Here is a 56,431-nt window from a genome sequence, read left to right on the forward strand (position 1 = left end):
ACTCTCCCTTATCAAATCACCCTAATTGGACCCATAGGTGCTGACGTCAGACAACCGAAGACGTCCTTCCACAACGTTCTGGGGGCCCAATTTAACGACGTCGACCCGGGCTGCTCCTGTGTAGAGCATGAGGTTCATCGCCGTGTTGGCCAGTGTTCCAGCCGGGTGTCGCGCCTCAAACTTGGCAATTTCAGCTTCGCTCCACGTATGGATGTTCTCCTTTTTTTCCGCCAAAGGCTTAGTCTTGTCTGCAGGGTTATCATTTCTCCATTCATAGTCCATTGCGAGTTCAAACAGACACTGCAGCAGCAGACGCAACTGATTGGCAACACTCGGGGTATTGTGAAGGTCATTTAGAATCTTTCGAACGTGCCGTAACTTGATCGTAGCGGCAGACTTCTCACCATATTCGGCAAGAAAGCTCTCGAGCGTGCGCCGATATTTTTTCCGGGTCGAAGCCGCCAGTTTTTCATAAGCAGATGATTGATAATATTTCTCGGACAGCGAATAGAAGCTGTGCTTTAGAACGCGGCGTTCTGATTTCGGCCTCTCGACATCGGAAACAGCGTCCTCATAACGTCGAAGAAAGTCCTTGGACGCATAGTTGGTCCCGAGCTCAACTGAGAGACCTTTTTTCCGATATCTCCAACGACGTTTTCCATGCCGATCGAGATAGGAACTTGTGCCTGGAAACTGCTTTTTTACCTTCCTGCTCATAGGAAAAACTCCTGGTGAGCACTCGGTGCAGATGCAGTCTTTTGGCAGGAAATTTTCCGAGGTGAAAGGTTCACCAACTCGGAAATTTGTTTTGACGCGATATTGCGCAGTTCTTGGCTGGTTCGCCGGTTTAAGTAATTGAATTTGTTGGAACGTGTTTGTCCCTTCGTCTCCGCCATCACCCCCTAATGAATGCCTGATTTGTACACATTGGTACTGGTTAATCACGTGCACTTCGATTGTGTCAAAGAGTTCCGCTGGACAACACGGCCCTTCCCAAGCATGTTTTGACCAAACAGTTCAAAAGGGAAGAATTCACCGTGTTTCACAAAGTTATTGCCGCCACCGCGCTCACCGCGCTGACCACCTCCGCCGCTTTTGCCGCAGGCCATTGTGCCGACGGCAAGACCCTGACCGAGGGCACTCTGACCATCGCCACCGGCAACCCGGCCTACTATCCTTGGATCATGGATGATGCGCCAGAAAGCGGCAAAGGGTTTGAGGCGGCTGTGGCTTATGCCGTGGCTGAAGAAATGGGCTTTGGCGCGGACAAGGTGACCTGGGTGCGCTCTTCCTTTGACCAGGCGATCCAGCCGGGGCCAAAAGACTTTGACTTCAACTTGCAGCAGTTCTCCATCACCGAAGAACGCGAGAAAATGGTCGACTTCTCGTCTGCCTACTACGCCGCACCGATGGCGATCCTGGCCTCTGCGGAGGCCAAAGACACCGCTGCCACAGTGGACGCGCTCAAAGCATTGAAATGGGGCGCGATGGGCGGCACCACCGCCGTGCCTGTGCTGATGGACACCATTGGGCCAGATGACATGCCGCTGCTGTACGGCGACAACGCAGATGTGACTGCTGCGATGCAGGCTGGTCAGATCGACGCCGCGCTGTTTGACCTGCCAACCGCGCTGTACCTGAGCGCCGTTGTCGTCGAAGGCTCCTCCGTGATTGGCCAGTTCCCTGCCGACCGCACCGACAACCCGGACCGCTTTGGTCTGCTGCTGGAAGAAGGCAACGCCTTGAAAGCCTGTGTCGATGAGGCTATCGCAGCCCTGACCGAGAGCGGGAAACTGGCCGCGATTGAAGCAGAATGGCTTCAGGAAACCACCGGTGTGCCGCTGATCAAATAAGCTGATCAAAGACCATGACCAAGACCAACGCGGCGGGCAAAACCCGCCGCCAGATTTACGAAGACCGCCTGCGCCGCCGCTCTATGCTGATCGCGGGCGGCAGCACGTTGGCGGTGTTTTTGGCCGTTGTGATCCTTGTGCCGATGGCACCGGGATGGGACCGGGTCAAGGCCAGCTTTTTCAATTGGGAGGTCTTTGCCAAAACCTTCCCTAAGCTGCTTGAGGCCTTCAAGCTCGACGTGGCGATCTTCTTGTGGAGCGCACCGGCCATTGTCATCCTTGGCCTGTTGGTCGCTTTGGCACGCGACACCCGCAATCCGGCATTGTTTCCATTGCGCATTTTAGGCGCGGCCTACACCGACATCTTCCGCGGCGTGCCTGTAGTGCTAACCGTCTATCTGATCGGCTTTGGCATTCCTGGCCTCGGCCTGCCCCGCCCATGGAATTCGCCCTACATCTGGGGCTCCTTGGCGTTGATCCTGACCTATTCGGCTTATGTGGCGGAAATTTTCCGCTCTGGCATCGAAAGCGTGCACACCAGCCAACGGGCCGCCGCTGCGTCGCTCGGCTTATCGGATGCAGACAGCATGCGGTTTGTGATCCTGCCCCAAGCCATCCGCCGCGTGATCCCAGCGCAGATGAACATGTTCATCGCCCTGCAAAAAGACGTTGCATTGTTGAGCTTCATTGGACCGGTGGAAATCTTCCGCCAGGCCGGTGTTTTCAAATCGCTGCTCGCGAACTTCACCCCTTATGTGGGCGCCGCCGTGATCTTCCTCGCAGTCACAATCCCAGCCACCCGCTATGCCGACTACCTCATGGCCAAGCAAAACCGGGAGCGCAGCTGATGGCGAAGATCACCCTGAAAGCGGTTGAGAAACGCTTTGGCGACAACACCGTGTGCGATGGCATCGACTTGGAAGTAGAGGAAGGCCAGTTGGTCTGTCTGATCGGCGCGTCTGGGGCGGGCAAGTCCACGCTGCTGCGTTGCATCAACCTGTTGGAGACCATTGAGGACGGGGAAATTCTGCTCGATGGCGAGGACATTTCCCTGCCCGGCCTGGATCCTCAACCGGTGCGCCGCCGCATTGGCATGGTGTTTCAGAGCTACAATCTCTTTCCACATATGACCGCGGCGGAAAACGTGATGCTCGCGCCTCGGCGGGTCTACAAAAAATCCCGCGCCGCGCTGCGCCCCGAGGTCACCGAGCTGTTTGAGCGCTTTGGCCTTGCCGACCGCATGGACCATTACCCGGACCAGCTTTCCGGTGGACAACAACAACGGGTCGCCATTGTGCGCGCTTTGGCGATGAAACCGGAAGTGATGTTGTTTGACGAGATCACCTCCGCGCTGGACCCGCAACTGGTCGGAGAAGTGCTCGACGTGCTGCGCCTATTGAAAGAAAGCGGCATGACCATGGTGCTGGCGACCCATGAAATGGGCTTTGCCCGGGAGGCGGCAGATAAAGTCTGTTTCCTGAAGAACGGCAAAGTGGTCGAAGAAGGTGCGCCTAGCGCTCTGTTTGTCACACCAAAGCACCCCGATACCCAGGCATTTCTGGCACGGGCACTGAAGTAGATTAACAAGCTCAGTCAAATTTGAACTATTCCTCGCAGATTGACGCACCTCTGCAGCAACATGCTTTCACCTTTTATTAGACACCGGCGTGCTTGATAGGGCCGATTTAATTTGAGGAGAAAACTAAATTACTATCATTCGGAAAACCCTATGTGCACTGGGCCTATCAGTGGCCGCAACCATTGTTGCTGCAGAGCCGATCACCGTCACATACCCGCAACTTGCGGACAACGACCGTCGCTATGACTATCCATTGGACGTCTTGGAACTCGCCCTGACCAAAGCGGGGCTTGACTACACTTTGGCTCCCAAACCAGAGCCCGCGTCCCACCAACGCATGGCCACTTTGATGAAAGAAAAGGGCGACTGGACCGTGGGCTTCTTTGGGGCCGACCCGTTTTATGAGGACAACCTGCGGCCCATTTACTTCCCCCTTTATCGGGGACTGTTGGGCAACCGCATCGCCATCATCCACAAAGACAACGCAGACCGCTTTGACGAGATCGACACCCACAACGAATTCATGGCTCTTTCTATATGCCAGGGGCTGGGCTGGGGAGACACCAATATTCTCGAAGCCGCTGGCTTCAACATGGTGAAATCAAATTACGAAAACCTCTTCAAAATGACCCATGCCAAACGCTGCGACGCCTACACACGCGCCGTTTTTGAACCGTACGCGGAAGTCGAAGGCCATGCCGCCGAACTGCCGAACCTCATGGTGGACGATTCCATCCTGATCCGCTATCGCCTTGCGTTCCTGATGTACGTTGATCCGTCTCAAGAAGAACTGGCACAAGCCATCGAACGTGGCCTGACCATCGCAATGGAGGATGGCTCTTTTCAAGCTCTGTTTGAGGCAGCGCCAACCATCGCCGAGGCTAAGGCAAAGGTGAACGACAGCGCGCGGACTTGCATCGAAGTTGCCAACCCGTTCATGTCAGACGCGCTTCGGGCCATTCCAGATGAATATTGGAACGGCTTTAACTTTGGCGACTCTGGTGAAGATGCTGCTGGCTGTCATCTGATCAGCTCTTGATCCCAGCCATTTTGCGGACACGACGTGCTGGCCCCCAACGGGGCCGGCACTGATCAAAAATCGACTTAGGTGTTGAACAGGAAGTGCATCACGTCGCCGTCCTGCACCTCATAGCCTTTGCCCTCAGCCCGCATTTTGCCTGCTTCCTTGGCGCCACTTTCACCGTTGCAGGCGATGTAGTCGTCATAGGCAATGGTTTCGGCGCGGATGAAGCCTTTTTCGAAGTCACCGTGGATCACTCCAGCCGCCTGAGGCGCCATGGTGCCCTGACGGATGGTCCAGGCGCGGGCCTCTTTGGGGCCAACCGTGAAGTAGGTTTCCAGATGCAACAGCTCGTATCCCGCACGGATCAGACGGTCCAAACCGGCTTCTTCCAGGCCCATCTCACCGAGGAACATTTCCGCTTCTTCATCTTCCAGCTGGCTGATCTCTTCTTCGATCTGTGCGGAGATGATCACATGGCTGTTGCCCTGTTTTGCGGCCATCTCAGCCACGGCAGCAGAGTGTTCATTGCCGTCTGCAGCCTCGGCCTCGCCCACGTTACAGACATACAAAACCGGCTTGGTGCTCAGAAGCTGCAGCAGTTTCCAGGCCTTGGCATCTTCCTCGTCAACCTCGACCAGACGCGCAGGTTTGCCATCTTCCAGCATCTCTTGTGCCGCTTTCAACAGACGCTCCTGCTGAACAGCCTCTTTGTCACCGCCACGCACCTTGCGCACGATGCCTTGAAGGCGCTTCTCGATGCTTTCCAGATCCGCCAGCATCAGCTCGGTCTCGATGGTCTCCGCATCTGCCACCGGATCAACGCGACCGTCCACATGGGTCACGTCGCCATCTTCAAAACAGCGCAGCACATGGGCAATTGCATCGGTCTCGCGAATGTTGGCTAGGAACTGGTTTCCCAAACCTTCACCTTTGGACGCGCCTTTCACCAGACCGGCGATGTCCACAAAGGTCATGCGGGTCGGGATGATCTGCTTGGATTGCGCAATCGCGGCCAGCTTGTCCAACCGTGCGTCCGGTACGCCCACCTCGCCCACATTCGGCTCAATGGTGCAGAACGGGAAGTTCGCCGCCTGCGCCGCAGCGGTTTTGGTCAGCGCGTTAAAGAGCGTGGATTTGCCAACGTTTGGCAATCCGACGATGCCCATTTTGAAACCCATGTCCGGTCTCCTGTCTCTGGTTTGTCTCGCACTTATGCTGAGTTTGGGCGCGGCGCAAGCCACGTGTTAGGATCGCCCTATTAAACAAGGAGTTTTGGTATGACGTTTATCCCCTATCTCTACTTTGATGGCTCCAGCGAAGCCGCGATGGATTTCTACGCGGAGACCTTTGACGCCGACGAGGTTGTCAAAATGCGTTTCAAAGAGGCGCCACCAGACATCGGCATGGAGCAGAGCGACAAGATTATGTACAGCCATATCAAGAAAGGTGATTGGCTCTTGATGTCCAACGACATGGCCGAAGGCATGCCATATCAACCACAAGCCGGCGTGTCGGTCGCCCATCATGCCAAGTCTGTCGAAGAGGCCAAGGCGTGCTATGACAAACTGTGCGATGGCGGCATGGTGATTATGCCGTTTGAAAAGCAATTCTTCTCTGCTGGGTTTGGCATGTGCAAAGATAAGTTTGGCACCCATTGGATGATTATGGTTGCGGATGAAACGAGCTAAGCAGCACGTGAGGTCAGCAAGGATTGATTTCCCGCAAAGTTTTCGGCACATCTGCTGCTAGAAAACTCTGAGGGATCTTCATGACTCGCATCGACGCCAAATTCGCCGAACTGAATGCTGCTGGAAAAAAAGCCTTCGTATCTTACGTCATGGCTGGAGACCCGGACTATGAAACCTCGCTTGAGATTGTCAAAGGCCTGCCCGCAGCTGGCGTCGACATCATCGAGCTCGGCCTACCTTTCACCGACCCAATGGCTGATGGTCCAACCATTCAACTGGCCGGCCAGCGGGCGCTTGATGGTGGAATGACACTCGAGCGTACTCTGGATCTCGCCACCGAGTTTCGGCGCGTAGATGACACGACCCCAATTGTGTTGATGGGCTATTACAATCCGATCTACTCACGCGGCGTCGACAAGTTTTTGATCGATGCAAAGCTTGCCGGCATTGACGGGTTGATTGTTGTGGACCTGCCACCGGAAGAAGACGACGAACTGTGTATTCCCGCGCAGAAGGCTGGTTTGAACTTCGTCCGCCTTGCCACCCCCACAACGGATGACAAACGCCTGCCAAAAGTGCTGCAGAACACCTCGGGCTTTGTTTACTATGTGTCGATCACCGGGATCACTGGCTCCGCCGAGGCAGAGGCCACCAATGTGGGCCCAGAAGTTGCGCGCATCAAATCCAATACAGACCTGCCTGTGATTGTTGGCTTTGGCATCAACACGCCGGAAAAAGCTGAAAACATCGCCTCCGTGGCGGATGGTGCCGTTGTCGGCTCCGCCATCGTCAGCCAAATCGCGGAGGGTCAATCCGTCGACGACGTTCTGGCCTTTGTGAAATCTCTGGCAGATGGTGCTCACCGCGCCTGATCCCAACAAGCATTTGGCGCGGAACACCGCGCCATGTTATCCTTTGCGCGCTCAAGTCGGCAGGCAGTGAGCATAATCGGTGTGTGCCCTATCCCTTCTGACAAGGAGCGCACATCATGGCCACCGACCAATCCCCCTCTACAGCCCCTCGCAAACGTCGTGGACGCAAGTCCCCGCCGGTCAGCCGGGCCTCCGCGGATGCCTTTGCGCTTGAGCATGTAATAGGGCCACGTGCCCAGTTTGGCTTTCTCGACAGCGACCGTATGACCACGCTCAAAACACGCGTGTTGGACCTGCTGGCGGACTACGGCGTGATGATTGTGCATCCCGAAGCCAAGGCGGCGCTTCTGAAAGCTGGCGCAATCGAAGGCGCGGAGGCCGGCCGTTTGAAGATGCCCCGCGCGATGGTGCAAGAGGCTTTGGAGGCCACCCCCAAAAGCTGTCGGCTTGCGGGGCGGGATCGCAAATTTGACATGCAGGTGCCGCGGCTGGACGGCGGGTTTATCCTGCGCACGGGCACCGGCGGGCATGGTTATGTAGATCCCCGCGATGCCAGCTACCGCAACATGGACCTGACAGCGGCGCGCGAAATTGCTGCCGTGGCCAACACGCTGGATCAAGTGGGCTTCATCGCGCATCCTTTTGTGCACGGCGTGCCGGAGGTGACCGCCGACATCCACAGCTTTGCGGCTATTTCCGCCAACACGCAAAAACATGTTTGGATGCAGCCGTACCAAAAGGAAAACATCGACTACCTGCTCAAGATTGCTGCCATCTCGGCGGGGAGCGAGGATGCGTTGCGCGCCAACCCGTCGACCAGCACCATCACCTGCTCTTTCTCACCGCTGGAGTTCAAATACATGGACACCGAGGTGATCATTGCCTGTGGTAAATACGGCGTGCCGGTGCATGCCTGTTCCTTGCCCAGCGCGGGTGGCACCGCGCCCCTGTCGCCCGCTGCACTTGCGGTGATGGCGGTCGCCGAGGTGGTGGGCATGGTGACCATGTCGCATGTGCTGTCCCCCGGCCTGCCCGTGATCGCCACGCCCTTGATGTTTGCACTCGACATGCGCACCGGAAGCGCGCTGCAATCTTCCGTGGAGGCCATGCAAGCGGCTTCTCTGTCGATCCAGCTCGTGAAACACGGCTTTGGCCTTATGGCCCACACCTATGGCTCCGGCTCGGACACGCCGGATTCGGATCATCAATCGATGGCGGAACGCGCGCTGCTGATGCAAACCGTGTCCCTTTCTGGCGCCGACATTCTCGGCGGGATCGGCCAGTTGGAATGCGCCACCGTGTATTGCCCGGTCCAGGCGGTCTTGGACAATGAGTTAGGCGGCATGGCGCGGCGGTTTCTGCGGGTGCCGGAGATAGATGACGCGGCCTTGAACTTTGACGAGATGCTTAAAGTACCCGTGGGCGGTCATTTCCTGGACAGCGACCACACGGTGGCGGGCTGTCGCGATCAGCACACGCCCGAGATTTTCCAACGCATTGGTCGCGACGATTATGAGGCCAGCGGCCGGCGCACCGCCTTTGGCGTCGCGCAGGACCACGCATTAAGGGCCATTGCTGAGGCGCCGGAGCAGGGCTTTTTGTCTGACATCCAAAATGCCGAGATCGCGGCCCTGGCGGCAGCGGCAGACAAACACATCGTTGAGGTCTACTCCGGTAAGGTGGAAACCATCTGACCCCAGGCCATTGTATGCCGCAGACTAATCCGGCCAGCGCCCCTCGGTCTCCAGCGCGGAAGCCATGGCTTGCACGAGACTGTCACGACTGATGGGTTTGGGCACATGACCGCTCATGCCTTCGGACAAGTAACCGGCCACTTGATGCACCATGGCGTTGGCACTGACGGCCAGAATCGGCGTTGGCTCCTGCATGTTGCGGCTTTCGATTTCGCGAATGCGCCGCGTGGCCTCCAACCCGTCCATGACCGGCATATTGATGTCCATCAGCACCATATCGTAGCGGGTCTTTTCCAACGCTTGCACCGCCTTTTCGCCGTTGTCGACAATGTCCAGTGCGAGCCCCACTTTCTTCAACATATGTTTGAGCACAATCTGATTGGTGCGGTTGTCTTCTGCTGCCAACACCCGCAGGCCAGATAGGCTGCGCCCAGCATCTGCGGCCGAACGCGCTCCCGTATGAGCAGGCCTGTCGTCAGACACTTCGACCATCACCTTGGCATGAAACTCCGCCCCTTCTCCAGGACTGGAGCGCAGCGAAATCTCGCCCCCCATCAACTCACAGATATGCCGCGAAATTGCCAATCCCAGCCCACTGCCACCATGCATACGGATCACGCTGGCATTCGCCTGGCTGAAACGCTCAAAAAGCCGCAGTTGCTGTGCCTTAGGAATGCCCAGCCCGGAGTCTTTGACTTTAATGCTCAGAACGGCCTTGCCCGATCGATGCGGCAGCAATTCCACAAGCAATTCGACAGAGCCGGTTTCAGTGAACTTGATCGCATTGGAAAGAAGATTGCCAACCACCTGCTGCAAACGCACCGGGTCTGTCTTCACCGAGCAGCGCGCCGCCTGAGACATCACGGTCTTAAAAGCGAGCCCCTTTTCCTGTGCCCGAAACTGATAATGGTGGCGCATAGCATCCACGAGATCGGTGAGCCGGTAGGGAATGATCTCGAACTCCAGCTTCCCCGCCTCGATCTTGGAGATGTCGAGCACATCATTGATGATCGCCAGCAACAGCCGGCCACTGTCCCCCAGAATGGTCACCAATTTGGTCTGTTCCTCGCTCAACCCACTGTCATCCAGCGCCTGGGCCATGCCGAGAATCCCATTGAGCGGCGTTCGAATTTCGTGGCTCATCGAGGCCAAAAACACCGATTTGGCCTCATTGGCCGACTCCGCCGCCACCCGTGCCTCGTCCAGCTCCCGCGTACGGTCCTGCACCGCCTGCTCCATGGTGCCCAGCAACTTCTGCAACCGCTGATTGGCCTCATAAAGCTCCCGGCTTTTGCCTTCCAGAAGCGTTTCCGCCTCCTCCCGTGCGACGCGTTCGCGCATGTATCGTCGCCGGGACACCGCATCCTTTGAGGGCGCTATGGCCTCGCGTAAATACATTAGGCCGCTTTCTGCATCACAAACTCAGCGCAGAATTTTTCGCCCTCCTTGCGCTCTGCCATTTCGATGGACGCGTCATGTTTGAAATGCTGCAAACACGCCTCAACCAGCCCGTGACAGAAGTGATGCAGGGGACGCTCGCTGGAATAAACCATTTTAAAGCGCCCATCCGCCAGCCTCTCGGTGGCAAAGGTCGGCAGTTCCACTTCGGGATAGAGCTTGCGCACTTCAACATGCACTTCGTTCTCGATCGACTCCAACATGTCAAAGCCGTCTGTCTTATTCTCAAAAAATTCTGGATAGCCCTCCACAAACCGGCCAAACATCCAATGGCCAAACTGCTTGTGCAAGGCTTCCACTGGCGCGCCGAGCTCTGCGCCAACAGCGTCCACAATCTGCAAAAGCTCGCGACAAGGATAATTGCCAACCGCGCTGAACGCGCCGTCGTTCTCCAACTCCACCTTGTCCAGGATATCATCCACCGCCTCTTCGCCCATCACAGACTCGGCCATTCGGATCAATTCGACAAAAACAATGCCTTTCATGCGGTCCTCCGCGTCACTCGTACAATTACAACAAGAAATTATGAGAGCAAAGAGTAAACATCTTGTTAACCGACTAGGGGGATTGCGCAAACCACTCCGCATTGGTAAAGAAGATTTACCAAAAAGCGACCTGAGAGTGAGTTTATGCCTGTCATCACCTGCATCGAGGACCTCAAGCGCCTCTACCAACGCCGCGCGCCCCGGATGTTTTACGACTATGCCGAGACCGGCAGCTGGACAGAAAAGACCTTTGTGGAGAACACATCGGACTTTGCCGACATCTATCTGCGTCAGCGGGTCGCCGTCGACATGTCTGGCCGCTCTACCGCCAGCCAGATGATCGGGCAGGATGTCGCGATGCCGGTGGCGCTTGCGCCGGTGGGCCTTACCGGCATGCAATGTGCTGATGGTGAGATCAAAGCCGCCCGCGCTGCCGAGAAATTTGGCGTGCCTTTCACCCTGTCCACCATGTCGATCAACTCGATTGAGGATGTGGCCGAGGCCACCACCAAGCCGTTTTGGTTTCAGCTCTACACCATGACCGACGAAGACTTCGTCGACCGCCTGATCCAGCGCGCCAAAGACGCCAACTGTTCCGCGCTTGTCATCACGCTGGATCTGCAAATCCTGGGCCAGCGTCACAAAGACCTGAAAAACGGCCTGTCTGCTCCACCCAAACTGACCCCCTCCACCATTGCCAACCTGATGACCAAATGGCGTTGGGGCATTGAGATGCTGGGCGCGAAGCGGCGCAACTTTGGCAACATCGTGGGCCATGTCGAAGGCATCACCGACACCGCCGATCTGGGCGCGTGGACGGCACAGAGCTTTGACCTCACCCTCGACTGGGACAAGGTGGCCAAGATCAAAGAAAAATGGGGCGGCAAGGTCATCCTGAAAGGCATTCTGGATGCCGATGACGCCAAAATGGCGCTTAAAGTTGGAGCCGACGCCATCATCGTCTCCAACCACGGCGGTCGCCAGCTGGACGGCGCGCTCAGCGCCATTCGCGCCCTGCCTTCGATCATGGAAGCCGTTGGCGATGAGGTCGAGGTGCATCTGGACAGCGGCATCCGCTCCGGCCAGGCCGTGCTCAAAGCGCTGGCTCTGGGCGCCAAGGGCACCTACATCGGGCGCGCCTTTATCTACGGCCTGGGGGCGATGGGCGAAGCGGGCGTGACCAAAGCGCTGGAGGTGATCCACAAGGAGTTGGATGTGTCCATGGCGCTTTGTGGCCGCCGCACCATTGAAGAACTGGACCGCGACATCCTGCTGGTGCCGGAAAACTTCGAAGGCCGCTGGCAGGGCTAAGCAATTGCTTTGACAAGCTCTTGTCCGGCGCGCCATAAACGCTTCGGGCAAGAGGTATCGCGCGTATGTTGGTCTTTTTCAAACCAAATCTGGCATTTCTGTCGGTGCCAAAAACCGGCTCGACAGCCTATGCGCTGGCGCTGCGCAAACGGGCGGACATTGCTTTCACCAAAGGCGTGAAACACATGACCGTTGGCAAATACCACGCCAAGTTTGCGCCCTTTCTGAAAGACACCTACGGGCTCACTCCGGAGCGTTTTGCGGTAATCCGCGATCCAATTGACCATGCCCGGAGTTGGTACAAATACCGCAGCCCGCAACGCATGGACCCGAAAGCCTCAACGTGCCACGGCGGTGTCAGCTTTGACGAGTATGTGCTGGACGCCATCAGCCCACGCCCATCCAAAGCCGCCGGCATCGGGTCGCAGGCGTCCTTCCTGTCCTTGGAAGTGGGCGACGTGCCGGTGGACCATCTCTTTGCCTATGAGCGCCAAGACCTGCTTCAGGACTTCATCGAGGCACGCTTTGGACATCGGGTCGAGCCCCAGCCAAAGAATGTTTCCCCAAAGGTGGAGGCGGTTTTATCCCCTGACGTGGAGGCTGCATTTCGCGCCGCGCGGCCAGCGGATTTTGCGCTCTATGACCGGGTTGTGGCCGCTGGGGGCGTTTTGCGGGAATTTCACAGCTCCTAGTGCGCGAATCCCCTTTGCATTCTGACAAATCCGCGCTATAGGCGCGTCTTCACGTGGGGATACAGCCTTGGAGGATCCCTGCCTATGTATATGGAGAATTCAAAATGGCTGGTCAAATTCCTGATCTTATCGCCGAAGCACGCACGGGGACAGGCAAGGGCGCCGCTCGTCAAGCACGTCGTGACGGCTTCGTTCCTGGTGTTGTATACGGTGGCGAAGCAGATCCACTGGCAATCCAGATCCCTTTCAACGTTCTGTTCAAGAAACTGAAAGACGGTCGCTTCCTGTCCACACTGTTCAACCTGAAAGTGGAAGGTCAAGAAGACGTACGCGTGATCTGCCGCGGCGTTCAGCGTGACACCGTAAAAGACCTGCCAACCCACATCGACCTGCTGCGTCTGCGTCGCACCTCCAAAATCAACCTGTTCATCCACGTTGATTTTGAAAACGAAGAAGCGGCACCAGGCATCAAGAAGGGCGGCGTTCTGACCGTTGTCCGTCCAGAAGTTGAGCTGAACGTAACCGCAGGCGACATCCCTGAGCGTCTGGTTGTAGATCTGACCGGCAAGGACATCGGCGACACCATCACCATCAGCCAGATCGACCTGCCTGAAGGTGCAAAGCCAACCATCGACCGTGACTTCGTGATCGCGAACCTGTCCGCACCATCCGGCCTGCGCTCCGCTGGTGACGACGAAGACGGCGAAGCTGAAGGCGAAGAAGCCGCAGCCGAAGAATAATCACGTCACCGCATCTGCGGAATGTGAGAACGCGGTGCCTCCGGGCGCCGCGTTTTTTTTGTGCGCACAGGACTGGACACAATTGAAATCAAGTGCCTTTCAACTTCGCGCGACATACCCCAGGGAAATACACAACCCAGAAGGTACTCATTCACAGGTTGTTAGGGGTTGGCGCGCAATCGTGCCCTCAAGCCGATCGGGGCGCATTTGCCCGGTCGCGCAAACACTAATTTCAACAACTGGGGTGCCTAGATGAAACACGCTTTGATGGGATGTATTTTGGCGGCAAGCGCAAGCATGGCGCAGGCCACTGAACAGCTCAATATTTTCACATGGGACGGCTACGTCACCGAAGCCGAAATTACGGCGGTGAACGCGCTGCTGAAGGAGCAAGGCTACGACGTAGAGGTCAACCTGCTGGAGACCGTGGCCGAAGGCCCCCAGCAGATGTTTGACATGCTGCGCTCCGGCGATGTGGATGTGTCTTTCCTGACGCTGAACTACATCCACATGGAAGGCAGCCCCTCTGCCAACATGTTGCAGCCAATCAATGTGACCTCTCCCCGTCTGGAAAACTACCAGCACTTGTCCAAGGCGCTGACCGACATTCCGATGGGCATGAAAGGCGATCAGCACCTCTATATTCCATGGGGCGGCGGTGCCTATGGCATCTGGGCCAATCTCGACACGGTGCAGGACATGCCGACCTCTGTGAACGCCATGCTGGAACCGGAGTGGAAAGGCCGCCTGTCACTGACCGATGGTCAGGTGCATCCAAACGTGTCTCTGGCGTTGCTGGCGCTTGGTCGCTCCGCCTTTGAAGTGAACGATGTGTCCGGCGACCGTGCCGCCTTGGGCGCCCTCGCCGCCCCGGACAGCGAGCTGCAACAGACCGTGAATGCGCTCTACGGCCAGGTGGGCCACTTCTGGAGCGCCTCCCCACCTTTCACCGGCGAATACGATCTGGTGGCCTCTTATGGCGTAGGTGCCTCCGCAGCCATCGCAGCGGGCGGCAACTGGGGTCTGGTGCCATTTGAAGAGGGCAACACCGTTTGGCTCGATACCATCAACTTTGCCAAACATCTGGAAGGCGACAAGCTGGAAGCGGCGGAGATTTTTGCCAACTACTTTATCGGCAAAGAGGTTCAGACCCGCGTGGTGGAAAGCCTCGGTATGGTCGCCTCCTCCGGTTTGGTGGACACAAACCCTCTGATCGAGGCCAACCCGGACTTCTTTGAGGAGAGCATGTTCTGGCCGCCCTACACTCGCGCAGCAGGCAACGCGATTGAGCTTATGTCCAAGCGCGCCATGGGCATGAGCGCAACCAACTAAGGTACGCCTGCTTCATGTGCTCTGTCGCTTGTGAGCGGAGCGCAACAATTAGGAAACGCGGCACTGTCCGGTGCCGCGTTTTGCCTCGGCCAAGGCGTTACTTAGGCACTCAAAGTCATAGAAATTGAATAAAGCGCGTACCCAGCTGCGGCCGCCCAGAACACCAGGAAACTGATCGGCATAACCTTCGTCCAACCACGAGCGAATCCGTCCAATGTGGGTTCTACTCCGTCACCACGCACCGCTGAGAAGTAACTCTTATACACCTCATCCCCGTGGCTCTCATGCAAAAGGTAATCTCTCTTCAGTGCGCGGATTCCGCGCGACAACTGCGAAGATAACGATTTCATAACAAGTGTCAGGAACATCGCCAGCAATGAAACCCCCACCAAAAAGACCTTGAGATCCAACCGCTCGGGAAACGCAGCAGCTGTCAAAATTTGAGCATAGCCAACCACCAAGAACGCCTGAGCAATCAGGAATGATTGAATGCGCCCATTTAGCAGTTGATCTGCGGCATCATGATAGGCCCAAGCCTTCTGAAGTTCATTTGAATTCACGTTAACCTCCCCAACAAAAACAAGCCCAAAGTTGACGCAACCATCAAATTTAGTCAACTTTAGAGGGAAGTCGGTTAAACTTTGCGGCCACGCACCTCAGGCAAGGAGATATTCGCCACTTGCTCGGCAATGGGTGGAGAGGACAACGGATGGTGATCTTCCGAGAAGTCCTCGGGATCGCGCATCTCTTGCCACTTGCCGCCGACAAAAACCTCAAGGCCAGAGAACTTGGCTTTGTAGCCCATCTTCTGGCTGCCCGGCACCCAATAGCCCAGATAGACATAAGGCAACCCCGCCTCGCGGGCGATTTCGATATGATCCAGGATCAGGAACGTGCCCAAAGAGGTGCGGCTCATCTCCGGATCATAGAACGAATACACCATGCTCACGCCGTCTTCGAGCACGTCGGTCAAACACACGCCTGTCAGCTGGCCGCTGTCCTGATCGGAATACTCCACCACGCGGCTGCGGATCGGGGTTTCCTCAATCATTGCGGCAAACTCGAACACATCCATATCCGCCATACCGCCGTCTGCGTGACGGCTGTCCAGATAGCGGCGGAACAGGTCAAACTGTTCTTCAGTGGCCCATGGCGAAGTCGCCCGGCGCTGTAGATGTGCGTTGCGGCGTGCAGCCCGCCGTTGGCTTTTAGTGGCGGTGAACTTGGAGACATCAATCCGCGCGGACATACAGGCGTTGCAGTCGGTGCAAGACGGCCTATACAGCACGTTTTGCGAGCGGCGGAAGCCTTGCTGCGACAGCGCGTCATTCAAGGCCGTCGCGTTGTCCCCTTGCAGCGCCGTGAACAGCTTGCGCTCCATCCGTCCGTCCAGATAGGGGCACGGCTGTGGGGCGGTCACATAAAACTGCGGGACTATCGGAAGACTATGACGCATGGCACTCCAACACCTGAGATCGCCTCGACGTTATCAACAGGTTATTAACCCGCCAAGCCCCCCGAATGGGGTAATCGGCGGGTTTCTGGAGCCATGGTTAAAATTTGACAGGCATTAACCGTTGATTTCGGTTAATTTCGTGACCCTTTGGTAAGATCTCAGGAACAGGCGACAATCAGCTTCTGCATAAAGCCCTGCCCAGCCTCAAACTGCGCCACGGACAGGAACTCATCCGGCTGATGCGCCTGGGCAATGTCACCCGGGCCGCAGATCACGGTCGAGTAGCCTGCATCCTGGAAATGCCCGCCCTCAGTGCCATAGCTGACCACACGGGGCGCATTGTCCCCGGTCAACTGCCGTACCAAGGCCTCCGCCTCGCCCGCCTCTTCCGGCATCAGGCCCGGCACATAGAACTTCTCCTGCAGCGCAATATGGCTCTCCGGCACAACCGCCTGCATCTCCGCCTCAACCTCAGCCACCTTGGCTTTGAAACGGGCAATCCAGTCGTCGCGGTTCTCATCCGGCACAATGCGGAAGTCGAGACCAAAGCGGCAATCGAGCGCCGTGATATTGTGGGCGGTGCCGCCCTCAATCACGCCGACATGCACCGTGGTCCAAGGCGGCTCAAACGTCGCCGCCACCGGCCCTGCCTCTTTGGCGCGGTTCTCAGCGTTCATCTCGTTGGCCCATTCGATCAGCTTGGCACCATACATGATCGCATTCACACCGGTGTGCATCAGCGAGCTGTGCACCTCAAAGCCGCGCACATGCACGTTGAAGCCCTGACCGCCCTTGTGGCCGGTCACTGCGCCCATCATCGACGGTTCGCCCACAATGGTGGCCGAGCCCTTGGGGAAATACTTGTTGATGCTCTCAATCAGCGGCGCTGCGCCGGTGCAGCCAATTTCCTCGTCATAAGACAAAGCCAATTGCAGCGGACGTTTGAGGTCACTGTAGTGCCCCTCAACAATGGCCCAGACCGCCAACGCATCAAAGCCCTTCATGTCACAGGTGCCACGCCCAAACAGCTTGCCGTCTTTTTCAACCACCTCAAACGGATCGGTTGACCACGGCTGGCCTTCAACAGGCACCACATCCGTATGGCCGGAGAGCACAATCGCGCCCTCAACGTCAGGTCCAACATGCGCAAACAACCCCGCCTTCGCCGGATCGGTCTCATGTGGGTGCTGATGCGCGACAATGCCGTGGCTCGCCAGATACTCCTGCACCCATTCGATCAGCGGCAGATTGGTGTCGTTCGACACAGTCGGAAACGACACCAGCTTGTCCAAAATGGCCCGCGGGCTCAGACGCTCCGCCATCGGCTTAGTACCCGCTGTCGGTGATCAGAACCTTGTGGCCTGGCGCCACTTCTTTGTACTCCGACGGCGCGGCCTCATAACCCACAGGGTGGATCGGCGACGGGATCGGCTTGAAGTTCAGGTCTTTCTCAGACTTGCGCTGACGTGGATCGGCAATCGGAACCGCCTTCATGAGCGCCTGCGTATAGGGGTGCTGCGGGTTCTCAAACACTGCGCGACGGGGGCCAATCTCTACAATCCGGCCCAGATACATCACGCCCACATGGTGGCTCACACGTTCCACCACGGCCATGTCGTGGCTGATGAACACATAAGAAATGCCCATCTCGGCCTGCAGCTCCATCATCAGGTTCAGAACCTGCGCTTGTACCGAAACGTCCAACGCAGACACGGCCTCGTCCGCGACGATCAGTTTCGGGTTCAAAGCCAACGCACGGGCGATCGCGATCCGCTGACGCTGACCACCGGACATCTCGTGTGGATAGCGGCGCATGAAGCTGCGCGGCAGTTCCACCCGGTCAAACAACATCTCCACGCGTTTTTGCAGCTCAGCCCCGGAGTGCGTGCCGTAGTTGCGCATCGGCTCAGAGACTTGATCCTGCAACATCATCTGCGGGTTCAGCGAGGCAAACGGGTCCTGGAAGATCATCTGCATCTGCTGGCGCGCCGCGTGCATTTGCTTGTGGTCCAAGCCAATCACATCCTGACCATCAAAGGTCACATGCCCACTGGTTGGTTCCACCAACCGCAAAAGCGAGCGACCGGCAGTCGACTTACCACAGCCGGATTCACCCACCAGCGACAGGGTCTGGCCCTTGTTCACAGTGAAGGACACATCTTCTACCGCGTGCACGTTGGCCACGGTGCGGCGCATCAGGCCGCCTTTCACCGGGAAACGGGTCACGAGGTTCTTCACCTCCAGGATCACCTCATCGGTGCCCGGGATCGGATCGGTGTTGTGGGTGGTGTCGCCAAACAGCTTCATTGGAGACGGCACATCGGTGCCACGCATCTCGCCCAGCTTTGGCACGGCCGCCAGCAATGCCTTGGTATAGTCGTGGGTCGGGTTCTCGAAGATCTCTTCGACGGTGCCCTCTTCCACCTTATTGCCGCGGAACATCACCACCACGCGGTCGGCCATCTGCGCCACAACCGCCATGTCGTGGGTGATGAACATCACCGCAGTGCCGGTTTCACGTTTCAGACGATCCATCAGCGCAAGAATTTCTGCCTGAATGGTCACATCAAGTGCGGTGGTCGGCTCGTCCGCGATCAGCAAGCGCGGCTCACAGGCCATCGCCATCGCGATCACAACTCGCTGGCGCATCCCGCCGGACAGTTCGTGTGGATACTGCTTTAGACGGCGCTCCGGCTCAGGGATACGTACCTGACGCAGCAACTCCAGTGCGCGCGCTTCAGCGTCCGCTTTTGACAGTTTTTTGTGCAAACGCAGACCTTCAGTCAACTGACGCCCCACGGTGAACACCGGGTTCAGTGCGGTCATCGGCTCCTGGAAGATCATGCCGATCTCGTTGCCGCGAATCGTCCGCATCAGGTCCTGATCCGCCTTGGACAGGTCCACATCATCCGCGTCTTTGCGATCAAACAGCAGTTTGCCACCGGCAATATCACCGCCACCAAACTCCACCAGACGCATAAGAGACAGCGAAGACACCGATTTACCGGAGCCGGATTCTCCAACGATACAAACGGTTTCGCCAGGGTTCACCTTGAAGGAAACATCCTCCACGCCCACCACGGGCCCGTCCTTGGTCTGGAACTCGACTCGCAGATTCTCGATCGACGCAATGGCGTTGTCCAACATGAAGGTGACTCCCCTTAACTTTTGTTTTTGTTGTCCCTCGCGGCGAAGCTATCGCCCATAAATGCAATGGTCAAACCAAGACAGCCCAGATTCAGGCCCTGAATGAACATTTATTCAATTTGGCCCCTTGCATTTTTACCCTCACTGGTCTGTGATGCCTGCAGTCTGAGGGGAGTACGACTTTTTCACTTTGTGAAACCGCAAATGAGCTCATTTGCGCCCTCTCTAGACAAGCAAAAACCGGGTGGAGACAATTCACCTAAAAGCACGCGACCTGCGTGCACCAACATGGAGTGAGACATGAAAGCAAAGACTTTGATGCTTGGCGCCGCAGCAGCATTTGTGATGGCCCCAGCAGCCATGGCAGAGCGCGGTTCGGACGGCCACGTGAACATTATATATTGGCAGGCGCCATCCATCCTGAACCCGTACCTGTCTTCCGGTACCAAGGACGTTGAATCCGCCTCCCTCACCCTGGAGCCGCTGGCACGTTACGACGAAACCGGCAAAATGGTTCCTTACCTGGCAGCAGAGATCCCAACCGTGGCAAACGGCGGCGTATCTGAGGACCTGACCACCATCACCTGGACCATCGCTGACGGCATGGTTTGGTCCGATGGCACCGCAGTGACCTCCGCTGACGTTGTATTCACCGGTGAATACTGCATGCACCCAGAAGGCGGCTGCGCACAGGCAGCATTCTTTGACGGCGTGGAAAACATTGAAGCACTGGACGAAAAAACCGTCAAAGTGACCTTCAACCAGCCAAAGCCAAATCCTTATGGCCCATTCGTTGGCGGTCAGTCGCCAATCATCCAGAAAGCTCAGTTCGAGAACTGCACCGGTGCCAAAGCGCCTGAGTGTACTGCTGAGAACTTTGGCCCAATCGGCACCGGCCCGTTCGTTGTGACTGACTTCAAAACCAACGACGTGATCCAGTACGAAGCCAACCCGAACTACCGTGATCCAGCGAAACCAGCCTTCGCAACCGTAACCTTCAAAGGTGGCGGAGACGCAACCGGTGCAGGCCGTGCGGTACTGGAAACCGGCGAGTTTGACTACGCTTGGAACCTGCAGCTGGCACCCGACGTCATCGCGAAGATGGAAGAAGGCGGCAAAGGTAAAGCGATCGCAGGCTTCGGCCCGCTGGTTGAGCGCCTGGAAATGAACATGACCAACCCGTCCGCCGATCTGCCGGAAGGCGAGCGTGCGACTGTTGCTCACCCACACCCATTCCTGTCCGACATGAACGTGCGTAAGGCACTGTCCATGGCGATCGACCGCGAACTGCTGGTTGAAATCGGTTACGGTAAAGCAGGTAAAGTAACCTGTGACCTGGTGCCTGTGCCTGCGAACTACGCAGCTGGCAACGACTACTGTGCCACTCAGGACATCGCCGGCGCGAACGCGCTGCTGGACGAAGCTGGCTGGGTGAAAGGTGCCGACGGCATCCGCGCCAAAGACGGCGTAAAACTGTCCATCCTGTACCAGACCTCCACAAACGCCGTACGTCAGGACTTCCAGGCTCTGATCAAACAGTGGTGGAGCGAGATCGGTGTTGAAACCGAACTGCGCAACCTGTCCGCATCCGTATTCTTCGGTGGTGACCCAGGCTCCCCTGACACCTTCCAGAAGTTCTACGCAGACGTAGAAATGTATGCGAACACCTTCAACGGCACCGACCCTCAGCAGTACCTCGCAGCGTACCGTTGTGGCGGCGAGCCAAAGCCATCTTCCCAGTGGCAGGGTGAGAACATCAACCGCTTCTGTGATCCGGCATACGACGCTCTGATCGACGAACTGGCACGCACCGGTGACATCGAGAAGCGTGGCGAAATTGCCAAGAAGATGAACAACATGCTGACCAAAGACAGCTACACCATCGTGCCTCTCGTGCACCGTGGCCGCGTCTCGGCACACTCCAACACTCTGGGCGGCGTTGTCCTGAACGTTTGGGACTCCGAGCTGTGGAATGTTGCAGACTGGCATCGTGTGAAGTAATTCACCGACGCGGGGCGAGCTTCAAAGCTCGCCCCAACTCTATTAAGCCCCGCCCAGTCAGGTCGCTGCGCGGGGCTAAACAACAAAAACGACGCACAAAGGCGCTTCCATGCTGACCTTCACCATACGCCGTCTGATCCTCGCGATCCCGACGTTGCTCTTTATCTCACTTGTCATCTTCCTCCTGCTCGAGCTCGCGCCGGGCGACCCGATGGCACAAGTTCCCTTGACCGTTCCGCCAGAGGTCAAAGAAAAAATGCGCTTGGCCCTTGGCCTTGGCGAACCTGGCTACATCAGATTCTACAAATGGCTGGTCCAGTTCTTCTGGGTGGAACCCCAGGTGCTGTTTGACCACATGTTTGGCACCACCTTCTCCGAAGGTAAGCTGCGCATCATCAGCTGGCAGCACCGCGGTCCAGTGATGGACGTGGTTGTAGAGCGCCTGCCGCAGACCCTGTGGGTTGTGGGCATGTCCTACATCGTTGGCATCCTGATCGCCCTGCCTATCGGCATCTATTCTGCTTACAAGCAGTATTCGATCTTCGATCAGGCCGGTACCTTCATCACCATGATCGGCTACTCCATTCCGCCGTTCTTCACCGGCCCGCTGGTGATTGTGATCTTCTCGGTGAACCTCGGCTGGTTCCCCTTCATCTACGACACCACCCATGAGGTCGTGGATTGGGACAGCTTTGTGTATCAGCTGCGTCAGATGATCATGCCAGTGATGGTGCTTGCCCTGCAAACCACCGCCCAGATCAGCCGCTACATGCGCGCTTCCATGCTGGACAACCTCAACCAGGACTACGTGCGCACCGCGCGTGCCAAAGGCCTGAGCGAACGTGTGGTTGTGATGGTACACGTCCTGCGTAACTCGATGATCCCGGTTGTGACCGTGATTGCGCTGGGTCTGCCAGCCATCTTCGGCGGCGCGATCATCACCGAGCAGGTGTTCTCCGTGAACGGCATCGGCGCACAGCTGATCGGGGCCATTCAGGCCAACGACCTGCCCACCGTGCAGACGCTGACCTTTATGTTCGCCTTCCTGATCGTCTTCTTCAACCTGATCGCAGACGTGCTCTACGGCATTCTTGATCCGAGGATCCGCTATGACTGATACCACCAACACCGAGCCATCCACCCCACCACGCAGCCAGTGGTACGATGTGTGGCACCAGTTCAAAGCGCACAAAGGCGCTTTGCTCGGTGGCATCGTCTTCCTGGTCATTGTCTTCGGGGTCTTCATCGGTCCGCTGCTGTGGCCCTATGACGCCACCTACATCGACATCCGCTCGCGCAACCAAGGGCCTAGCCTGGCGCACCCATTTGGCACCGACCAACTGGGCCGTGACTTGCTGGCGCGAATGATGGCCGGGGGCCAGACCTCCATCGCCGTGGGCCTGACCGCCATGTTGCTGGCATTGGGGCTGGGCAGCTTTGTCGGCATCATCGCCGGGTTCTTCAAGAAACTCGACGGCCCGCTGATGCGCCTGACCGACCTGTTCCTGGCGCTTCCGATCCTGCCTCTGCTGCTGGTGATGATGATGCTCTTCCGCGAACCGCTGTCTGCGGCCGTGGGTCCAGAGCGTGGCATCTTTATCCTGATCGTGATCGCCATCGGCATCACCTCCTGGATGCCCACCGCGCGGATCGTGCGCGGCGATGTGCTGGCGCTGAAAGAGCGTGAATTTGTGCTGGCGGCCCGGTCTATCGGGACCTCCAACAAGAACATGATTACACGTCATATCCTGCCCAACGTGCTGTCGCCCATCATGGTGTCGGCAACCCTGGGCATCGCCAACGCGATCATCACGGAATCGGCGCTGTCCTTCCTGGGTCTTGGCTTCCCGCCAGACTTCCCAACCTGGGGCCGCCTGCTGAACGACGCGGTACAGTACCTGCAGGACTACCCGGAACGCGTGTTCTGGCCCGGTCTGGCAATCTCGCTGACCGTACTGTCGGTGAACTACCTCGGCGACGGTCTGCGTGACGCGCTCGACCCACGCATCCGCGGACGGTAAGGCACCCCACAAAAACACAAAGGCCCGCCCCTCCGGCGGGCCTTTTTAGTTCTGGAACTGCAACCCTAAGATAATCTCGGGACTGCTGGCCTCCTCAAAGACCTGACCATCCCAGCCCCCGCTCAGGTGCCGAACGCCCAGCCCAACCTGCTGCGCCAACGCCTCCAGCTGATCTTTCGCGCTAAACCGTAAACAACTCTCCGAGCACAGCTCCGTGCCCTCGGGAGCAAACCGGTACGTCTCCACAAACCGCACCAGCTCGTCCCGCACCGATGTCACCTCATGGGTAACCTGCACCGAGCGCCCCTCTGCCAAGGCCACCGGCGGCCCCGCGTTCTGCGGGCACCACCGCTCCCAAGCCTTCACAGCCGGATTGCGGCTCTCGGCAAAAAACACCCCGTCCGGCGCCAGCCGCGCCACAACCTCCGCATAGAGGCGCGATATGTCCTGATCACTCAATAGACACTGAAACGCGTGCCCGGTCATAAAGATGAAATCAAACGGCCGCGACTTGGGCACGACACAGCACCGCCCAACGTACCATTCGATCAGGTCCGCACCGGGTTTCTCGCGCGCAAATGCCACCATCCCGGGGGCCGGATCAACGCCACAGACATCATGGCCTCGGGCGGCTAACTCAAGCGCAAATCGTCCGGTGCCACAGCCAATGTCCAAAACCCGCTGCGGCATATTGGGCAACTGCGACAGGTAATAGTCGATGTCCTCGCGCCCTGCATTGAGCGCGTCATAGACCGAAATCAACGCCGGATCTGAATACAAACTGTTCTCTGCCATCATTACCCTCACACATACTGCCTGAGCTTAAGCCTGCCCTAAGGTCAACTTCCAGTCACGCATTCCTGACCAGCTTTCTGAAATACACGCCCGATTTTCGGCTGCAGCGCTGTTAGTCGCTGCTAGGGTGCCCTCATGATGTTTGATTTGCCCAACCACGACGCACTCTACAAAGCCCTGCTCGCGCGCGACCCTGCCTATGACGGACGCGCTTATGTCTGCGTGTCCTCCACTGGTGTCTTCTGCCGCCTGACCTGCCCTGCCCGTAAACCCAAATCAGAAAACTGCACTTTCTTTGCCTCCATCGGTGAATGCATCGAAGCCGGCTACCGCGCCTGCAAACGCTGCCATCCCTTGGCCCCTGCCGCCGAAGCGGACCCCGCAATCGCCGCGCTCCTGGCCGCGCTGGACGAGCGCCCCGACATCCGCTGGTCGGAACGCCACATAGCCCAAATGGGCTTTGACCTTTCCACCGTGCGCCGGTCGTTCAAACGTCAGTTTGGCATGACATTCCTCGAAATGGCCCGCCAACGCCGCCTGCGAGAGGGCTTCGAAGTCCTCAGTCAGGGCGACAAGGTCATCGACGCGCAGCACAGCGCCAGCTTTGACAGCCCCTCCGCCTTCCGCGCCGCCTTTGCCCGCCCTCTCGGCAGTGCCCCGGCTGATCTACGCAAAGGCGGCTTTCTGCGCGCGGATTGGATCACTTCGCCCTTGGGTGACATGATCGCCGTCTCCAGCGCCTCGCATCTGCATTTGCTGGAGTTTGTCGAACACAAGGCTCTACCTCGCGAGTTGTCTCGCTTACGTGAGTTTGCCAAAGGCGATTTGGGTCTCGGTCGTTATAGCCCCACCGATCAGGTCGAAGCAGAACTGACCGCTTTCTATTCAGGCCAAAACCCAAGCTTTGAAACGCCGCTGGCCTTCCACGGCTCGGCCTTCACCAAAGACGTCTGGCACGCGCTCTGCGACATCCCTGCCGGGGAAACCCGCACCTACTCTGAACTTGCCAGAACCATTGGCCGCCCCTCGGCCATCCGTGCCGTGGCCCGCGCGAACGGCGCCAACCAGATTGCCCTGCTGGTGCCCTGTCACCGTGTGCTTGGCGCAGACGGTGCGCTCACCGGCTATGGCGGCGGTTTATGGCGCAAACAGAAACTCATCGAAATCGAACGCCAATACCAAAAAGGACACGCCCATGACCCAAGCTGATCGCGCCCGCACCTTTGCCGCGCTGCACCACCCCGGATCGCCCCTTGTGCTGTACAACTGCTGGGACGCTGGCAGCGGCGCAGCCATCGCCAAAGGTGGCGCCCCCGCGCTGGCGACCGGCAGCTGGTCCGTAGCCGCCGCCCAAGGCTATGCGGATGGTGAAGCCCTGCCGCTGGACACCCTCCTGCAGATCGCCACACGCATCACCGCAACCTGCGACGTGCCGGTTTCACTCGACTTTGAAGGCGGCTACGCCGTTGATACCGATGCGCTGCGCAAAAACATCGCGGGTGTGTTGGCGGCAGGCGTGATTGGCATCAACTTTGAGGACCGCGTGGTGCAAGGTGAAGGCCTGCACGACATCAACACACAAACCGCGCGCATCGCCGCCATTCGCGCTGAAGCCGACGCCCACGATGTGCCGCTCTACATCAACGCCCGCACCGATCTGTTTTTGCAGTCCAAACCAGAGGATCACGGCCAACATGTCGAGGCTGCCATCACCCGTGGCAAAGCCTATGCCGAGGCTGGTGCCAGTGGCTTCTTCATTCCCGGCCTTTCTGACCCAGAAATGATCCGCACAATCTGCGCGGCGGTCTCTCTCCCGGTAAACGCCATGTGCCTGGATGTCACCGCCGACGTGGCGCCACTGGCGGCAACGGGTGTTTCCCGCATCAGCTTTGGCCCTGCCCCCTACCGGGCCGCCATGAAAGCCCTGACGGAACAAGCAGAGCGCCTGTACCAGTAAGCAGAAAACCCCGCCAATCCTGGCGGGGTTTCCAAAGTCTCATACGAAAGATCGTGCGATCTTACTCGTCGCCGGTCTTCAGCGCTGCGCCAAGGATATCGCCGAGGGACGCACCGGAGTCGGAAGAACCGTACTGCTCCACGGCTTCTTTCTCTTCTGCGATCTCGCGTGCCTTGATCGACAGACCCAGACGACGGGTCTTGCTGTCGATGTTGGTGACGCGCACGTCGATCTTGTCGCCGGTGGAGAAACGCTCTGGGCGCTGCTCTGCACGGTCGCGGGACAGGTCGGAGCGGCGGATGAAGGACTTCATGCCTTCGTATTCCACTTCGATGCCACCGTCTTCGATCGCGGTCACTTCTACGGTCACGATGGAGCCGCGCTTCACGCCGCCCACTGCGTCCGCGAACTTGTCGCCGCCGAGTGCTTTGATGGACAGGGAGATACGCTCTTTTTCAACGTCCACTTCGGAGACAACGGCCGAAACCATGTCGCCTTTGCGGTAGTTCTGGATCGCATCTTCGCCACGCTCGTCCCAGGACAGGTCGGAGAGGTGAACCATGCCGTCGATCTCGCCTGGCAGGCCGATGAACAGACCGAATTCGGTGATGTTCTTGACTTCGCCTTCGACCTCGGTGCCCTCTGGGTGCGTTTCCGCGAAAACTTCCCATGGGTTGCGCATGGTCTGCTTAAGACCAAGGGAAACACGACGCTTGGAGCCGTCGATTTCCAGCACCATGACGTCCACTTCCTGAGAGGTGGAAACGATCTTGCCTGGGTGTACGTTTTTCTTGGTCCAGGACATCTCGGAGACGTGAACCAAACCTTCAACACCTGGCTCCAACTCAACAAAGGCACCGTAATCGGTGATGTTGGTCACGCGGCCTTTGTGTACGGAGGACAGTGGGTACTTCGCAGCAACCAGATCCCATGGATCTTCCTGCAGCTGCTTCATACCCAGGCTGATGCGGTGGGTTTCTTTGTTGATCTTGATCACCTGAACCTTAACGGTCTCACCGATGGTCAGGATCTCAGATGGGTGGTTCACACGGCGCCATGCCATGTCGGTGACGTGCAGCAGGCCGTCAACACCGCCGAGGTCAACAAACGCACCGTATTCGGTGATGTTCTTGACCACACCGTCGACTGCCTGACCTTCGGACAGGTTGCCGATGACTTCTGCGCGCTGCTCGGCGCGGGACTCTTCGAGGATCGCACGACGGGAGACAACGATGTTGCCACGACGACGGTCCATCTTCAGAATCTGGAACGGCTGCTTCAGACCCATCAGTGGGCCTGCGTCACGCACTGGGCGTACGTCAACCTGGGAACCTGGCAGGAAGGCCACGGCGCCGCCGAGATCAACGGTGAAGCCACCTTTAACGCGGCCGAAGATCGCGCCTTCAACGCGCGCATCGTCTGCGTATGCTTTTTCGAGGCGATCCCACGCTTCTTCGCGGCGCGCCATCTCACGGGAGATAACAGCTTCGCCACGGGCGTTTTCAGCCGCGCGCAGGTAGACTTCCACTTCGTCGCCAACGGCGATTTCAGGAGCTTCACCTGGGTTTGCGAATTCTTTGAGCTCAACGCGGCCTTCCATTTTGTAGCCTACGTCGATGATGGCTTGGCCTGCTTCAATAGCGATGACTTTGCCTTTGACAACCGAACCCTCGTTCGGTGTGTCCATTTCGAAGCTTTCATTAAGGAGGGCTTCGAATTCCTCCATGGTTGCGTTAGCCATGCGGCGTCATTTCCTTTATCAAACGTTTTTTCTGGCCGTGCGGTTGTCTCCGCCGGTCTTGGTTAGCGCCTGCCATTCTGGCAGATCGATTTGGTCTTTGACGCGCCAAACAACTGGAAAAACACACAAAAAACAAAGAGGGCCGGCGATTCCGACCCTGCTCGTCCCGTTGTTTTATGGCATTTGCGCCTTATAGACAGGGGCGATATAGCCCTAAACCCCTAGTTCGGCAAGCCGATTCCCTGCAACAAACCATCCCGGCGCAACGTCGCTGCCTCAACTGCATCCAACCGCTCAAGTGCTGCCTTGGGATCCTTCGCCCCCCCTGCCTTACGCCATATCCCGCGCGCGGAGGCCGGGCTCCAAGGCAAGGCAGCCGTATGCAGCCACTGGCGCAACTCAGGCGGCAATGCATCATAAGCCTGCATGACATTGCCTTGCCTGCGTCGCCCTCGCAGATTGGTTTTGATATTCCGTCCCATGGGTACGTTCATATCCGACAGATTCATTTAGTTATGTTATTACATAACTATCACAGCGGATTTCAACCCCAACGAAGACACAAAAGGCGCCCCATTCCAGAGCGCCTTCCAATACTGATCTCGTCCAGAGGTCCTTAGCTGATCTCTTTCACCAGAGTCTCACGCGACTTGCGCACCTTCGCCATGGGCAGCAACCAGTCCGCGCTTTCCTGACGATAGCCCAGCGGCAACAAGGTCACGGATTTCAGCCCCAACTCTTTCAGCCCCATGATCTCATCCACGGCGTCTGGATCAAACCCTTCCATCGGGCAGGTGTCCACGCCCAGTTCCGCCGCTGCCAGCATAGCAAAGCCCAGCGCGATATAGGCCTGACGCGCCGCGTGGTCGTGGTTCACGGTCTCATCGCGCGGCAGGTACACGTTTTTGAGGTTCTCGAAATACTGCGTCAGCATCTCGTTTGCGCCGCGCAGCTCTTCCATATGCGCGCGCACTGCATCAATGCGCTCCGCCGAGTAGTTGTCCCAAGCCGCAAACACCAGCAGGTGGCTGCCTTCGGTGATCTGGCTCTGATCCCAACCCACCTTGCGGATTTTTTCACGCATCTCGTCGTTGGTGATGACAAACACCTCAAACGGCTGCGTGCCGCTAGATGTCGGCGCCATACGGATCGCTTCCAGGATCGCCTCCACCTTCTCTTCCGGAACCACTTTCGCAGGGTCCATCTTCTTGGTGGCATAGCGCCAGGTCATCAGGTCTTTCAGACTTGTCATTCTCACATGATCCTTCTTGCGGGCCGATGAACATCACCGGAACCGAGGGTGGTATACTTTCGATACCCGCGATATAAGTGGCACTGGAAATCGCCACAAGAAGGCACATTTCTGAGACCCGGTTACACGAAAGGAACCGCCATGTGCTTTGTTGAAAAGGATGGTCAATGCCCCGAATGCTCCCGCATCAATGAGGTCTTAGGACGCGTCGGTGATCGCTGGTCGGTGCTGATCGTTATTTCTCTGGCACAATACAAAGTGCTGCGCTTCAACGAGTTGAAGCGCCATCTGGGCATCTCCCAGCGCATGTTGTCCTTGAAACTGCGCGAACTGGAACGAGACGGGCTGGTCAACCGCACCTACCACCCGACGATCCCGCCAAAGGTAGAATACGCCCTTACAGACTTGGGGTATTCCTTTTACGAACCCGTGAAAGCGCTCGGAACTTGGGCACTGGACAACCTGCCCAACATCGACGAAGCCCGCGCAGAGTTTGACCTGCAGGCGGACGAAAAGAAGTCCGCCTGAGGCATCAACGTCACGCGAGGAAGAACAGCGCCAGAAAAAGCCCGGCAATCCCAAGTCCTTCGACCCACCCAAAACTGTCGTCATCACCTTCTGGCTCTTCGGGATCCTCAGAGCTGTCCTCAGATGCTTCCTCCGGCGTCTGGTCCACCATCGGCAAGTCGAGCGGCAACAGCACCTCATCAATCACATGAGCCACGCCGTTACTTGCGGCAATATCCGTGCCGATGATCTCGGCATTCTCCGCATCCGGATCGGCATCCACCAACATGGTCCCATCCACTCCAAGCCCTTCGCCAAGCAGTGTGTCGATGCTCTCAGAGCCCAGAACAGCGCCGCTGTCCTGTTCCCCCGGACTGATGTGATAGGTTAGGACATCACTGACAAACGACAGCGGGTCTTCTGGGCGCAACACACCTGCCGCATCAACAATTGCCTGAAACGCGCCCTCCTCATCATCACCCTCATAGCCAAGGCTCTGCGCGAGCGAGATAAAGGCCGCATCATTGGGCGCAAACACCGTCAGCTCAGCCTCAGGATCATCCGCCGCGTCGTCTAGCCCCGTCGCCTGTAGCGCCGCCAGAAGCATGTCAAAATCAGTATTGTCATCATCGAAACTGCCTCCGCTTTCTTTGAGTACGTCCAATAGGGTGCCCGGATCACTCTCCGCCGGTGTGTCCAGCGGCAGCAGCACCTGGTCGATCACCTGAATGGTTCCCGTGCCCGCATCCACATCGGGGCTGACAATGTCTGCGTTCTGAAAATTCGGATCGCCATCAACCACGGTATTGCCCGTCACCTCAACCGAGGCGTCTGTTAGCAACGTATCCACCGGCCCGTCTGCGTTTAGGCCCGCCGCGTCACTTTCGGCGCCACTGACATGATAGAGCAGAATGTCGGTCAACAGCGGGATCGGATCACCATCCGGCGCCAACCCCGACAGGGCCCCAGCAATCGCGCCAAACACTGCGTCGGGATCATCTGTGTCGCCGGTGAACCCCAAAGTGACCGCCAGATCGGCAAAAGCTGCGTCTGTTGGGGCAAACAAGGTGAAGTCACTGAGCCCACCCACGGTGGCCGAGAGGCCCGCCGCATCCAAAGCCCGAGCCAAAATCTCAAAATCCGCCACAGCGGACAGGGTACCACCGGCAATTGGCAGACTGCTGTCCACCGCCGGAAACAACGCTTGTAAAGACATGAACTATCCTCCCAGTATTTCAGCCGCTTACGCAGGCTTGGGAGAATTTGGTTCAAATTGTCGGGATCACCTCACAGAAAGGTGATGACTCACTCCGCCGGACGCAGCTTGTCAATCGCCGCCACGGCCGCCGCGATGGCTTCCTCAATCGCCAGATCGGAGGTGTCGATCAACACCGCGTCCTCTGCCGGCTTCAATGGCGCCTCCGCCCGTTCCATATCCCGCGCATCGCGCTCTTTTACATCCGCCAGCACGGTTTCACGATCTATCTCGGTGCCTTTGCCAACAAGCTCCAGATACCGACGCTCGGCCCGCACCTCGGCACTGGCGGTGACAAACAGCTTGGCTTCAGCATTGGGACAAATCACGGTGCCAATGTCACGTCCGTCCAGCACAGCCCCACCGGCGCGCCGCGCAAAAGCGCGTTGGAAATCCACCAGCGCAGCCCGTACTTCGCCAATCACGGCCACTTTGCTGGCCGCCTGCGCAACCTCTGGCGTACGCAGGTTGTCCGCGTTCAGATCTTCGGCGGTCAGGGCCTTGGCTGCCTCAATAGGGTCCGTCCCATCCAGCGTCCGTGCGCCAACCGCGCGATACAGCAACCCCGTGTCCAGATGGGCAAAGCCGTAATGCGCTGCCACAGCTTTAGAAATTGTGCCCTTGCCGGCCGCCGCTGGTCCGTCAATCGCTATGGTAAACCGCATGTCTTGCCCTGCCTTTTCTCAAATCCCAGCCGCTCTACCGAGCCAAGCATGGCAACGCAAGGCACAGCCACATTCCTTGGCCGGTTTACGCCCAACGGCGGCGCATCTGCATCACCGCGCCTGCCATGAGCCCGACAAAGGCCACTGTGGCCGCGGCCGACTTGCAGCGCGTCCAAAAGCTGGCAAAGGCCACAAGGTTGTCTTCCACCGCATCCGGACCAATGTGCAGCATGGTGGCCACCATGTAGTTTTCCAGATAATCCGCTGACACCATAATCAGCGCCACAAAGGAAAACACCATACTCCAGGGCCGCTGGAACAGGCTCTGAAACCCAACAATCAACATAATCCCCAGCAGCGCCGGATACACCAGATCAAGCCGTTGCTGCACGGTGATGTAAAAGTCCCGCCCTTCCGCTGTCAGCGCCGATAAGAACCCGCGCGCCTCCTGCGGCGTGTAGCCAAAGGGCCGCATGTCAAAGGGCGCCAAGCCTCCGGCGGCAGCACTGATCGTCGGCATGGTCCAGAACACCATCACCAGATAAATGGCGGTGGCGGCGGTAAAACTGATCCAGAAAACCCGTTGAATATAGCTCATGCAAAAGGCCCACAAATGACGTAAGCCCCGATCATGACCGAGGCTTCGCCAAAATCAACAAAAACGTGCGCCAAAGGCCGCGACTGGCCGCTTAAGTCCGGGTGATCTTCGCGCCCAAGCCGTGCATCAGTGGCTCAAAAATCGGGAACGACGTGGCAATTGGGCCGCCATCGTCCACGCTCACAGGCTGCTGCGTGGCCATGCCCATCACCATAAAACTCATGGCTATGCGGTGATCCAGGAAGCTCTCGCAGATCGCACCACCAGGCACATTGCCATGGCCGAGACCTTTTACGATCCACCAATCGTCACCCTCATCAACCTCAACCCCATTGGCGCGCAGACCTTTGGCCATGGCGTCGATCCGGTCGCTTTCTTTCACCCGCAGTTCTTTTACGCCGCGCATCACGGTGTCACCTTCTGCAAAGGCCGCCACAACCGACAGCACAGGGTATTCATCAATCATGCTGGCTGCACCCGCCGGATCGATCTCTGCGCCCTTGAGGTTGGGCGAGAACCGTGCCCGCAGATCCGCCACGGGCTCCCCGCCCTCTTCACGTTCATTCTCAAACGTCAGGTCTGCGTTCATTGCCTGAAGCGCATAAAACAGACCTGCGCGGGTTGGGTTCAGCCCGATATTTGGCACCAACACGTCAGAACCCGGCGTGATGATCGCCGCACATACCGGGAAAGCTGCCGAGCTTGGATCGCGCGGCACCACAATCGTCTGCGGCTTCAGCTCCGGCTGACCCGTCAGGGTGATCACACGGCCTTCATCGGTCTCTGCCACCGAAATCTCTGCACCAAAGCCCGCCAGCATACGCTCGGTGTGATCCCGCGTGGCTTCTTTCTCGATCACCACGGTCTGCCCCGGCGCGTTCAAACCCGCCAACAGCACGGCAGATTTCACCTGCGCCGATGGCATCGGCACTTCGTAGCGCACCGGCACCGGGTCTTTTGCGCCGACAATGGTCATCGGCAACCGCCCACCGGACCGCCCCACAGAGGTCGCGCCAAACAGTGCAATCGGATCGGTGACTCGTGCCATCGGACGGCCATTCAGGCTGGCGTCACCGGTGAAGGTCACGGTGATGTCACTGGTCGCCATCGCGCCCATGATCAGCCGCACACCGGTGCCAGAGTTGCCGCAGTCAATCACTGTGTCCGGCTCCGCAAAGCCACCGACGCCAACACCATGCACCGACCAATTGCCTTCGCCGTGGTTGATCACCTCTGCGCCAAAGGCTGCCATCGCCTTGCCGGTGTCCAGCACATCTTCACCTTCAAGCAAACCGGAGATTTTGGTCTCCCCCACGGCCATCGCGCCAAAGATCAGGCTGCGGTGGCTGATAGATTTGTCACCAGGCACATGCGCCTCGCCCTTCAGCGGGCCGCAGGGGGAAGAGGTCATCGGGATCGGGGTGCCGTGGCCGAACATAGAGCAGTATCCTTCTTGCGTTCAGCCCTGCTGTTAGCGCAACAAATGGCCCGCGTCCATGCCGACCTGCGGCGACAAATTACCCGGTTGCAAAATTTACCCCCGCGTTGCCCGTACCACGCAGCCACACCTCAGGATTGTCCTGGGCAATTTGCCGAAACACCTCTTCGCCCAGCGCATTGCGCAACCGAAAACACACTGCCTTCTCGCTCAGCTTCTCCTGCCGCGTCATGTAGAAATCCGAGCCAAACAGCACCCGGCTGCGCAACCGGTCGCCCGCCTCGGTCTCATCCAGCAAAAACAGCCGCAAAAACGGGATGTAGTCGTCAAAGTGAAACAGCGTGTAGCTGATGTCGGTCCACAGCTGCGGCCAGTCTCCCGAACCGATCATGTCGCGGATTTGCACCTGCCAGTTCTCATCACCCCGCGGCGCTTCTCCGTTGGCATAGGCGTGCCAGTCCTTCTGCCCGCCAAAATGCGCCAGACAAATCCGCATGTCGGGAAACGCCCGCATCACCGGCCGGTAGGCCTTTGGTTCCGTGAACCGATCCGCAGTGTAATCGAACACCTCACGTCCCTGCACACCGCCCCGCGAGCAGTGGGTCATGACCGGCATTTTCCGCGCATTAATCTCTGGATACACCGTCTCCATCAGCACCGGATGGTCTGGCGCAAACCCCATGCGCGGATAGATTTTCAGCCCTTGAAACTGCAACTCCTTGATCGCCCGCAGCCCCTCTTGCGCACTGCCTTCGCTCAGCGGGTTGACCGTGGCGAACGGTATGACCGAGCCTTTGGGTTCCGCCGCCTGTGCCATCTCATGCAGCTTGTCATGCTGCGTGCGCAGGTCTTCTTCGACCGGACCGTAGCCAATCCCCGTCATGTCCATCGGCAACACCACATAGCGCGTGTTGCTCGGGTAGTGCTTCTTGACGTTGTTGAGAACAGTAGCTTGCTCATCGTGCTGGGCCTCCTGTTGAAACCGGTAAAGGCGATCAAGCTTTTCAGCGATGTCCTCTTGCCCCAGCAGCCGCACTACCCAAGCAATGCCTTTGATCAGGATCGGCACCCGCTGAAACAGGCGGGTCCATTTGTAGGGAAAGTCGCGGGGCACATGCGCTTGCGTAAACGTGTGCACATGACAATTGGTGATTTGGATGGGTTCCATGGGAAAATGACCTTGCTTTGAAAACAAGATCAGCCTGCGGCAATCTCCCCATAAAAATCAAGGTCAGCAAATGACCCGTTTTGACGCGGGTCATCCCAAAGGCGCTCTACCCGTTACGTCTTCCGAAACGTCAGATAATGCGGCGTGCGCCCTTCGCGGAAGGCCTTCTGCTCATAGCGTGTGGAAATCCAATCGCCCCACGGCTCACGCCAATCCTCCGGCTTCTCCGCCAGCCACTCAAACCCATGGCGCGGCACTTGCTCCAGCGTCTGGCGCACATAATCCTCGATGTCCGTCGCCACGCGGAAAATCGCCCCCGGCTTCAGCTTGCGCGACAGCGGCTCCAGATGTTCCGGCGTCACAAACCGACGACGGTGGTGGCGTTTCTTTGGCCAGGGATCTGGATAGAGCAAAAACGCCCGGCTCAGGCTTTGATCGGGCAGCACGTCAAACATGTCGCGCGCGTCACCGGGATGCACTTTGATGTTCTCCGCCCCAGCCTCACGGATTTTGCCCAGCAGCATGGCAACCCCGTTGATATAGGGCTCACAGCCAATGATGCCCACATCCGGGTTTTGCACCGCCTGATGCACCATGTGCTCGCCGCCGCCAAAGCCGACTTCGAGCCAGACATCTTTGCCGCCAAACAGCGCTTCCAGGTCAAGGTTCTCGCGCTCCGGGTTCTCTTCCCAGCTCACTTTGCCCGGCGACAGTGCCGCCAGATCTTCGTCCAGATAGACCTCCTGGCTGGCGCGCAGGCCCTTGCCTTTGAAACGGCCATAGAAGTTGCGCCACGGCGCACCGCTTGCGTGTCTGCCAGAATCTTTGCCGGGGTGTTTGTCGTCGGACATGCCAAAATACCTTATGCTGCGGGCCTGCCTTTGCCCAAACCCGCAGCAAAGGTCAAGTTCAGCCAAAAATCTTGCGCAGAATGAACATGCCCGGAATGGTCACAATATACATCGTGATCCCATAGACCGCTGCCGGCACAGCATATTCCGGAATCCCTCCGGTTTGCACAATAATGCCCGCCACCGCAATGCCGAGTGTCGCATTCTGCACCCCCATCTCCACAGAGATACACAGCCCGTCCGGCCCCGAGAGCCCCAGCACACGCGCCACCACAACCCCGGCAATCAGCAACACCACATTCAGCGCCATCAGCACCGGCCCCAATCCGCCAATGTTCTCCATGAACATCGTCCAATTGGTCGCCAGCGCCGCCGCGACAATCACCACAAACAGCACCAGCGCCAAGGTCGACACCCGGCCTTCATTGTTGTCCGCAAACGTCGGCGCCACAAACCGAAGCAACACGCCAATCGCCACCGGCACGGCGGTGATCACAAACATGCTGATGCCAATTGCGGTCACATTGATCACCGGCGCATCGCCGCCCAGAAACGTGGTCGCCGCCCAGCCGGTCAGCGCGGGCACGGTCAGCACGGACAACAGGCTCACCACCGCTGTCAATGTTATCGACAAGGCCACCGTGCCCCCTGCCAATTTGGTCAGAATGTTGGACGTCACGCCCCCGGGGCAAAATGACAGCAGCATCACGCCAAAGGCCATCGCTGGCGGCAAGCTTGTGAAGGACACCAACAAAAACGCCACCGCCGGCACCGCGACCACTTGCATCGCCACGCCCACGATCACCGCGCGCGGCATGGTCAGCACCCTGCCAAAATCGGCGAAGGTCAGCCCAAACCCCAGTGAAAACATAATAATCGCCAACGACAGCGGCAAAGCCACATCGATCAACATCGCGCATTCCTCCCAATTCCCGGACTGACCGTGGCACAGGAGCGCCATGAAGCCAAAGACTTCCGTTGGGGCAGCTCTTACATGACATGCACTAGGCACAAAAAAAGCCCGCCGACCAATGCGACGGGCTTTCCAAATCTTGTGCTATAGCGCAGCTCAGATGGCTTTTTTCAGATCCTCAACCAGATCCGTGCGCTCCCAGCTGAAGCCACCGTCCTCGGTTGGCGTCCGGCCAAAGTGGCCGTAGGCCGCAGTGCGCTGATAGATCGGCTTGTTGAGCTGAAGCTTCTCGCGAATACCCCGCGGCGTCAGGCTCATCACACTGCGCACAGCTTTCTCGATGTCCGCAGGTGCCACTTCGCCGGTGCCATGCGTATCCGCATAAACCGACAGCGGCTCAGACACGCCAATCGCGTAAGACAGCTGAATGGTGCAGCGCTCCGCCATGCCAGCGGCCACAACGTTTTTCGCCAGGTAACGTGCTGCATAAGCTGCAGAACGGTCGACCTTGGTTGGGTCTTTGCCAGAGAAGGCACCGCCGCCATGTGGGGCTGCGCCGCCATAGGTGTCCACGATGATCTTACGACCGGTCAGACCCGCATCGCCATCCGGGCCGCCAATCACAAACTTGCCGGTTGGGTTCACGTGCCATGCGGTGGCATCGGTGATCCAGCCCTCTGGCAGGGTCTCGCGAATGTAGGGCTCCACCACGGCGCGCACGTCGGCGCTGGTCATGGCCTCGTCCAGGTGCTGTGTCGACAACACGATGGAGCTCACGCCCACCGGCTTGCCGCCTTCATAGACCACAGACAGCTGCGACTTCGCATCCGGGCCAAGCGTCGGCTCCTGACCGGATTTGCGCACCTCGGCCAGACGTCGCAGAATGGCGTGGCTGTACTGGATTGGCGCTGGCATCAACGCCTCGGTTTCAGTGGTGGCATAGCCAAACATGATGCCCTGATCACCCGCGCCTTCATCTTTGTCGGCTGCCGCATCTACGCCCTGTGCAATATGCGCGGACTGCTCATGGAGCAGGTTGGTGATCTCCACGGTCTCGTGGTGGAACTTGTCCTGCTCATAGCCGATGTCTTTGATACAGGCGCGCGCGATCTCGTCGATGCGGTCCATGTAATCATGCAGCTTGTCCTGATCTGACAGACCAACCTCGCCGCCAATCACCACCCGGTTCGTCGTGGCAAACGTTTCCGCCGCCACACGTGCCTCTGGTTCCTCTGCCAAAAAGGCATCCAAAACGGCGTCCGAGATGCGGTCACAGACCTTATCTGGGTGGCCTTCCGAAACACTTTCGGAAGTAAACGTGTAGTTCTGTCGTGTCATGAAGTGCTCCATTAAAAGTCGATCGCCACGTCAGGAAGCCGTTGTGGCGATAATTTCCAGTCTGCCTTACGCCTCCGTCACCGAAGGGTCAATGCGTTTCGCGCCGACGCAGTAAAAGCGCCGTTAATAGCAGCAGCACAACCACAATGGTGAGCGGTAGATCACCGGTTTTGGCATAGAGTGTCTTGGCCCGCGCTTCTGGCAGCACCGCATCCAGATAGCCTTCGGTATTCAGCGCCAAGGCATCCAGCACCCTGCCCCGCGCATCAATCACCGCGCTCACCCCAGTGTTGGCCGAGCGCAGCACCGGCAACCCGCTCTCAATCGCGCGCATCCGCGCTTGATCCAGATGCTGATAGGGTCCGGAGAAATTGCCAAACCAGGCGTCATTTGTCAGATGCAGGATGAAACTGGGGCGCTCTGGTGCAGCCCGCACATCTTGTGGGAACACGGCCTCGTAGCAGATCAACACCAAGGCTTTGCCCAGCGCCCCCAGATCCAACACAACTGCGCCTGCGCCGGGGGAAAACCCGTCGCCATTGCGGCTGGCCAACCCTTGAATGCCAATCTTGCTTAGAAGATCGCCAAGCGGGATGTATTCCCCAAAGGGCACCAGATGATGCTTGTCATAGGTCTGCGTGACGCGGCCGTCTTTATCCATCAACACCGCCGCGTTAAAAATGCGGAGCCCTTCCGCGCGATTGATACCAAGCACCACCGGCACATCGCCTGCAGCACCGGAAATGATGTTCAGAGTATTGGCCGCATTATGCAGCCACACCGGCACAGCGGTTTCAGGCCAGACAATCAGATCAGGGCGGTCATCTCCAGCGCGGGTGAACTGTACCAACCGCTCAAAGAACAGCCCAGCATATTGCGGGTCCCACTTCTGATGCTGCGGCGCATTGGGCTGGATCAGGCGCACAACCGGGCGATCCGCCTGCGCCTGCGGATCGGCCCCACTCAGAGGCATCGCTAACACCACGAAGCCCAGCACCGCAGCACTGATTTTAAAACCAATACGGCCGCCAAACACTAAGGCCTGTGCCAAAAGCCAGGCCGTAATGAACAAAACCAAATTCAACCCATGAGGCCCAACCACAGCCGCGCTTTGCGCCACCAGCTTGTTGACCAGCACATAAGATGGCATGGCCCAGGGAAACCCAGTGAACACATAGGCCCGCACCAGCTCCGCCAAGGTCAGCGTCAGGATCACGGCCCAGCCGGTTGTGCTGAGTCGTTTTGCGCCCCAAAACGCCAACGCCCAGAACAGCGCCAAGCCCATGGACAGAAACAGGATCGCAAAGGGCGCCATCCAGCCGTGTACCAGTGGGTCCACAAGAAACGGCTCCACAATCCAGCTCAGGGACAGCGCAAAATAGCCGGTGCCAAAGCCCAGCCCAAACACCGCGTCCGAAAAGCCGCTGGCCGTGAGCCGCAACATTGCAAAGGCCGCAGCAAAGCCAAAGAGCGAGAGAAACCAGAGATCAAACGGCGGATGGCCCAGCGCGGCGATTAAGCCGACCGCGCCGCCTGTGCAAAACGTCTTCCAGGGAATGGCCCGCAACCGGCGGCGCAAAGCGCCGTCAGCCATCCTGCACCACCACAGTGGGACTTGGCAGAAACACCCGCAGGCGCTTGATCCGGCGGGGATCGGCGTCCACCACCTCAAACTCGACGCCATCCGGGCTTTCGACCACCTCACCACGCGCCGGCACATGCCCCGCGAGCATAAAGACCAGACCGCCCAGCGTATCGATCTCTTCCGGGTCCACCTCTTCGTGGTGGCTCAAAGAGCGGCCCACTGCGGCTTCAAACTCATCCAGCGGGGTTTTGGCCAGCGCCAGATAACAGCCCGGCTTCTCCTCGACAAAGAGATCAGCCTCTTCCACGTCGTGTTCGTCTTCGATTTCCCCGATGACCTGTTCAATCAGGTCTTCGATGGTCACCAAGCCATCCACGCCGCCATATTCATCAATCACCAAAGCCATATGCCGCCGCTCGGCCTGCATCTTGGTCAGCAAAACGCCAATCGACATGCTGGGCGGCACAAACAACAGCGGCCGCAGCACGCGGGTGATGTCAAAATCCTTGGCATTGTCACCATTAAACCCATGGCGCAGCGCAAAGTCCTTCAGGTGCACAAAGCCCACCGGCGTGTCCAAAGTGTTCTCATACACCGGCAAGCGGGTTAGGCCGCTGTCACGAAACAGCTGCACCAGCTCCGTCTTTGTGATGGTGGTGGGCACCGATTGAATATCGGCCTTGGGCACCGCCACATCCTCAACCCGCATCCGGCGCAGGTTCATCATGCCATGCGCCTGCGGCACCGGGGTGGTTGCGGCCACCGGGCGCTCTGCCACAGTTTCCGGGGTGTCACTCATACCAAACAGGCGGCTCATCCAGCCCTTCGGTTTACTTATCTGGCCTTCCGGCTGCGCGCTTGGCGCTGCGTTAGAAGACCCGTCTGCACTGTCGCCCATTGGCCCTTTCCAAGGTTTCTTGCGGTATCTTGACCGCTATTTGATCTCATATGGGTCTGCCAGACCCATTTTGCCAAGTATGGTGGTCTCTAAACCTTCCATCAAAGTGGCATCTTTGTCACGCACATGATCGTATCCCAGCAAATGCAAAGTGCCATGCACCATCAAATGGGTGACGTGCTCGGACATTGGTTTGCTCGCCGCTTCGGCCTCCCGCGCGCAGGTGTCATAAGAAATTGCGATGTCGCCAAGCTCTTCCGGCATCCCCGGAAAACTCTGCTCCGGCAGCGCGGGCACGTCCCCATCGACTTCAACGCCGCGCTCCTCGCTCGGCCAACTCAACACGTTGGTGGCTTTGTCCTTGTCGCGAAAATCCGCATTCAGCTCGGCAATACGCGTGTCATCACAGGCCAGCACAGCAATTTCGAAGGTCTCGCAAGCCATGCCAAGATGGGCCAACACCGCCTGCGCTGCGGTTTCGGCCAGTTCCTCAAACGCCACCGCGCTCCAGCGGTCGTCTTCAATAATGGTATCGGTCAGCATTGTCCCTGCGCTGCGGGGGGGGGGGGGGGGGGGCCCCCCCCCCCCCCGGGGGTGGGGGGGGGGGGGGGGGGGGGGGTTTTTTTTGGGGCGGCGCCCCCCCCCCCCCCCCCCCCGGCGCGCGGGGGGGTTGGGGCCTGTCCCCAAACCCCCCCCGCGCCCCCGGGGGCTTCTTAAATATTGTTCGCGGCCCCCTTTGCCCCGGCGCGGGGGGGGGGCTGCCGGCCCCCACACCCCCGTGGATATTTGTGGTAAGAAGAAGCTTCAGGATTTTGTATCCCGACCCTTCAACGCCCGCGCGGCATCGGCATCATAGGCTTTGATGATCGCCGCCACCAGCGGGTGACGCACCACATCGTCCGCTGTGAAGTAATTGAAGCTGATGTTGGGAATGTTGCTCAACAGCCGTTCCGCATCTTTCAAACCCGAGGGCACGCCGCGCGGCAGGTCGATCTGGCTGCGGTCGCCGGTGATCACCATACGCGAGCCTTCACCTAAGCGGGTCAGGAACATCTTCATCTGCATGGTGGTGGCGTTCTGCGCCTCATCCAGCACCACAAAGGCATTGGACAACGTACGCCCGCGCATAAAGGCCAGCGGCGCAATCTCGATCTTTTTCTCTTCGATCAGCTTGCCCAGCTGCTTGGCAGGCAGAAAATCGTTCAGCGCATCATAAAGCGGCTGCATGTACGGATCGACCTTGTCTTTCATGTCGCCCGGCAGATAGCCCAGCTTCTCACCCGCCTCTACGGCTGGCCGCGACAAGATGATCCGATCCACTTGGCCAGAGATGAACATCGAAACGCCCACCGCCACAGCCAGATAAGTCTTACCAGTGCCCGCAGGGCCAATGCCAAAGGCCAGCTCATTGTCAAACAGCGACAGCACGTAAGCCTTCTGGGCATCGGTGCGCGGCTCGACCAGCTTTTTGCGGGTCTTGATCTCAACCGTGCCGCCTTTGAACATCTCCATCTGATCGCCGTCCCGCACGCCGGTGTCCTCCTCAGAGCCCCCCATGCGAATCTCACGATCAATGTCGCCCCCCTCCACCGACTTGCCACTTTCCAGCCGCGTGTAGAGCGCAGTCAGCACGTCGGCCGCCTCGGTCTGGGCCGCCTCTTCGCCGTGAATGTCGAGCAGGTTTCCCCGTCGCAGGATCTGCACCCCCAGTTTCTGCTCTATATCCGCGAGGTTGCGATCATATTCGCCGCAAAGCTCAATCAGCAGTCGGTTGTCCGGAAATTCCACCGAGGTCTTTTTCGGCGCATCGGATGAAGGCGGTGGGGTCATGGTGCCAGTGGGCAATCACATCTCCTGTGAAGAAGGTTATAGCACCCATGGTGCCAAGTTGCGCCGGGAGTCGCAAGCGTGAGGGCGTGAATTTTCCGTGACGGGCACACGGCAAAACCCTCGATGCAAAGAAAAAGGTCGCCGAAAACCTCTGGCGACCTTCCCAAAATTCTCAGGCGATGTGGATCAGATCCAGTCGCCGATGCCCGCACCCTGTTTGAACGGGCCGGTGGCCACGCCGGGAGGGGCTGCACCGGAGCACACTGGCTTGCCGTAGGGATCCAAACGCTGGGACAGGTAACCCTCGACGCCGTCGTCGATGATCCAGTGGTCACAGCCGTTTGGATCGACCCAGACACCGGCAATCAAGTTGCTGAGGTGGCCATCATCGGTGAAGTTGTCCACGGTCTTGTCGACTTTGTTGTCGATGCAGGCAGACAGGCTGACTGCGGCACCGAGAAGCAGAACGCTTTTGGTCAGTTTCATATCGCCTCTCCCTTAGCGCAGACAGATGATTTCAACACGGCGGTTCTCCGCCATGCCAGCCGCGGTGCGGTTGGTCGCACGGGGCATACGCTCGCCATAGCCGCGCACATCCGCCACACGGGCGCCGGTGCTGCGCGCCACTTTGGCCACCGCATTGGCGCGGTTGTAGCTCAGGCGCATGTTGTAGTCGTCGCTTGCGCGGCTGTCAGTGTGACCGGCAATGATGAAGGCTGACGCAGTGGAGCTGTTAAAGAACTCCGCAAGACGCTGACGGTTGGCCGAGTTGATCGCGTATTTGTCGGTGGCAAAGAACTGATCGGAGTTCATCACACCACAGACATTGCCGCGACGGCATACTGGAATACCCTGACGGTTTACGTGCGGCGTCATATAGCCTTCGACACCGTCGTCCATCACCCAGTGCTCACAGCCATCCGGATCGACCCAGACAGTTGGAACATACGGTTGGCCCAGAACAGTGCGTTGGTTTTGGGCCGCAGCAGGCTGAGCAATTGCCAGAAGTGCAACACAGGCAGCCGCCGCACCTCCAAGCGCCGCCCGCGCCATTTTTTTGGTTTTGATAGCCACAGCGAGTACCTCTCCTATCCCCCGAAAGCCATTTTCTTGAAACAGTGTTCTAAATCAAAGCTTTCTATATCCCCTCAAGATGCACCGAGTTGCCTCTCATGTGAAGAAGAAATCCTTAATTCGCGTGGGGCGAGACCTAAAATATGTCCAAAATGTGTCACGCGCGCCCTACTCCAAGCAGAACGCGCGCATCAATATTCTCAAATTAACCAAGATTGTTTCCGACGTTGGGTCAATCTCAGATCAGAACGCCACCCAGGGAGTTGGCGGAGCTCTCCACGATTCTCACCCGCTTGATGTCGCCAATTTGCCCCGCCGGATCAGCCACATAGACCGCGTGCAGGTAATCAGACTTGCCCACCATCTGCCCGTCCAAACGTCCGGGCTTCTCATACAGCACATTGACTTCCTTGCCGACCATGCTGTCCTGAATTTCTCTCTGCTGCTGCCCCAACAGGGCTTGCAAACGCTGCAACCGGTCGTCCGCCTCCGCCGCATCCACCAATGGCCGCTCCGCTGCCGGTGTGCCCGGGCGGGTGGAATATTTGAAGCTATAGGCCTGTCCGTATGTGACCTCGCGGATCAGGTCCATCGTGTCTTGAAAATCCTCTTCGGTCTCTTCTGGGAAGCCCACAATGAAGTCACCGGACAACATCAAATCCGGCCGCGCCGCGCGAATGCGCTCGATCAGCTTGATGTAGCTGTCACGCGTGTGGCTGCGGTTCATGCGCTTGAGGATTTTGTTGGAACCAGACTGCACCGGCAGATGCAGATAGGGCATCAGCTTGGAACAGGTGCCATGTGCCTCGATCAGGTCGTCCATCATGTCATTGGGGTGGCTGGTTGTGAAACGGATACGCTCCAGCCCGTCGATTTTGTCGAGTTCCCAGATCAAACCCGCCAGGGTCATGTCGCCGCCGCCATGCGCGCCATGATACGCATTCACGTTCTGGCCCAGCAGAGTGATTTCACGCACGCCGCGTTCCACCAAATCCCGCGCTTCTGTCAGCACGCGATCCACCGGACGCGACACCTCTGCTCCGCGCGTATACGGCACCACGCAGAAGGCACAGAACTTATCGCAGCCTTCCTGCACGGTCAAAAACGCTGCCGGTGGGCGCTTTGCCTTGGAACGCCCCTTGAGCTTCTCAAACTTGTCTTCTTCCGGGAAATCCGTGTCCAGCGCCTTCACGCCTTCCTGCGTTTTGGCCTCCATCTCCGGCAAGCGGTGATAGGCCTGCGGCCCCACCACCAGATCGACCATCGGCTGACGCCGCATGATCTCTTCGCCCTCAGCCTGCGCCACGCACCCGGCCACGCCAATCTTCAGGTCCGGCTTGTCCGCCTTCAACCCCTTGAACCGCCCCAACTCGGAATAGACCTTCTCAGCGGCCTTCTCGCGAATGTGGCAGGTGTTGAGCAGGATCATATCCGCATCATCCGGCGAGTTTGTGGTCTCGTAGCCTGCTCCACCCATGGCCTCTGCCATGCGTTCACTGTCATAGACATTCATCTGGCACCCGTAGGTCTTGATGAAGAGCTTCTTTTTCTCAGCGGTGGTGTTCTCGGCCATGGGATGTATCCTGTAGCGGTTTCAAGGCGCCTCCCTACAGAAATCCGGGGGCGCTTGCAATGCGATCACTTTTAGCGGATTTTGAGCGCAACAAGGACAAAAATACAAACATGAGGCGCGCATGACATATGACTCGGTGGAGCAGTTTCTGCGCGATGGCACGGCAGAACTGGTCAAAGGCCCGGTTGCCCTGATCTTTGTCGAAGACAACATCGAGATCGAAAGCACGCTCTACCATCACCTCGACCTTGGCTTCAAAAAGGTCATTGTGTTTATGCCCGCCGCTTTCCCGCTGTCGGACGAATTGGCAGAGCTGTGTCCGCGCATCACCATGGATGCGCCGCGCGGCCAACCGATGATCGACGCGGTCAACAAAATCATCGAAGCCGCGCCAACCCTTTGGCTCTATTATTGTTTCAACGCCGAATACCTGTTCTTCCCGTTTTGTGAGACCCGTGGCATCGGCGAGATGCTGGCCTTTCACACCGAAGAACAGCGCGACGCGATGCTCACCTATGTGATCGACCTCTATGCGCCAGACCTGAGCGTCACGCCCAATGCCGTGTCGCTGGAAAACGCGCAACTCGACCGCTCCGGCTACTATGCTTTGGCGCGGCGAGACGCCGACAACCACGACCACCCCAAGGAGCGCCAGCTGGACTTTTTTGGGGGCTTACGCTGGCGGTTTGAGGAGCACATCCCGGCCAACAAACGTAAGATCGACCGGATCTCGATTTTCCGCGCCAAACCGGGCCTTCAATTGCGCGATGATTTCACCTTCACGGACGAAGAATACAACACCTTCGCCTGCCCGTGGCACAACAACCTAACCGCAGCTGTTTGTTCCTTCCGCACCGCCAAAGCACTCAAGGCCAACCCCGGCTCAACTTTCGACATTCACCAGTTCGCCTGGCACAACTCGGTACGGTTTGACTGGCACTCGCGCCAGCTTCTGGATCTCGGCCTGATGGAACCCGGCCAGTGGTTCTAAGCAAACCGACCAGACGCCTCGCAGCGCTTCTGGCGGTCGCAACCGCTCTCACCGCCTGCGCCAAAGTCCCGTTTGACGCCCCGCGCACGCCGTCTTATGCGCTCCCAGCCGACGCCTCGTCCGACGCGGTCAGCCGCGCAGTCTCCGCCCAAACCGGCGCGCAATCCGCCTATTTCGAACTCGCCAACGGCACCGACGCTCTTGGCGCCCGCCTGCGCATGATCGAAAGTGCGCAGCACAGCATCGACATCGCCACTTTCCTGATCAAACCGGACACCGCCAGCGGCATCCTAACCCACCGGCTGTTTGACGCCGCCAACCGCGGCGTGCGCGTGCGGCTTCTGGTGGATGACGTCTTCACCACAGCCGATGACACCGACCTCGCTGTCCTCGACACCCATCCCAACATTGAAATCCGCATTTTTAACCCCAGCTCGCGCAACGCGCCAAAGGCGATGGGGTTTCTCTGGGATTTCAAACGCGTCAACCGGCGCATGCACATCAAGACCTTTGTGGTCGACAACGACATGGCGATCATTGGCGGCCGCAACTTTGCGGATGAGTACTATGAACTCAAACCCACCGAAGTCTTTGCCGACTACGACCTTGCGGTCTTTGGCCCCGAGGCGGCCGAGATCAACCCGATTTTTGACACCTACTGGAACGACACCTACGCCATCCCAGTTGCCAATCTGCGCGCCAAATCCGCGCCAAAACCGCCCCAAATTGCGCTCTCCGACTGGGCCTATGATCCCGACAGCCCCGAAGTCGCCGCCTACACCAAAGCGATCAATGCGCGCTATTTGCAAGACATTGCCAACCGCAAGGTGGCTCCATACCGAGGCACCTCGCGTATCATTGCCGACACCCCGCAAAAACTGCGCAATCCTGATGGCAAAGGCCCGCACATCTTGGGCGAAGCCTTTTTTGCCGCCATTGGTGAGGCCAAATCCCACGTCACCCTAATTAGCCCGTATTTTGTGCCCGAAGACTACGGCGCGCGCTTCTACGCCAATCTGGCCCGATCTGGCGTCAAGCTGCGGATCGTGACCAACTCGCTGGCCTCCACCAACCACGCCTATGTTCACGGCGGCTACGCCCGTCACCGCGCCGATCTTTTAGCCGCAGGTGTGGAGCTTTACGAGCTGCGCCATGACGCCATCGAAGCGCTCAACCTAGCCGACATAGAAAACCCGCCACACATCACGCTGCACACCAAACTCGCGGTGATCGACGACACCTCCGTGCTGGTCGGCTCCCTCAATCTCGACCCGCGTTCAATCAAAACGAACGCGGAAATCGGCCTCTTGGTGGAAAGCCCGGCTTATGCCCGCAGCATCCTGACCAACCTCGACAAAAACCTCGCGGACTTCGCCTACAAGTTCACTGTCGAGGACGCCGGTTTGCAGTGGACACACCAGCCCAAATCAGTCGCCCCCACCGTGGTCACCAAAGACCCGGACGCAGGTCTCTGGCGGCGCTTCATGTCGGTGTTACCCCAGTGGTTTGGTCTCGAAGGCCTAACTTAGAGCGTTTCGATAAATGATTAAGACAGCAGCATCGCAAATGTCCTGAGAGCGCGAAGCGCGGCAAGGTATTTGCGGTCCCACTTTTCTCGAAACGCTGCGCGTCAGCACTTTACCAACACGGCCCCTGTGCGCCCGCCGGCCTCCACCATCTCATGGGCCGCCGCAGCCTCTTCCAGAGCAAACACATTGGGCGCATCCAGCTTCAAAGCCCCATCCGCAAAAGCCCCATGCAACCGCGCAATCGCCGCCATACGCTCCTTCAACGGTAGAATGTAGATCAACGAGATATCCAGCTTTAAGGCCTTAAACAGCATCGGCCCAAACGGCATTTCCGGTGCCATGTCCTTGGCAGAGCCATAGGCCGCAATGGTGCCCAGCGGTTTCATCACCTCGGTCAGCAACGGCAAGTTTGGCCCCAGCTCGACCTCAACGGCGCGATCCACACCGTCACACACGTCCAATATGTCCGCCACCAATGTCGGGCTGGCATAATCAAACACATGTGTCGCGCCCGCTGCTTTCACGCGTGCCACATCCCGCGCCCCGCAGGTCGCAATCACAGTCGCCCCGCCCCAAGCCGCCAGTTGCACCGCCAAAAACCCAACCGAGCCGCCACCACCGGACACCAGCACCGTTTGACCCGCCACATCGCCGCCGCCAAACACCGTTTGCGCCGCTGTCAGCCCCGGAATGCCCATCACCGCGCCATCCTCGAGCGTTACACCAACCTGCAAGGCCACCGCCTGCTCCGCTGGCACGGCGATATACTCCGCGCAGGTGCCAAACGGCCGCTGCCATTGCCCATTCCAGAGCCAAACACGCTCGCCGACACGCGCAGCATCCACACCGTCGCCCACCGCCTCAATCACGCCAGCCCCATCGCTGTGCGGCACAATCACCTCAAACGATGGCTTGGTCACGCCTGGCCGAGATCCACTGCGCGCCTTGCAATCTGACGGATTCACGCCGGAATAGGCCACGCGCACCAACACCTCGACCGCCCCCGCTTTCGGCGTTGCCAATTCCTCAACCTTCAACACATCCCGCGCGGGTCCAAAGCCCCGCCACGTCACTGCTTTCATGACACATCCTCCCTGCTTGGCGCCCATGCTGTCACAGGCCCAAATCAAGGACAATTGCTCTCAGAAAGTTTGACCCAGCGTCGCGCTCAGGTCCGGCGCAGGCGGATCACCACGTCGATCTTGGAAATCTCCGCACCCTCAGGCGCACCAGGCAGCCGGGCAATCTCCAGCTCTTCGGCTGGCGCATCTGTCAGCACCCGATCGTCTTCCCAGAAGAAATGCGGATGGTCGCCGGTGTTGGTGTCAAAATAGCTTTTCGCACCATCCACCGTGATTTCCTGCATCAGCCCCGCGTCACAAAACGCCCGCAGCGTGTTGTAGACCGTGGCCAAAGACACGCTGTCACCATGCTCGCGCACGGAGGCAAACAGGCTTTCCGCCGTTACATGCCGGTCGTTTCCGTCGCCTACCAGCAAAGCGGCCAGCGCCACACGTTGTCGTGTTGGGCGCAGTCCAGCCGATGCGAGCCATTGGGTGCCGTTGCGAAGTGCCTCAGTGGTCATCTGTCTATTCCTGTGCGTCAGTTGCATATTTAGCGCAAAACCGCGCCGGAGTTCAAATGAAAATGAGTCGCAAACAATTCTCTACCCCGTCGCCCATCTGCTGACACTTGCCTTGCAGGGACGGGCTGGCAGGTGATAAAGCAGGCAAAACCAACCCCAGAATGACAAGGGACCACCCAGAATGGCCGACTATCCCACGAGCTTTGACAAAGACGACCTGCTGAAATGCGCCCGTGGCGAATTGTTTGGTCCCGGCAACGCGCAACTGCCCGCCCCGCCCATGCTGATGATGGACCGCATCACCGACATCTCCGCCGACCGCGGTGAGTTTGGCAAAGGCCACGTGGTTGCTGAGTTCGATATCACCCCGGACCTGTGGTTCTTTGAATGCCACTTCCCCGGCAACCCAATCATGCCAGGCTGCTTGGGTCTCGACGGCCTGTGGCAGCTGACCGGCTTCAACCTCGGCTGGCGCGGCATGCCCGGCAAAGGCATGGCGATGGGCGTGGGCGAAGTGAAGCTCAAAGGCATGGTCAAACCGGACCGCAAGATGCTCACCTACCACGTAGACTTCACCCGCATCATCGACCGCAAGCTGAAGCTGGGCGTGGCCAACGGCAAAGTCTTTGCTGACGGCGAAGAGATCTATGAGGTGAAAGACATGAAAGTTGGTCTGGCAGCAGAATAAGACCACATCAACAGTCTGAATAAAAAGAAAGAGGCCCCCGGGCCTCTTTCTTTGTTGCTGCGCCGGCGCACACTGGACTCCCGCAAAACACGTTTTGGTGACGTCGCGCCCCAACACTTGATCCACATTCCGCTACACCCGTAGTCTCGCCGCACAAAACCGCGAACAGACAAGGGACAGCCCATGACACATCTCACAGGTCAATGCCTCTGCGGCGAAATCTCATTTGAAGCGGACGGCGACGTGCCAGTCATGGCCAACTGCCACTGCACCGCTTGCCGCCATTCCACCGGCAGCGCTTATGCCACGCTGATGTTCATGAAACAGGACGACATCAAAATCACCGGCACGCCCAAAACCTTCTCTCACGGCTCAGATGCGGGCACCACGATGACCAAGCACTTCTGCAGCACCTGCGGCACACCCTTGTTCACGCAAAACTCCGCCCGCGAAGGCATGCTGGGCATCCGCGCTGGCAACATCAACGAACACACTGAATTTGCCCCAAAGGCCAATGTCTACGTATCCAGCAAACTTGGAGCGACCATCTTAGAGGACAACATTCCGGCGTTTGACAAAATGCCAGGGTAATCGCTTCCCCTTTTGGCTTCAATTTTCGCTTTTGCAGCAGGCCGTTTGCGCAACATGAGAATGGCTGTCCGTCCCCGGACAGGCCGCTGCCCTACTCGGACGCTTTGGATGCGTTTTGCTGTTCCATGGCCTCTTTGCGTATCTTGTTGTCCTTGTCGTAGTGCCATTTGATGGCAAAATACGCGCCTATTCCCAAGACGATGATTTTAAAAGGAAAGAAGACGAGAGGGAAAAAATCAGACCAATGGGTCATCACACCTATCCGCGCTGTTAGATGAGTCTATCAGTGTTCACTTCATCTCATCCTAAAAGTGTCTAACACCCGCCAAATTGCCGCAGCTAAAACACTTCTTGCAGTACCTCTCCCAAGACGTTCCAATCTCTTCAGTATTCGCAAACGCATACAAGTCCCCCCCGGCCACCTCTCAATTCCAAGCCACCTTGCGCCGCCCCCCCTTCATCCCCTACATAGTGCTCAACAAACTATGGGAGAGCGCACATGCGTCGCGTCGTCGTTACCGGACTGGGTATCGTATCCTCGATTGGCAACAATGCCGAAGAAGTCACCGCCTCGCTAAAAGCGGGCAAATCCGGCATTTCCGCCAGCGCTGAAATGGCGGAGCACGGCTTCCGCAGTCAAATCGCCGGCCACATCGACATCGACATCAAAGAGTTGGTCGACAAACGCACCCTGCGCTTCATGGGCCCCGGCGCGGCCTACGCCCACATCGCCATGCAGCAGGCCATCGCCGACGCGGGTCTGTCTGAGGATCAGGTTGTCAACGAGCGCACCGGCCTTGTCGCTGGCTCCGGCGGCCCGTCCACCTCTGCCATGCTGACCGCGCACCAGACGGTTGCCAAAACCGGCGCGACCAAGCGCATTGGGCCGTTTGCGGTGCCAAAATGCATGAGCTCGACCATCTCCGCCAACTTGGCCACCGCCTTTAAGATCAAAGGCATCAACTATTCGATCACCTCCGCCTGCTCCACCTCCCTGCACTGCATCGGCAACGCCGCAGAGCAGATCATGATGGGCAAGCAGGACGTGATGTTTGCCGGTGGCGGCGAAGAACTCGACTGGACGCTTTCTTGCCTGTTTGACGCCATGGGCGCGATGAGCAGCAAATACAACGACACCCCGGAAAAAGCCTCTCGCGCCTTTGACGCGGACCGCGACGGCTTCGTCATCTCCGGCGGCGGTGGCATTGTGGTTCTGGAAGACCTCGAGCACGCGCTGGCCCGTGGTGCCAAAATCTACGCCGAGGTCACCGGCTTTGCCGCAACATCTGACGGTCACGACATGGTCGCCCCATCCGGTGAAGGCGGCGAACGCGCCATGCGTTTGGCCACTGCCACGCTGCCAGAAGACCGCAAAGTCAGCTACATCAACGCCCACGGCACTTCCACGCCGGTTGGCGATGTTGGCGAAGTTGAGGCCGTGCGCCGCGTCTTTGGCGAAGGCACCACACCACCGATCTCTTCCACCAAATCCATGACCGGCCACGCTCAGGGCGCGGCGGGCGCATTGGAAGCGATCTTCTGCCTGCTGATGCTGGATGGCGATTTCATCACACCCTCGATCAACGTGGACAACATGGACCCGGCGATCAACCCGGGCGAAGTCGCGACCGATCTGGTGGAAAACGCCGGTCTGGACACAGTGATGACCAACAGCTTTGGCTTTGGTGGCACCAACGGTTCGATGCTGCTGTCCAAATACCGCGGCTAAGCACAGTCCCTTTAAGCAAGCTTTCAGAGATGCCCCCTCGCGGGGCATTTCGCATTTCTGGGGTCAGGCTTGCGCCGCGTTGAGCTCCGCGCCAATGGCTTCCAAAATCTCTGCCGCGCCGCCAGACCGCACCCGCGCCACGCCGGTGCCCGCCCATTGCGCGCCAAAGCCCGTCTCCCCTGCCGCCTTCGCCGCCGCATTCAGTGCCTTGCCCGCATCATAGGTCACTGGGTAGTCCGGCACTTTGGCGTGCAAGCCCTGCCCCAGCTTCACAAAATCATTCCGCAAACAGCGGGCCGCACGCCCGGAAATAGATGTGGTCAGTACCGGCGGCCCCTGCTCCGGGTCCCGCAACGCCGCGCGATACGCCGCATCCGCCGCCGACTCCGCGCAATCCAGAAACGCCGTGCCCAGCTGCGCCGCCGCAGCCCCCCGCGCCAAGGCCCGCGCCACATCCGCGCCATCCATCAAACCGCCTGCGGCAATCACCGGCAGCTCACAGGCCGCCACCAGCCGCTCCACCAAGGCCAACGTCGGCAGCGCTTCAACCTCGACATCAGGATCAAAGGTCCCCCGATGGCCGCCCGCCTCAATGCCCTGCGCCACAATCGCATCCACACCAGCCAGCTCACAGCCCTGTGCCTCATCCACATTGGTCGCACTGGCAAACACCAGATTGCCCGCGGCCTGCAATTCCGCAATCCACGCCTTGTCCGGCAGGCCAAAGTGCAGGCTCACCACCCCCGGCGCCTCCTCGATCAACATGTCACACATCGTCCGATCCACCACAAAGCTGGTGTAAATCTCGTGCAACGCCTCAGGCGGCTTCGCCCCAAACCGCGCAAACGTCGGCGTCAGGGCGGCCAGCCAGTCGGCCTCCACATCCGCATCCCGCAGCGCAGGCGCGTGGCAAAACACATTGGCATTAAACGGTCGATCGGTCAGCCCCCGCGTTGCGCGCACCATTTCCCGCGCACCGTCCACGCCCGCCGCGCCAAGGCCCAGCGCCCCCAAACCACCGGCATTGCTCACTGCCGCTGCCATCTGAGGCGTCGACACCCCTGCCATTGGTGCCTGCAACAGCGGCCAACTGAGTCGCAAAACTGCACTTAAATTCATAAAAAACGGCCTCCCACCGCGCAGGCTAGCGCAGCTTCGACAAAAGAAAAGTGCCGAAAACTACGCACAGGACACATTTTTCATCCATGGATCAACGGCTGCCGCGCCAAATACGCAAATTAAATCAAGAGCTAAGGGTCTGTCTCACTGCCGACGCTCAAAAAGTAGGCGCATACCGCCCAAAATTACCGCTTGGAAACACTGCACAATCCCCCCTATGAACCGCCCAATCACTCCCCCGACTCTCTGTGGACTTCGCACTATGCACTTCGTCGCTCTCTTGATCGCCGGTCTAGGCGTGCTGCTTCTGCTCTATCTCTCCAGCGTCTCTACCGCGGCGAAGCCACGCCTGAACCGCGCGGAGCCGCTGCTTGTTGTTGTGAGCTTGGTGGCGATCTTTTGGGCGTTACAAACCACTGTGACAGACAGTGCGCAGACGGACTTGCAGAGCCCATCAAAATCGATGTTGCACGATCTCTATTTTGAGAAACACTGCGCAAACCATCTGGGCGGCGCGGTGTCCTACACAAATGGCTTTGCCTACTGTCACCGCGACGATCTGATCGTGGACACCTTTGTCAAATCCCAATAGCCGATGCCACCGATACCCCGCCAATCTAGCGGGCTGTATAGCTCAAACAGCCTTGTCCAAAACCACCGCGTTTTGACAGACAAGCGCCCCGCTCACGCAGACAAATCCAACGTCCGACAAGCGCACAAAAGCCAAAACACGCCGGCAACGGCATGAATTCCCAGCAGATGCACGCCCCCAATTATAATATTTTTCTTCACATATCAGACTCTTAACTTACACCCCCTGGAGATACTCACGCAAAACTTGTATAGCCATTTAAAAAACATTTTTGATAATCAACACGCTTGTGCAATACGAAGTTACCCTACGACACTTACGTTTTTGGATCTGCGTGCACATGCCGGCCATTTCGCTCATTTTTGCCACGTTTGGCATGGCCCTATTGGTCCTACTGGCGACCAATACCTTTCATGGTCGGCCATTGCTAAAACGCATGGAACCTATCCTGGCGGTTATCAGCGTGATGTTTGTGTTTTTGGCGCTCCAGACAGCCACTTCCATCGGGCCGACGGGAACTCCTGCCTTGGCGGCACCATCATCCGGGCCAATCGCGGAACTGGCGCAAAGATGTCTCGCACAAGCCCAATCCAGACAGCTCTGTTAGGATCACGCAGGGTCACCAACCAAATCTCGCACTCGCGCCCGAAATAAAAAGCTCACCGCGAACGCGGTGAGCCCAAAAAAATCTCAAAAAATCCAATGGATCAGTTGATCGACACCAGTTCGATCGCAAAGGTCAGATCTTTGCCCGCCAGCATGTGGTTTGCGTCCAGCTTCACAACTTCCTCGGTGATTTCCACCACGGTCACAGGCACAACCTGACCGGTTGGGGACTGCATCTGCAGCTGCAGACCAATTTCCAGCGGGATCTCTGCCGGGATCTGCTCGCGTGGCACATCCTGAATCGCTTCCTCGTGGCGTGGGCCATAGGCCTGATCCGCCGGGATCTCCGCCACTTTCTTCTCACCCACGCTCATGCCGTCAACGGCGGTGTCAAAGCCCGGGATCACCTGACCGCTGCCCAAGGTGAACTCCAGCGGATCGCGGCCCTCGGAGCTGTCAAAAACAGAGCCATCGCTCAGGGTGCCGGTGTAGTGGATGCGGACGGTGTCGCCCGATTTTGCTGCGGTCATAAAATGTCCCATCTGTCAGCTTTGTCCGACCCCTCCGGCCGGCTTGAGGCGCGCACCCTATAGCCCTCGCGTCTATTTGTAAAACAGGCCTTTTCGCCTCGCGCCAAACCTGCCACTCTGCCGGCGACACGGGAGGACACCATGGCCATCACCACCTGCATTTTTGACGCCTACGGCACGCTGTTTGATGTTGCCGCCGCAGCCCGCGAAGCCGCCTCAGAGCCGGGCCGCGAGGCCTTTGCCCAACATTGGCAAAAGGTGGCCGACGATTGGCGCCTGAAACAGCTGCAATACACCTGGCTGCGCGCCGTGGCTGACGCCCACACCGACTTCTGGGAGGTCACGCAAAACGGCCTCGACTGGGCGCTGGAAGCCTCCGGCCTGCAAGGTGACCCGGAACTGCGCGAACGCCTGCTGTCACTTTACTGGGAGCTCTCCGCCTACCCCGAGGTGCCCGACATGCTCGCCAATCTTAAGGCGGCTGGCATGAACACCGCGATCCTGTCCAACGGCTCACCCGACATGCTCACCGGCGCGGTGGACTCCGCAGGTGTGCAAGAGTTCCTCGATGATGTGCTCAGCGTCGAAGACGTGCAGATCTTCAAACCCGCCGCCGTGGTCTATGACCTTGTTGGGAAACGCTTCAACTGCGCCAAAGACGATGTCTTGTTTGTCTCCTCCAACGGCTGGGACGCGGGCTGCGCCACCGGCTACGGCTTCACCACCGCGTGGGTGAACCGCGCAGGTGAGCCCGTCGACCGCCTGCCATGGACACCCACTCACATTCTATCTGACCTCACCAGCATTCCCGATCTCACGAGTTCCTGATGCCCCATTTCACCACCTCTGATGGCCTGTCGCTCTATTATGATGACACCGGCGGGCCCGGCCCGATTGTGCTCTGCCTCTCCGGCCTGACCCGCAACGCCAGTGATTTTGACTATGTGCGGCCGCATTTGAAAGACGCCCGTGTGATCCGCATGGACTACCGCGGTCGCGGCCAGTCCGAATGGGCCGAAGACTTCAACACCTACAATCTCGCACGCGAAGCCCAAGACGCGCTTGAGCTGCTCGATCACCTTGGCATCGACAAAACCGCCATCCTTGGCACCTCACGCGGCGGCCTCATTGCGCTCACGCTGATGGAAATGGCCCCAGACCGCCTCACCGGTGTCTGTTTCAACGACGTGGGACCGGTGATCGAAACTGACGGCCTGGAAGTCATCCTTGTCTTCATCGGCCGCAAACCCGTCTGGACCACCCGCGCGGAGGCCGCCGAGGCCCTCGCCACCCGTCTGCCCGGCTTTCACAACGTGTCCTCAAGCCGTTGGGCAGAAGAAGCCGCACACCACTTTGTCGAAACTGACGATGGCCTCAACATCAACTACGACCCAAAACTGCGCAACGCCGTGCTGGCCGAATTTGATCCCAAAGCCCCCGCAGGCGACCTATGGCCTCAGTTTGACAAGCTCAGTGGTCGCCCCCTCGCCGTCCTGCGTGGTGAGAACTCCGACATTCTGAGCCAAGAGACCTACACCGAAATGCAGTCCCGCGCGCCCATGCTGGCCGCCGAGGTCAAAGACCGCGCCCATGTGCCCTTCCTTGACGAACCAGAGTGCCTCAACGTCCTGCACCAATGGATCGCGCAATTGCCGAACGGAGAGCCCGCATGAACATCGA

The 56,431-nt window shown here is 58.5% G+C and carries 58 protein-coding genes and 1 riboswitch (1 of these 59 cut by a window edge); of the genes, 26 read left to right on the forward strand and 32 right to left on the reverse strand.

Features of this window, described 5'->3' with window-relative positions:
- Nucleotides 1-21: 21 nt before the first annotated feature.
- Nucleotides 22-945, reverse strand: coding sequence for a hypothetical protein (locus tag MK208_RS18150; protein ID WP_294118929.1), 924 nt, complete (start codon nt 943-945; stop codon nt 22-24).
- Nucleotides 946-1,037: 92 nt separating this feature from the next.
- Between MK208_RS18150 and MK208_RS18155 the strand changes: the two genes are divergently transcribed.
- From MK208_RS18155 to MK208_RS18170, 4 genes are all read left to right on the forward strand, one after another.
- A complete protein-coding gene (locus MK208_RS18155) occupies nt 1,038-1,853 on the forward strand; it encodes an ABC transporter substrate-binding protein (RefSeq protein WP_294118931.1) in 816 nt (271 codons plus the stop codon).
- 14 nt (nt 1,854-1,867) lie between these two features.
- A complete protein-coding gene (locus MK208_RS18160; RefSeq protein ID WP_294118932.1) occupies nt 1,868-2,701 on the forward strand; it encodes an amino acid ABC transporter permease in 834 nt (277 codons plus the stop codon).
- On the forward strand, nt 2,701-3,432 hold the full coding sequence (locus tag MK208_RS18165) for an amino acid ABC transporter ATP-binding protein (protein WP_294118933.1): 732 nt from the start codon (nt 2,701-2,703) through the stop codon (nt 3,430-3,432). The genes MK208_RS18160 and MK208_RS18165 overlap by 1 nt, the downstream gene beginning before the upstream one ends.
- A 169-nt stretch (nt 3,433-3,601) precedes the next feature.
- Nucleotides 3,602-4,471 (forward strand): hypothetical protein, encoded by an 870-nt coding sequence (locus tag MK208_RS18170; protein ID WP_294118934.1) that lies wholly within the window; start codon nt 3,602-3,604, stop codon nt 4,469-4,471.
- A 65-nt stretch (nt 4,472-4,536) separates the two neighbouring features.
- Here the strand turns inward: MK208_RS18170 and ychF are convergent, their stop codons facing one another.
- Entirely contained in the window at nt 4,537-5,634 is a 1,098-nt protein-coding gene (gene ychF, locus MK208_RS18175) for a redox-regulated ATPase YchF (protein ID WP_294118936.1), read from the reverse strand.
- Nucleotides 5,635-5,733: 99 nt separating this feature from the next.
- On the opposite strand from ychF, the gene MK208_RS18180 reads away from it, so the two are divergent.
- The 3 genes from MK208_RS18180 to MK208_RS18190 all read left to right on the forward strand — a co-directional run bounded on the left by MK208_RS18180 (nt 5,734) and on the right by MK208_RS18190 (nt 8,710).
- A complete protein-coding gene (locus MK208_RS18180) occupies nt 5,734-6,144 on the forward strand; it encodes a VOC family protein (protein WP_294118938.1) in 411 nt (136 codons plus the stop codon).
- 80 nt (nt 6,145-6,224) lie between these two features.
- The gene (trpA, locus tag MK208_RS18185; protein ID WP_294118940.1) at nt 6,225-7,016 is read left to right on the forward strand and encodes a tryptophan synthase subunit alpha; all 792 of its coding nucleotides are present in this window, start codon (nt 6,225-6,227) and stop codon (nt 7,014-7,016) included.
- A gap of 116 nt (nt 7,017-7,132) precedes the next feature.
- Entirely contained in the window at nt 7,133-8,710 is a 1,578-nt protein-coding gene (locus MK208_RS18190) for a trimethylamine methyltransferase family protein (protein ID WP_294118942.1), read from the forward strand.
- A 24-nt stretch (nt 8,711-8,734) separates the two neighbouring features.
- Here MK208_RS18190 and MK208_RS18195 read toward each other — a convergent pair whose 3' ends face one another.
- Together MK208_RS18195 and MK208_RS18200 are read right to left on the reverse strand one after the other, a co-directional pair.
- Nucleotides 8,735-10,051 carry an ATP-binding protein gene (locus MK208_RS18195; RefSeq protein WP_294118943.1) on the reverse strand — a complete coding sequence of 439 codons (1,317 nt, stop codon included), beginning with the start codon at nt 10,049-10,051 and terminating at the stop codon, nt 8,735-8,737.
- 56 nt (nt 10,052-10,107) lie between these two features.
- On the reverse strand, nt 10,108-10,653 hold the full coding sequence (locus MK208_RS18200; RefSeq protein WP_294118944.1) for a heme NO-binding domain-containing protein: 546 nt from the start codon (nt 10,651-10,653) through the stop codon (nt 10,108-10,110).
- Nucleotides 10,654-10,797: 144 nt separating this feature from the next.
- Between MK208_RS18200 and MK208_RS18205 the strand changes: the two genes are divergently transcribed.
- The 4 genes from MK208_RS18205 to MK208_RS18220 all read left to right on the forward strand — a co-directional run bounded on the left by MK208_RS18205 (nt 10,798) and on the right by MK208_RS18220 (nt 14,728).
- The gene (locus MK208_RS18205; RefSeq protein ID WP_294118945.1) at nt 10,798-11,964 is read left to right on the forward strand and encodes an alpha-hydroxy acid oxidase; all 1,167 of its coding nucleotides are present in this window, start codon (nt 10,798-10,800) and stop codon (nt 11,962-11,964) included.
- A 65-nt stretch (nt 11,965-12,029) separates the two neighbouring features.
- Complete coding sequence (locus tag MK208_RS18210) at nt 12,030-12,656, forward strand: sulfotransferase family 2 domain-containing protein (protein WP_294118946.1); 627 nt, start codon at nt 12,030-12,032, stop codon at nt 12,654-12,656.
- 104 nt (nt 12,657-12,760) lie between these two features.
- Entirely contained in the window at nt 12,761-13,396 is a 636-nt protein-coding gene (locus MK208_RS18215) for a 50S ribosomal protein L25/general stress protein Ctc (RefSeq protein ID WP_294118947.1), read from the forward strand.
- A gap of 252 nt (nt 13,397-13,648) precedes the next feature.
- Nucleotides 13,649-14,728, forward strand: a complete 1,080-nt coding sequence (locus MK208_RS18220) for an extracellular solute-binding protein (RefSeq protein WP_294118948.1) — start codon at nt 13,649-13,651, stop codon at nt 14,726-14,728.
- 101 nt (nt 14,729-14,829) lie between these two features.
- Here MK208_RS18220 and MK208_RS18225 read toward each other — a convergent pair whose 3' ends face one another.
- The 4 genes from MK208_RS18225 to MK208_RS18240 all read right to left on the reverse strand — a co-directional run bounded on the left by MK208_RS18225 (nt 14,830) and on the right by MK208_RS18240 (nt 19,331).
- Nucleotides 14,830-15,345 (reverse strand): hypothetical protein, encoded by a 516-nt coding sequence (locus MK208_RS18225; protein WP_294118950.1) that lies wholly within the window; start codon nt 15,343-15,345, stop codon nt 14,830-14,832.
- Nucleotides 15,346-15,362: 17 nt separating this feature from the next.
- A complete protein-coding gene (locus tag MK208_RS18230) occupies nt 15,363-16,184 on the reverse strand; it encodes an arginyltransferase (RefSeq protein WP_294118951.1) in 822 nt (273 codons plus the stop codon).
- Between the two features lie 158 nt (nt 16,185-16,342).
- On the reverse strand, nt 16,343-17,506 hold the full coding sequence (gene argE, locus MK208_RS18235) for an acetylornithine deacetylase (RefSeq protein WP_294118952.1): 1,164 nt from the start codon (nt 17,504-17,506) through the stop codon (nt 16,343-16,345).
- Between the two features lie 4 nt (nt 17,507-17,510).
- Nucleotides 17,511-19,331: an ABC transporter ATP-binding protein gene (locus MK208_RS18240; RefSeq protein WP_294118953.1), complete on the reverse strand. Its 1,821-nt coding sequence runs from the start codon at nt 19,329-19,331 to the stop codon at nt 17,511-17,513.
- A gap of 300 nt (nt 19,332-19,631) precedes the next feature.
- Here MK208_RS18240 and MK208_RS18245 point away from each other — a divergent pair, with 300 nt between their 5' ends.
- From MK208_RS18245 to MK208_RS18255, 3 genes are all read left to right on the forward strand, one after another.
- Nucleotides 19,632-21,332: a peptide ABC transporter substrate-binding protein gene (locus tag MK208_RS18245; protein ID WP_294118954.1), complete on the forward strand. Its 1,701-nt coding sequence runs from the start codon at nt 19,632-19,634 to the stop codon at nt 21,330-21,332.
- Nucleotides 21,333-21,441: 109 nt separating this feature from the next.
- Nucleotides 21,442-22,449 carry an ABC transporter permease gene (locus tag MK208_RS18250; protein ID WP_294118956.1) on the forward strand — a complete coding sequence of 336 codons (1,008 nt, stop codon included), beginning with the start codon at nt 21,442-21,444 and terminating at the stop codon, nt 22,447-22,449.
- Nucleotides 22,442-23,353, forward strand: coding sequence for an ABC transporter permease (locus tag MK208_RS18255; protein WP_294118957.1), 912 nt, complete (start codon nt 22,442-22,444; stop codon nt 23,351-23,353). The genes MK208_RS18250 and MK208_RS18255 overlap by 8 nt, the downstream gene beginning before the upstream one ends.
- Nucleotides 23,354-23,398: 45 nt before the next feature.
- Here the strand turns inward: MK208_RS18255 and MK208_RS18260 are convergent, their stop codons facing one another.
- Nucleotides 23,399-24,148, reverse strand: coding sequence for a class I SAM-dependent methyltransferase (locus tag MK208_RS18260; RefSeq protein WP_294118958.1), 750 nt, complete (start codon nt 24,146-24,148; stop codon nt 23,399-23,401).
- 135 nt (nt 24,149-24,283) lie between these two features.
- Between MK208_RS18260 and MK208_RS18265 the strand changes: the two genes are divergently transcribed.
- Together MK208_RS18265 and MK208_RS18270 are read left to right on the forward strand one after the other, a co-directional pair.
- Entirely contained in the window at nt 24,284-25,357 is a 1,074-nt protein-coding gene (locus MK208_RS18265) for a trifunctional transcriptional activator/DNA repair protein Ada/methylated-DNA--[protein]-cysteine S-methyltransferase (protein WP_294118959.1), read from the forward strand.
- Nucleotides 25,344-26,105: an isocitrate lyase/phosphoenolpyruvate mutase family protein gene (locus MK208_RS18270; protein WP_294118960.1), complete on the forward strand. Its 762-nt coding sequence runs from the start codon at nt 25,344-25,346 to the stop codon at nt 26,103-26,105. Before MK208_RS18265 ends, MK208_RS18270 begins: the two co-directional genes overlap by 14 nt.
- A 61-nt stretch (nt 26,106-26,166) precedes the next feature.
- On the opposite strand, the gene rpsA is transcribed toward MK208_RS18270, so the two are convergent.
- The 3 genes from rpsA to MK208_RS18285 form a co-directional block, all read right to left on the reverse strand.
- Nucleotides 26,167-27,846: a 30S ribosomal protein S1 gene (gene rpsA, locus MK208_RS18275; protein WP_294118961.1), complete on the reverse strand. Its 1,680-nt coding sequence runs from the start codon at nt 27,844-27,846 to the stop codon at nt 26,167-26,169.
- A gap of 221 nt (nt 27,847-28,067) precedes the next feature.
- Complete coding sequence (locus tag MK208_RS18280) at nt 28,068-28,355, reverse strand: DUF6525 family protein (protein WP_366011369.1); 288 nt, start codon at nt 28,353-28,355, stop codon at nt 28,068-28,070.
- Between the two features lie 107 nt (nt 28,356-28,462).
- Complete coding sequence (locus tag MK208_RS18285; RefSeq protein WP_294118962.1) at nt 28,463-29,098, reverse strand: NAD(P)H-dependent oxidoreductase; 636 nt, start codon at nt 29,096-29,098, stop codon at nt 28,463-28,465.
- A gap of 141 nt (nt 29,099-29,239) precedes the next feature.
- On the opposite strand from MK208_RS18285, the gene MK208_RS18290 reads away from it, so the two are divergent.
- Nucleotides 29,240-29,626, forward strand: a complete 387-nt coding sequence (locus tag MK208_RS18290) for a helix-turn-helix domain-containing protein (RefSeq protein WP_294118964.1) — start codon at nt 29,240-29,242, stop codon at nt 29,624-29,626.
- Between the two features lie 10 nt (nt 29,627-29,636).
- On the opposite strand, the gene MK208_RS18295 is transcribed toward MK208_RS18290, so the two are convergent.
- The 15 genes from MK208_RS18295 to miaB form a co-directional block, all read right to left on the reverse strand.
- A complete protein-coding gene (locus MK208_RS18295; protein WP_294118965.1) occupies nt 29,637-30,821 on the reverse strand; it encodes a fasciclin domain-containing protein in 1,185 nt (394 codons plus the stop codon).
- 89 nt (nt 30,822-30,910) lie between these two features.
- Nucleotides 30,911-31,525 carry a (d)CMP kinase gene (gene cmk, locus MK208_RS18300; RefSeq protein WP_294118967.1) on the reverse strand — a complete coding sequence of 205 codons (615 nt, stop codon included), beginning with the start codon at nt 31,523-31,525 and terminating at the stop codon, nt 30,911-30,913.
- 85 nt (nt 31,526-31,610) lie between these two features.
- A complete protein-coding gene (locus MK208_RS18305; protein WP_294118969.1) occupies nt 31,611-32,123 on the reverse strand; it encodes a hypothetical protein in 513 nt (170 codons plus the stop codon).
- 91 nt (nt 32,124-32,214) lie between these two features.
- The gene (gene aroA / locus MK208_RS18310; RefSeq protein ID WP_294118970.1) at nt 32,215-33,561 is read right to left on the reverse strand and encodes a 3-phosphoshikimate 1-carboxyvinyltransferase; all 1,347 of its coding nucleotides are present in this window, start codon (nt 33,559-33,561) and stop codon (nt 32,215-32,217) included.
- A 79-nt stretch (nt 33,562-33,640) separates the two neighbouring features.
- Nucleotides 33,641-34,729: an amidohydrolase family protein gene (locus MK208_RS18315; protein WP_294118971.1), complete on the reverse strand. Its 1,089-nt coding sequence runs from the start codon at nt 34,727-34,729 to the stop codon at nt 33,641-33,643.
- A gap of 113 nt (nt 34,730-34,842) precedes the next feature.
- Entirely contained in the window at nt 34,843-35,580 is a 738-nt protein-coding gene (gene trmB, locus MK208_RS18320; protein ID WP_294118972.1) for a tRNA (guanosine(46)-N7)-methyltransferase TrmB, read from the reverse strand.
- Nucleotides 35,581-35,638: 58 nt separating this feature from the next.
- Nucleotides 35,639-36,493, reverse strand: a complete 855-nt coding sequence (locus MK208_RS18325; RefSeq protein ID WP_294118973.1) for a bile acid:sodium symporter family protein — start codon at nt 36,491-36,493, stop codon at nt 35,639-35,641.
- A gap of 156 nt (nt 36,494-36,649) precedes the next feature.
- Entirely contained in the window at nt 36,650-37,831 is a 1,182-nt protein-coding gene (metK, locus tag MK208_RS18330; protein ID WP_168591768.1) for a methionine adenosyltransferase, read from the reverse strand.
- Between the two features lie 4 nt (nt 37,832-37,835).
- A riboswitch (SAM-SAH riboswitch) is annotated at nt 37,836-37,884 on the reverse strand.
- A gap of 35 nt (nt 37,885-37,919) precedes the next feature.
- Nucleotides 37,920-39,425 carry an apolipoprotein N-acyltransferase gene (gene lnt / locus MK208_RS18335; protein WP_294118974.1) on the reverse strand — a complete coding sequence of 502 codons (1,506 nt, stop codon included), beginning with the start codon at nt 39,423-39,425 and terminating at the stop codon, nt 37,920-37,922.
- Nucleotides 39,418-40,314 (reverse strand): hemolysin family protein, encoded by an 897-nt coding sequence (locus tag MK208_RS18340; protein ID WP_294118975.1) that lies wholly within the window; start codon nt 40,312-40,314, stop codon nt 39,418-39,420. The genes lnt and MK208_RS18340 overlap by 8 nt, the downstream gene beginning before the upstream one ends.
- A 36-nt stretch (nt 40,315-40,350) precedes the next feature.
- Nucleotides 40,351-40,857 (reverse strand): rRNA maturation RNase YbeY, encoded by a 507-nt coding sequence (ybeY, locus tag MK208_RS18345; RefSeq protein WP_294118976.1) that lies wholly within the window; start codon nt 40,855-40,857, stop codon nt 40,351-40,353.
- 261 nt (nt 40,858-41,118) lie between these two features.
- On the reverse strand, nt 41,119-42,144 hold the full coding sequence (locus MK208_RS18350) for a PhoH family protein (RefSeq protein WP_294119027.1): 1,026 nt from the start codon (nt 42,142-42,144) through the stop codon (nt 41,119-41,121).
- 186 nt (nt 42,145-42,330) lie between these two features.
- Nucleotides 42,331-42,630 carry a hypothetical protein gene (locus tag MK208_RS18355; protein WP_294118977.1) on the reverse strand — a complete coding sequence of 100 codons (300 nt, stop codon included), beginning with the start codon at nt 42,628-42,630 and terminating at the stop codon, nt 42,331-42,333.
- A gap of 12 nt (nt 42,631-42,642) precedes the next feature.
- On the reverse strand, nt 42,643-43,197 hold the full coding sequence (locus tag MK208_RS18360; protein WP_294119029.1) for an OmpA family protein: 555 nt from the start codon (nt 43,195-43,197) through the stop codon (nt 42,643-42,645).
- Nucleotides 43,198-43,456: 259 nt separating this feature from the next.
- Nucleotides 43,457-44,791 carry a tRNA (N6-isopentenyl adenosine(37)-C2)-methylthiotransferase MiaB gene (gene miaB / locus MK208_RS18365; protein WP_294118978.1) on the reverse strand — a complete coding sequence of 445 codons (1,335 nt, stop codon included), beginning with the start codon at nt 44,789-44,791 and terminating at the stop codon, nt 43,457-43,459.
- 121 nt (nt 44,792-44,912) lie between these two features.
- On the opposite strand from miaB, the gene MK208_RS18370 reads away from it, so the two are divergent.
- Entirely contained in the window at nt 44,913-45,782 is an 870-nt protein-coding gene (locus MK208_RS18370; protein ID WP_294118980.1) for a hypothetical protein, read from the forward strand.
- Nucleotides 45,773-47,311 (forward strand): phospholipase D family protein, encoded by a 1,539-nt coding sequence (locus MK208_RS18375; protein ID WP_294118981.1) that lies wholly within the window; start codon nt 45,773-45,775, stop codon nt 47,309-47,311. Before MK208_RS18370 ends, MK208_RS18375 begins: the two co-directional genes overlap by 10 nt.
- 101 nt (nt 47,312-47,412) lie before the next feature.
- On the opposite strand, the gene MK208_RS18380 is transcribed toward MK208_RS18375, so the two are convergent.
- On the reverse strand, nt 47,413-48,393 hold the full coding sequence (locus tag MK208_RS18380; RefSeq protein ID WP_294118982.1) for an NADPH:quinone reductase: 981 nt from the start codon (nt 48,391-48,393) through the stop codon (nt 47,413-47,415).
- Between the two features lie 86 nt (nt 48,394-48,479).
- Nucleotides 48,480-48,896, reverse strand: a complete 417-nt coding sequence (gene irrA, locus MK208_RS18385; RefSeq protein WP_294118983.1) for an iron response transcriptional regulator IrrA — start codon at nt 48,894-48,896, stop codon at nt 48,480-48,482.
- Between the two features lie 181 nt (nt 48,897-49,077).
- Between irrA and fabA the strand changes: the two genes are divergently transcribed.
- Together fabA and MK208_RS18395 are read left to right on the forward strand one after the other, a co-directional pair.
- The gene (gene fabA / locus MK208_RS18390) at nt 49,078-49,584 is read left to right on the forward strand and encodes a bifunctional 3-hydroxydecanoyl-ACP dehydratase/trans-2-decenoyl-ACP isomerase (RefSeq protein WP_294118985.1); all 507 of its coding nucleotides are present in this window, start codon (nt 49,078-49,080) and stop codon (nt 49,582-49,584) included.
- A gap of 183 nt (nt 49,585-49,767) precedes the next feature.
- Nucleotides 49,768-50,175 (forward strand): GFA family protein, encoded by a 408-nt coding sequence (locus tag MK208_RS18395; RefSeq protein ID WP_294118987.1) that lies wholly within the window; start codon nt 49,768-49,770, stop codon nt 50,173-50,175.
- Between the two features lie 91 nt (nt 50,176-50,266).
- On the opposite strand, the gene MK208_RS18400 is transcribed toward MK208_RS18395, so the two are convergent.
- Nucleotides 50,267-50,428: a hypothetical protein gene (locus MK208_RS18400; protein WP_294118989.1), complete on the reverse strand. Its 162-nt coding sequence runs from the start codon at nt 50,426-50,428 to the stop codon at nt 50,267-50,269.
- 246 nt (nt 50,429-50,674) lie between these two features.
- Between MK208_RS18400 and fabB the strand changes: the two genes are divergently transcribed.
- Nucleotides 50,675-51,904: a beta-ketoacyl-ACP synthase I gene (gene fabB / locus MK208_RS18405; protein WP_294118991.1), complete on the forward strand. Its 1,230-nt coding sequence runs from the start codon at nt 50,675-50,677 to the stop codon at nt 51,902-51,904.
- A gap of 63 nt (nt 51,905-51,967) precedes the next feature.
- Here the strand turns inward: fabB and MK208_RS18410 are convergent, their stop codons facing one another.
- Nucleotides 51,968-53,023, reverse strand: a complete 1,056-nt coding sequence (locus MK208_RS18410) for a nitronate monooxygenase (protein ID WP_294118993.1) — start codon at nt 53,021-53,023, stop codon at nt 51,968-51,970.
- A gap of 262 nt (nt 53,024-53,285) precedes the next feature.
- Here MK208_RS18410 and MK208_RS18415 point away from each other — a divergent pair, with 262 nt between their 5' ends.
- On the forward strand, nt 53,286-53,615 hold the full coding sequence (locus MK208_RS18415; RefSeq protein ID WP_294118995.1) for a hypothetical protein: 330 nt from the start codon (nt 53,286-53,288) through the stop codon (nt 53,613-53,615).
- A 707-nt stretch (nt 53,616-54,322) separates the two neighbouring features.
- Here the strand turns inward: MK208_RS18415 and MK208_RS18420 are convergent.
- A complete protein-coding gene (locus tag MK208_RS18420) occupies nt 54,323-54,751 on the reverse strand; it encodes a peptidylprolyl isomerase (RefSeq protein ID WP_294118997.1) in 429 nt (142 codons plus the stop codon).
- Between the two features lie 141 nt (nt 54,752-54,892).
- On the opposite strand from MK208_RS18420, the gene MK208_RS18425 reads away from it, so the two are divergent.
- The 3 genes in view from MK208_RS18425 to MK208_RS18435 are tightly spaced (each overlapping or abutting the next) and all read left to right on the forward strand, a layout consistent with a single transcriptional unit that may run on beyond the window.
- Complete coding sequence (locus MK208_RS18425; RefSeq protein WP_294118999.1) at nt 54,893-55,579, forward strand: haloacid dehalogenase type II; 687 nt, start codon at nt 54,893-54,895, stop codon at nt 55,577-55,579.
- On the forward strand, nt 55,579-56,424 hold the full coding sequence (locus MK208_RS18430) for an alpha/beta hydrolase (protein WP_294119001.1): 846 nt from the start codon (nt 55,579-55,581) through the stop codon (nt 56,422-56,424). Before MK208_RS18425 ends, MK208_RS18430 begins: the two co-directional genes overlap by 1 nt.
- Nucleotides 56,388-56,431, forward strand: the 5' end (the start) of a protein-coding gene (locus MK208_RS18435) for a threonine/serine dehydratase (protein ID WP_294119002.1). Its footprint extends 964 nt past the window's final position; 44 of the gene's 1,008 nt are visible here — the first part of the coding sequence; it begins with the start codon at nt 56,388-56,390; its stop codon lies off the right edge, out of view. The genes MK208_RS18430 and MK208_RS18435 overlap by 37 nt, the downstream gene beginning before the upstream one ends.

It is taken from the genome of Shimia sp., from assembly GCF_022448905.1.
Classification (GTDB): Bacteria; Pseudomonadota; Alphaproteobacteria; order Rhodobacterales; family Rhodobacteraceae; genus Shimia.

Coding starts and splice junctions, on each gene's coding strand:
- miaB (WP_294118978.1), bottom strand. CDS start 44,791: ATGGCCGAGAACACCACCGCTGAGAAAAAGAAGCTCTTCATCAAGACC.
- metK (WP_168591768.1), bottom strand. CDS start 37,831: ATGACACGACAGAACTACACGTTTACTTCCGAAAGTGTTTCGGAAGGC.
- MK208_RS18315 (WP_294118971.1), bottom strand. CDS start 34,729: ATGGAACCCATCCAAATCACCAATTGTCATGTGCACACGTTTACGCAA.
- MK208_RS18165 (WP_294118933.1), top strand. CDS start 2,701: ATGGCGAAGATCACCCTGAAAGCGGTTGAGAAACGCTTTGGCGACAAC.
- MK208_RS18395 (WP_294118987.1), top strand. CDS start 49,768: ATGACACATCTCACAGGTCAATGCCTCTGCGGCGAAATCTCATTTGAA.
- rpsA (WP_294118961.1), bottom strand. CDS start 27,846: ATGGCTAACGCAACCATGGAGGAATTCGAAGCCCTCCTTAATGAAAGC.
- cmk (WP_294118967.1), bottom strand. CDS start 31,525: ATGCGGTTTACCATAGCGATTGACGGACCAGCGGCGGCCGGCAAGGGC.
- MK208_RS18340 (WP_294118975.1), bottom strand. CDS start 40,314: ATGGGCGACAGTGCAGACGGGTCTTCTAACGCAGCGCCAAGCGCGCAG.
- lnt (WP_294118974.1), bottom strand. CDS start 39,425: ATGGCTGACGGCGCTTTGCGCCGCCGGTTGCGGGCCATTCCCTGGAAG.
- MK208_RS18240 (WP_294118953.1), bottom strand. CDS start 19,331: ATGTTGGACAACGCCATTGCGTCGATCGAGAATCTGCGAGTCGAGTTC.
- MK208_RS18180 (WP_294118938.1), top strand. CDS start 5,734: ATGACGTTTATCCCCTATCTCTACTTTGATGGCTCCAGCGAAGCCGCG.
- MK208_RS18350 (WP_294119027.1), bottom strand. CDS start 42,144: ATGACCCCACCGCCTTCATCCGATGCGCCGAAAAAGACCTCGGTGGAA.
- MK208_RS18325 (WP_294118973.1), bottom strand. CDS start 36,493: ATGTTGATCGATGTGGCTTTGCCGCTGTCGTTGGCGATTATTATGTTT.
- MK208_RS18215 (WP_294118947.1), top strand. CDS start 12,761: ATGGCTGGTCAAATTCCTGATCTTATCGCCGAAGCACGCACGGGGACA.
- MK208_RS18230 (WP_294118951.1), bottom strand. CDS start 16,184: ATGCGTCATAGTCTTCCGATAGTCCCGCAGTTTTATGTGACCGCCCCA.
- MK208_RS18285 (WP_294118962.1), bottom strand. CDS start 29,098: ATGACAAGTCTGAAAGACCTGATGACCTGGCGCTATGCCACCAAGAAG.
- aroA (WP_294118970.1), bottom strand. CDS start 33,561: ATGTTCGGCCACGGCACCCCGATCCCGATGACCTCTTCCCCCTGCGGC.
- MK208_RS18160 (WP_294118932.1), top strand. CDS start 1,868: ATGACCAAGACCAACGCGGCGGGCAAAACCCGCCGCCAGATTTACGAA.
- MK208_RS18260 (WP_294118958.1), bottom strand. CDS start 24,148: ATGGCAGAGAACAGTTTGTATTCAGATCCGGCGTTGATTTCGGTCTAT.
- MK208_RS18255 (WP_294118957.1), top strand. CDS start 22,442: ATGACTGATACCACCAACACCGAGCCATCCACCCCACCACGCAGCCAG.
- MK208_RS18290 (WP_294118964.1), top strand. CDS start 29,240: ATGTGCTTTGTTGAAAAGGATGGTCAATGCCCCGAATGCTCCCGCATC.
- MK208_RS18415 (WP_294118995.1), top strand. CDS start 53,286: ATGCACTTCGTCGCTCTCTTGATCGCCGGTCTAGGCGTGCTGCTTCTG.
- MK208_RS18195 (WP_294118943.1), bottom strand. CDS start 10,051: ATGCGCGAACGCGTCGCACGGGAGGAGGCGGAAACGCTTCTGGAAGGC.
- MK208_RS18205 (WP_294118945.1), top strand. CDS start 10,798: ATGCCTGTCATCACCTGCATCGAGGACCTCAAGCGCCTCTACCAACGC.
- irrA (WP_294118983.1), bottom strand. CDS start 48,896: ATGACCACTGAGGCACTTCGCAACGGCACCCAATGGCTCGCATCGGCT.
- MK208_RS18410 (WP_294118993.1), bottom strand. CDS start 53,023: ATGAATTTAAGTGCAGTTTTGCGACTCAGTTGGCCGCTGTTGCAGGCA.
- MK208_RS18245 (WP_294118954.1), top strand. CDS start 19,632: ATGAAAGCAAAGACTTTGATGCTTGGCGCCGCAGCAGCATTTGTGATG.
- MK208_RS18400 (WP_294118989.1), bottom strand. CDS start 50,428: ATGACCCATTGGTCTGATTTTTTCCCTCTCGTCTTCTTTCCTTTTAAA.
- ybeY (WP_294118976.1), bottom strand. CDS start 40,857: ATGCTGACCGATACCATTATTGAAGACGACCGCTGGAGCGCGGTGGCG.
- MK208_RS18355 (WP_294118977.1), bottom strand. CDS start 42,630: ATGAAACTGACCAAAAGCGTTCTGCTTCTCGGTGCCGCAGTCAGCCTG.
- fabB (WP_294118991.1), top strand. CDS start 50,675: ATGCGTCGCGTCGTCGTTACCGGACTGGGTATCGTATCCTCGATTGGC.
- trmB (WP_294118972.1), bottom strand. CDS start 35,580: ATGTCCGACGACAAACACCCCGGCAAAGATTCTGGCAGACACGCAAGC.
- argE (WP_294118952.1), bottom strand. CDS start 17,506: ATGGCGGAGCGTCTGAGCCCGCGGGCCATTTTGGACAAGCTGGTGTCG.
- MK208_RS18270 (WP_294118960.1), top strand. CDS start 25,344: ATGACCCAAGCTGATCGCGCCCGCACCTTTGCCGCGCTGCACCACCCC.
- MK208_RS18265 (WP_294118959.1), top strand. CDS start 24,284: ATGATGTTTGATTTGCCCAACCACGACGCACTCTACAAAGCCCTGCTC.
- MK208_RS18430 (WP_294119001.1), top strand. CDS start 55,579: ATGCCCCATTTCACCACCTCTGATGGCCTGTCGCTCTATTATGATGAC.
- MK208_RS18370 (WP_294118980.1), top strand. CDS start 44,913: ATGACATATGACTCGGTGGAGCAGTTTCTGCGCGATGGCACGGCAGAA.
- fabA (WP_294118985.1), top strand. CDS start 49,078: ATGGCCGACTATCCCACGAGCTTTGACAAAGACGACCTGCTGAAATGC.
- MK208_RS18250 (WP_294118956.1), top strand. CDS start 21,442: ATGCTGACCTTCACCATACGCCGTCTGATCCTCGCGATCCCGACGTTG.
- MK208_RS18210 (WP_294118946.1), top strand. CDS start 12,030: ATGTTGGTCTTTTTCAAACCAAATCTGGCATTTCTGTCGGTGCCAAAA.
- trpA (WP_294118940.1), top strand. CDS start 6,225: ATGACTCGCATCGACGCCAAATTCGCCGAACTGAATGCTGCTGGAAAA.
- ychF (WP_294118936.1), bottom strand. CDS start 5,634: ATGGGTTTCAAAATGGGCATCGTCGGATTGCCAAACGTTGGCAAATCC.
- MK208_RS18425 (WP_294118999.1), top strand. CDS start 54,893: ATGGCCATCACCACCTGCATTTTTGACGCCTACGGCACGCTGTTTGAT.
- MK208_RS18305 (WP_294118969.1), bottom strand. CDS start 32,123: ATGAGCTATATTCAACGGGTTTTCTGGATCAGTTTTACCGCCGCCACC.
- MK208_RS18190 (WP_294118942.1), top strand. CDS start 7,133: ATGGCCACCGACCAATCCCCCTCTACAGCCCCTCGCAAACGTCGTGGA.
- MK208_RS18380 (WP_294118982.1), bottom strand. CDS start 48,393: ATGAAAGCAGTGACGTGGCGGGGCTTTGGACCCGCGCGGGATGTGTTG.
- MK208_RS18200 (WP_294118944.1), bottom strand. CDS start 10,653: ATGAAAGGCATTGTTTTTGTCGAATTGATCCGAATGGCCGAGTCTGTG.
- MK208_RS18280 (WP_366011369.1), bottom strand. CDS start 28,355: ATGAATCTGTCGGATATGAACGTACCCATGGGACGGAATATCAAAACC.
- MK208_RS18220 (WP_294118948.1), top strand. CDS start 13,649: ATGAAACACGCTTTGATGGGATGTATTTTGGCGGCAAGCGCAAGCATG.
- MK208_RS18295 (WP_294118965.1), bottom strand. CDS start 30,821: ATGTCTTTACAAGCGTTGTTTCCGGCGGTGGACAGCAGTCTGCCAATT.
- MK208_RS18420 (WP_294118997.1), bottom strand. CDS start 54,751: ATGACCGCAGCAAAATCGGGCGACACCGTCCGCATCCACTACACCGGC.
- MK208_RS18360 (WP_294119029.1), bottom strand. CDS start 43,197: ATGGCGCGGGCGGCGCTTGGAGGTGCGGCGGCTGCCTGTGTTGCACTT.